The sequence below is a fragment of the Actinoplanes hulinensis genome, assembly GCF_019429605.1.
Taxonomy (GTDB): domain Bacteria; phylum Actinomycetota; class Actinomycetes; order Mycobacteriales; family Micromonosporaceae; genus Actinoplanes; species Actinoplanes campanulatus.
Window position 1 is genome coordinate 1 of the sequence record NZ_JAHXZI010000001.1, and the last position, 56486, is coordinate 56486.

The window sequence follows — 56486 nt, forward strand, 5'->3', positions numbered from 1 at the left end:
CGTCCCGGCAACATAAATGTTGCCAAAGGAATCTCCCACCCATCGCCTAAACGATGAGCCGGGGTATTGCCATAATTGGCACTGGCTTATCAAGCACCCTGTTGAGTTCTCAAAGAACAACCGCACATCGAAGTTGGAGCCCGTTAAGGCCCGTCCTTCAAGGCAACTGCTCGACAGTACCTGGTCGTTTTCGCCAGACAAAATCAGGGACCCCGTCGGCAACGCCCAAGTGTTTCTCCGCGATGCGAAGAAGTGGCTCTGGTAGACCGGCCGACGATCACCTAAATGATCAGTCCGCCCGGCTCTCTACCGGCTTTGCCACTCTACCCGGCCGGCTTCGCGATCGCAAATCCAATTTCTTGGATCCTTGCCGCACCACCCGGATGCCGAGTTCGAGCATATCTCGCTCTCGACCGCTCCCGAGGCACCTTCCGGATTGTCACTTTCGTGGCTGTCCGTACCGGTTTCCCGCTTGCAGAGAGAAAGTTACGCGACCCATGCGGGTGACCGCAAATCGACGCTCATGCCTGCGGAAGCGGCGAGGCGGCACACGACGCAGCCATCCCATGACAGAGTGGCTTCATGGCCACTCCCCCGACACTGGCGACCGACGCGGTCCTGGGCCTGCTCGTCCCAGTCTGGCAGTGGGCGATCGGCCTGCTTGTGCTGGTCACGGTTCTGCTGTCGGCCCGGAAGCTGTTGATGCGCGGCCCCACGCGAATGGGTGGGGCGCTACTCCTCGCGGGCGCCGCGGTGGTCGCTCTGACCGCGCTCAGCTATCTCATGGAAAGTTTGTGACGCCGGATACAGCTCTCCGCCGGAGATTGTCGGTGGCCTTCCTGCCCGGTTCCCGCACCTCTCCCTCGCCGACCCGATCCACCGCCACATAGAACCGCGGTCAGGCCACCCGCCCCTCGCAGACCCCGGTCAGCGCACCGCCCCTGCGCGGACCCGCACTCAACACACCCGCCGCCCTTCGCAGAACCGCGGCCAACACGGCACCCCGCGCGGAATCGCAGTCAGCACACCCGCCCCTGGTAGAGCCACGACCAACACGGCATGCCGCGCGGAACCGCACTCGACACGCCGGCACCTCGCAGAGCCGCGGTCGACATGTGCCCCACACCGAACCTGGTCAACGCGTCGTCCCGCGTACCGGATCGTGGGGTTTGCAGTGAGATCCGATGACCCCGACCAGGGCCGCGGCGGCGGCGAAATCCTCGGCCGGCTCGCGTCACGCGCGGGGCGGGGCTCGGCTGATCCGGCCCGGACCGCTCGGGTAGTGCTCGACCAAGCCTCGCTGGGAGTGGTGCTCTCCGTGTCCTGTGAAGAGGCTGTCTGGCCGGTCAGCCGAGTGGGAAGCCGTGAAGAGGCGGCCGGGCGGGTCAGCGGAGCGGGAAAGTTTCCATCCGCCGGTTGGCGAGGCTGGGCAGCTCGGTGCGGATGGTTTCCAGACGCTCGAGGTCGAGGTCCGCGAAGGTCACGCCGACGGTGTCCGGGGCCTGGGCCAGGACGGTCCCCCACGGGTCGATGATCATGCTGCGGCCGAAGCAGGTGCGGCGCGGCTCGTGGTCGCCGATCTGGCCGGCGGCCAGCACGAAGCACTGGTTCTCGATGGCGCGGGCACGCAGCAGCACCTCCCAGTGGTCCCGGCCGGTGTGCAGCATGAAGGCGGCGGGCACGACCAGGATCCGGGCGCCGGCGATGGCGAGTGCCCGGTACAGCTCCGGGAAGCGGAGGTCGTAGCAGATGGTCAGGCCGGTGGGGACGCCGTCGACGTCGGCGACGACCGGGTCGGTGCCGGGCGCCACCGTGCGGGACTCCTGGTAGGAGATGCGGCCGGCGATCTCCACGTCGTACAGATGGATCTTGCGATAGGTGGCGGCGAGGGCACCGTCCGGGGCGAAGAGCAGCGACGTGTTGAAGGTGCGGCCGGCGTCCGGGCCCTTTTCGTGGAACGAACCGGTGTGCACCCAGAGGCCGAGCTCCCGGGCGGCGTTCGCGAAGAAGGTGGCGAACTCGCCATCGACCGGCTCCGGTCTCGGGGCGTCGGCGGAGTGGCCGAGGAAGTCGACATACTCCGGCAGGACCGCGAGCTTCGCGCCGCCGGCGGCGGCGCGCTCAAGAAGATCACGAGCGACGGCCAGGTTGTGGTCACGGTCTTCGCGAGAGTTCAGCTGGCAGACGGCGGCGCGCATAAATCGAAGGGTACGGCGACCCGCGCCGCTTCGTGACCATCCGCGGCCGCTGAAGCGCACTCGCCGCCGCCCGGGCTGGGCGGCGGCGAGTGGGACGAACTGAGGGTCAGCCGGTCAGGCCGACTTCTCCTCGCGCTCGGGACGGCGACGACGGCCGCCGAACTCGCGCGGGACGATCGTGGGAATCACGTTCTCCACGACGACCTCGCGGGTGATCAGGACCCGGGCGGCGTCGGGGTTGCTGGGCACCTCGAACATCACGTTCTGGAGGACCTCCTCCATGATCGCCCGGAGACCACGGGCGCCGGTGCCCCGCAGCATGGCCTGGTCGGCGATGGCCTCCAGCGCGCCCTCGTCGAACTCCAGCTCGACGCCGTCGAGCTCGAAGAGGCGCTGGTACTGCTTCACGTAGGCATTCCGCGGCTCGGTGAGGATCTTGATGAGAGCGTCACGGTCGAGGTTGCGGACGGTCGTGATGACCGGGAGACGGCCGATGAACTCGGGGATCAGGCCGAACTTGAGCATGTCCTCCGGCATCACCCTGCTGAAGATGTCGTCGGTGTTCCGCTCGGAGATCGACCGGAGGCGGGCGCCGAAGCCGACACCGCTCTGCCCGACCCGCTGCTCGATGATCCGGTCCAGACCGGCGAAGGCGCCGCCCACGATGAACAGCACATTCGTCGTGTCGATCTGGATGAACTCCTGGTGCGGGTGCTTACGGCCGCCCTGGGGCGGGACGTTCGCCACCGTGCCTTCGAGGATCTTCAGCAGGGCCTGCTGCACGCCCTCACCGGAGACGTCGCGGGTGATCGACGGGTTCTCGCTCTTGCGGGCGATCTTGTCGACCTCGTCGATGTAGATGATGCCCTGCTCAGCGCGCTTGACGTCGTAGTCCGCCGCCTGGATGAGCTTGAGCAGGATGTTCTCGACGTCCTCGCCGACGTAGCCGGCCTCGGTGAGCGCCGTGGCGTCCGCGATCGCGAACGGCACGTTGAGCATCCGGGCCAGGGTCTGCGCCAGGTGCGTCTTACCGCAACCGGTGGGGCCGATGAGCATGATGTTGGACTTGGCCACCTCGACGTCGCTGCCCGCTCCGGGAGCGCCGTTGGACTCGGCCTGGATCCGCTTGTAGTGGTTGTAGACCGCGACGGAGAGCGCCCGCTTAGCCTGCTCCTGACCAACGACGTAGTTGTCCAGGAATTGGCAGATCTCCATCGGCTTGGGAAGCTCTTCCCACTTCACCTCGCCGGTCTCAGCCAGCTCCTCTTCGATGATCTCGTTGCAGAGATCGATGCACTCGTCGCAGATGTAGACCCCAGGGCCCGCGATGAGCTTCTTGACCTGCTTCTGCGACTTCCCACAGAAGGAGCACTTGAGTAGGTCGCCACCGTCGCCGATCCGTGCCACCTACGTTCTCCCTGCGTTCATTGGCCGGCCGTCGACCGGACCTTGTGCGAGGACGGAATGCCTCGTTGCCATCTATCGTCCGCCGACCCGCGTAACTGAGGCTGCAGACTCGACGTTACCCGCAAAGGGGCTGTTCTCCGACCCCCCAAAACGGGCGTGTCAGGGGTCGGCCAGTCTAGCGCTCACCGGCCGGCCCCCTGACACCGCGGACCCTGGGTCAGACCCCGGCCGTCTGCAGGCTCTTCTTACGAGTCGCCAGGACGACGTCGACCAGGCCGTACTCCTTGGCCTCGTCGGCTGTCATGATCTTGTCCCGGTCGATGTCCTTGCGGACCTGCTCGAGCGGCTTGGAGGAGTGGTGCGAGATCAGCTCCTCCAGCTGGGTACGCATGCGCATGATCTCGCGGGCCTGGATCTCGATGTCCGAACCCTGACCGTAGCCACCCTCGGTGGCCGGCTGGTGGATGATGATCCGCGAGTGCGGGAGCGCCATCCGCTTGCCCGGGGTGCCGCCGGCGAGCAGGACCGCCGCGGCGCTGGCCGCCTGGCCCAGGCAGACCGTGCTGATGTCGGGGCGCACGTACTGCATGGTGTCGTAGATGGCGGTCATCGCCGTGAACGAGCCACCGGGCGAGTTGATGTACATCAGGATGTCGCGGTCCGGGTCGGTGCTCTCCAGCGTCAGCAGCTGGGCCATCACGTCGTTGGCCGACGCGTCGTCCACCTGCACACCGAGGAAGATGATCCGGTCCTCGAACATCTTGTTGTAGGGGTTGGACTCCTTGATGCCCCACGAGGTGCGCTCGGAGAACGAGGGCAGCACGTAGCGGTTGTGCACCGGAGCGAACCCGGGAGGCATGGAAAGGTCGGTCATGGGTCAGCTCCTCAGTTCAGCGTTCCGGCACCGTCGGGAACCTGCGTGGCCCCGGTGATCACCTTGTCGATGAAGCCATAGTCCTTGGCCTCCTCGGCCGTGAACCAGCGGTCCCGGTCGAAGTCTGCCGCGATCTGCTCCTGGGTCTGACCGGTGTGAAACGCGATCCGCTCCTGGAACATCCGCTTGGTGTAGAGCATCTGCTCGGCCTGGATGGCGATGTCGGCCGCGGTGCCGCCCATGCCACCGGACGGCTGGTGCATCATGATCCGGGCATGCGGCAGAGCGAAGCGCTTGCCCGGCGTCCCGGAACAGAGCAGGAACTGCCCCATCGAGGCGGCCATGCCCATCGCGACAGTCTGCACGTCGTTGTCGATGAACTGCATCGTGTCGTAGATGGCCATACCCGAGTAGACAGAGCCGCCCGGGGAGTTGATCCACAGGTGGATGTCGGCCTCCGGGTCCTCGGCGGAGAGCAGCAGCAGCTGAGCGCAGATGCGGTTGGCGCTCGCATCGGTCACCTCGCTGCCGAGGAAGATGATCCGCTCCCGCAGCAGCCGATTGAAGACCGAGTCGTCGAGGTTGCCACTCAGGGTTTCGCCACCGCGCCGCGACACGGGCCCGGTGGGGATGTGGAGATCGGTCATGGCAGCCCTTCACAGCTTGCTGTGTCGGCCGAGGATCCGGCCGGCAGGTTGTCCGTCGTACGACCAACCTAACTGGTCGGATGCGCATCAGCTTCCCGCTCGGGCAGGTGTTCGCTGACAGCGCATCGCGTGGCCGTACCCCCGGAAAAGACGACGGCCACCGCGCACCCGGTAGGGATGCGCGGTGGCCGGCCAGGCACTCAGATCAGTGGTTGTGACCCGCGTGGTCATCCTCGGTGCGCAGGTCGTCCAGCGAGAGCGTGTTGCCCTCGGAGTCCTTCATCGTGACCTGCTCCATGACCGACGCGAGCGCCTTGCCCCGGCGCACGTCCCCGAAGACGGAGGCCGCGGCGCCCGAACGCACCAGCTGGTCGTAGTACTGCTGGGGCTGCATCTGGGCGCGCTGCGCCCGGTGCACGATCTCGTGACCGAACTCGTCGTCGGTGACCTGGACGTCCTCGGCGTCGGCGACGGTGTCGAGCAGCAGCTGGATCCGGACGCCCTCCTGGGCCGCCTCGGTCAGCTCCTGGTCGATCTGCTCCTCGGTCTTGTCCTCCGAGGCGAGGTAGTCGGCCAGAGTCGCGCCGATCCGCTCGAGCTGGTCGGTCATGGCCTGCTTGCGGCCCTCGACCTCGTCCTTCACGACACCCTCGGGGGCCGGGATCTCGGCCGCCTCGACGAGCTGCTTGAGCGCCTCGTCGCGGGCCGCGTAGATCTGCTCGACCTTCTTGGCCCGGGTGAGGCGGGTGCGCAGGTCCTCGCGGAGCTCGTCGAGAGTGTCGAACTCGCTCGCCAGCTGGGCGAACTCGTCGTCGACCTCGGGGAGCTGCTTGTCCTTGACGGTCTTCACGACGACCTTCACCTCGGCGTCACGGCCGGCGAAGTCGCCGCCCACGAGCTGGGTCGTGAAGGTGGCCTCCTCGCCGGCGGAAAGGCCGACGAGCACCTCGTCGAGGCCCGGGAGCAGCTGCTTGCTGCCGACCTCGTGGGAGATGTTGGTGGCCGAACCGCCGGGAACGTCCTCGCCGTCGACCGTCGCGTTCAGGTCGAGCTGGGCGTAGTCACCCTCCGCAGCCGCGCGCTCCACCGTCTTCAGGGTGGCGAAGCGCTCGCGCAGGCCGTTGACCTGCTCGTCGATCTCGTTGTCACCGATCTCGACGGCCGGAACCGTCACGGTGATCGCGGAGAGGTCCGGCACGGTGATCTCCGGGCGGACGTCGACCTCGGCCGTGAACTTCAGCGGCGCGTTGTCGGCGAACTCGGTGATCTCCACCTCGGGGCGGCCCAGGGTCTTGACGTCGTGCTCCTGAACCGCGGCGAGGATCTGCTGTGGGATCGCCTCCTGGACGGCCTCGTTGAGCACCGCGCCCCGCCCGACCCGCTGGTCGATGACGGCGGCCGGAACCTTGCCCTTGCGGAAGCCCGGCACCTGGACCTGCGCGCCGATCTCCCGGTACGCCTTCTGCAGGCTCGGCTTGAGCTCCTCGAACGGCACCTCGATGGCGAGCTTCACCCGAGTCGGGCTCAGAGTCTCGACGGTGCTCTTCACAGGCGTACTCCTTGTTGCTGCGGATGTTGGTGTCAGTCGGGGTGGCGGGATTTGAACCCACGGCCCCTCGCTCCCAAAGCGAGTGCGCTACCAAGCTGCGCCACACCCCGTGGCGACGGCCAGTGTATGCGGTCCGCTTGCCTGCGTGTGCGCTGGAGTCACCTGCTGGGGAATCCGGTTCGCGCGGACGGGAGATGATTCAGTAAGCTGTGCACGAGCCCCGAGCTGATCGGGGATCACGCGGGCGTAGCTCAATGGTAGAGCCTCAGTCTTCCAAACTGATTACGCGAGTTCGATTCTCGTCGCCCGCTCTTGCAGCAGCGGCCCAGGTCAGAGGGGTTCCCCTCCGGCCTGGGCCGCTTGCGTTCACCCTCAAGTGGATCTTGCGTTCCGGTGGCGCCGTCTGCTGCTCTTGCCAGCCTTCGCGCCCGTGGTGATCCGCGCCACGCGAAAGGGCGGGATCGTCTGCGGCCTCACGCTTCACGTGGTCCACGCATCTTCAAGATCCCCGGCTGAGAGAAGACGATGACAGCGGCTCCCGCCACCGTCCCGGCCGAGCATCGCGAGGACGTCGAGCGGCTGTGGAACTACCACAACATGGGTCACGAGATCCGGCCCGTCGACGTCGGCATCGGGCTCGGCAGCCACGACCTGGGCGTAGCGAAGATCGCGACCGAACTGTACTTCGAGAAGATGTACCCGTTGCTCGTGTTCACCGGCGCCAACGCGCCGACCACCATCGGGGCATTTCCCCGAGGCGAAGCGATCCATTACCGCGAGTACGCCATTGAAAACGGCGTACCCTCTGATGCGATCCTCGTCGAGACACAGGCCAGGAACACCGGCCAGAACATCGAACTCACCCGGACAGTCCTGGAGGAACAGGGCATGAGGGCGCACTCCGTCATCCTCATGTCCCGCCCCTACCAGCAGCGACGCGCCTACGCCACCTGCAAGAAGGTCTGGCCCGAGGTCGACGTCATATGTGCCTCACTCCCACTCTCGCTCGACGACTACGTAGCGAGCATCGGTAACCCGAAGAAGGTGATCGACATGCTCGTCGGCGATACGCAGCGAATCGGGAAATACGCTGACTCGGGATTCGCCATCCCGCAGGATCTTCCCGTCACGGTCCAGCGATCATTCTCCCGATTGGTTCGCGCCGGCTACGATAACCGGCTTCTATAGCCCGAGCGTGGAGTCGTTTCTCGACCTGGCAGAGCCCAGGTCAGTGGGGTTCATCTGACCTGGGCTCTTCGTGCTGCGTACCGTCAGTCGTCGCGGCCGGTGTCGTCGTCCTTCCCGCGGGACCAGTCGCGCAGTTCGGTGAAGCGTTCGACGGACCGCCATGGGGCGGTGCGGACCCATTCGTCGCCGATCTCGTCGAAGAGCGCGTTCGCCGGCCGGAAGAGGCGGCCCACGCTGAGGCTGTAGGCGAAGTGGTTCCACAGCACCGGCGTCAGCAGCGATCGGCGGTAGTCGTCGTGCCACACCGAGGTGTGGGCAGCGGCACAGATCTCACCGGACACCTCGGGCCGCCGGAGGTACGCTTTGCCGCCCTCGGACCACCGGTGCTCGAGGTGCGCCTGCGCGACGATCAGCGGGACGTTCGTGCCGGGGCAGGCGGCGGCCCGGGTGCGGGCGAAGTCGAACATCGCCTCGGTACTGCCGCTCCACTTGGGCATGAGGTTGTTGAGCATCTGCTCGTGGCCGAACAGGTGGGTGGGGTCGATCTCGATCAGCTTGTTGAACCGGTGCCAGCGCTCCTCCATCGGCAGTTGCCGGGCCCGGCCCAGGACTACCAGGTAGTGCCAGGCCTCGGCACAACCCGGATCGCGGTCGATCACCTCGTCGAGGCAGTTCTCGGCCAGCTTGAGGCGCTGGAACCAGATCTTCCACTGCTCCTGGGTGACCGTGTCGGAGGTGCCGCTGCCCCGGGCGTCCCACGCCCAGTAGACGGCGCGGGCGCCACGAACCAGCACCGGCAGGGTCGAGTTCGGCTCGGCGCGGATCACGTCGGGGATCCACTCCTCCACGCCGTCGGCGGAGGCGGCGAACTCCATGTAGTACATGAAGTGCTCCGGGTCGGCGCCGGTGAGGATCTCCCGGGCGGTCGGCCAGTCCCGGTCCCGCAGGGCGACGCTCAGCCGCCGGGCGCCCTCGTCGTGCAGGAACTCGTTGATCTCCACGGTGTCGTCGGCGTCGTCGGCACGCCTCGTCTTAGGCCACACGGCTGCTCCGGATCGGGTGCGTCATTCGAGGTTGTCCCGGGTGTAGTCGCGGGATCTGAGGAAGAAGTCGACGTCGCCCCACGGGGACCGGGTGATCCAGTCCTCGCCGATCGAGTCGAAGAGTGCCCAGGCCGGCTTGTGGAAGTCGCCCCAGGCGAAGGCGTAGGCGAAGTTGTTCCAGACGATCGGGGTCAGCACCGTCGTCTCGTAGTCGTCGTGCCAGAAGGAGAGCTGGGCCGCGTCCCAGAGGTCGTCCGTGATCTCGGTGGGCTCGTAGTAGGTCAGTTCGAGCGAGCGGTCCGGGTTGTCCGGCTCGCGGACGTCGGACAGATGCGCGTTGTGCTCCCGGTGGGCCAGCGCGACGAGCGCCGGGATGTGGGTGCCGGGGCAGGCCGCGGCGCGGGTGCGGGCGAGGTCGAACACGGCCTCCGAGCTGCCGCCCCACTTCGGGGTGAGGGCGAGCAGCATCTGCTCGTGCCCGTACCAGTGGTCCGGCTCGATCTCGATCAGGCGATGGAAGCGCCGCCACCGTTCGTCGAGCGGCAGGCCCAACGAGCGGCTCAGGGCGATCGACCACGTCCAGGCGTCGGCCCAGCCCGGCTCCCGGGTGGTCACCTCGTCGATGCACGCGGCGGCCTGGCTCACCCACCGGGTCCAGAGCTCCGCCGCCGCGTCGCTGATCCTGCCGGTCCAGCCGTCCGGGCGCAGCTCCCAGGCCGAGGTGAGCAGGGCGGCGCCGCGGATGAGCAGCGGCAGGGCCGCGCCGGGTTCGGCGCCGGCGATCCACCGCTCGATCCCGTAGGTGCTCGCCGCGACGGAGAAGTAGTAGCTACGGGTCTCCGGATCGGTCGCGCCGAGAATCCCGCGGGCGGTCTCCCAATCCCGTTTCCGCAGCGCATCGCGCAAGCGTTCGGCATCCTCGTCGAGGAAGCGGCAGAACTCCGGCGCCTCTTCCTCGGCGGCGCTCTCCTTCTTGAATGGCCACACGGCCGCAGAGCTTAGGGGCCGCCGACGCACTTCGAAAGATCGACATCTCGGTTCCGATTGACAGGTGACCAAATGGTCACCTAACTTAGTGTGATGACGGACGACGACCGGGTGTTCAAGGCGCTGGCCGACCCGAGCCGCCGGTTCCTGCTCGACCTGCTCTTCGCGCGTGACGGCCGCACGCTCACCGAGCTGGAGTCCGAGCTGGAGATGACCCGGTTCGGCGTCTCCAAGCACCTCCGGGTGCTCGAAGAGGCGGGTCTCGTCGTCGTGCGCCGGTCGGGGCGGGAGAAGCTGCACTTCCTCAACCCGATCCCGATCCGGCAGATCCACGACCGATGGATCGACAAGTTCACCGAGCGGCACGTGACCGCATTGCTCGATCTCAAACAGACTCTGGAGGAGTCATGAGCGACACCAAGGTCTTCCGCATCTGGATCAAGGCGCCGGCCGACAAGATCTGGACGGCCATCACCGACCCGGAGTGGACGGCGAAGTATGCGTACGCCGCCCCGCAGTTCTACGAGCTCAAGAAGGGCGGCCGGTTCTACTCGACGGCCACCGAGGAGATGAAGGCGTACGCGGCCGCCGGCGGGTTCGAGCTGCCCGAGACCATCATCGACGGCGAGGTGCTGGAGGCGGAGCCGCCGCGGCGCCTGGTGCAGACGTGGCGGATGCTCATGGACCCGAGCACCGCGGTCGAGCCGTTCACCACGCTCACCTACGAGATCGAGGACTCCGGTCCGGGCGTCTGCCGGGTCACCATCACCCACGAGCTGACCGGCGCGCCGGCCCACTCCGCGATGGTGTCCGGGAGCCCAGACGCCGGCGCCGAGGGTGGCGGCGGCTGGGCCTGGGTCCTCAGCGACCTCAAGTCCCTGCTGGAGACCGGCAAGGTCATGGCCGGCTCGTAACAGCCGTCGGGGCCAGCCCGTGCCCATACGGCACGGGCTGGCAGACTTGCCGCGTGAGTGACGGGGAGTTGGAGACCTACAGTCTCGTCGAGCTCGCCGTCGACCGGCTGCGGCGGGACATCCTGAGTGGCCGGACCGATCCGGGCGAGCGGCTGGTCGAGGAGCAACTGACCCGCCGGCTCGGGATCAGCCGGGCGCCGCTGCGGGAGGCGATGCGGCTGCTGGCCGAGCAGGGCCTGATCGAGCACATCCCGCGCCGGGGCGCCCGGGTGGCCACCCTCTCCGACGACGACGTGCGTGAGCTGTACGAGGTGCGTGACGTCCTGGAGCGGCACGCGGTCACCAGCACTCCCGCGGCGCCCGACCTGACCCGGCTGCGTGCGGCGCTCGAAACGATCCGTACGGCGACGGCGACCGACGACCGCCTGGAGTTGGCCAACGCGCACCGCCGGTTCCATGTCGAGGTGGTCGCGCTGAGCGGGAATCGACAGCTCACCGCCCTGTACGAGTCGATTCTCGTGCGCATCCAGCTGTTCATGGCGGTCAACATGCGGCGTGAGGCCGAGACCGCCCGCGCGGTGGACGGGGTGCTGCGGCACGAGCGGCTGTTCGCGGCGGTCGAGATCGGCGCCACCGCGGAGATCCTGGAAGCTCTCGGCACGCACGGCGCGCGCACCTACCTGATCTGAGCGCGGGCAGACGCAGCCGGGAGCACGGGCGCGGGCGGGAGCGCGAACGCCCATGGCGGGTGCCACCCCCGGACGGGCTGCGCCACTTTCCGGTGACAGGCGGGAGTCCGGTGGTTCGGCTTTCATCCTGTACGAGGGCTTTGATAGCTCCGGGAAATCCGGCCGTTACGTGACGCAGGTCTCACTGAAACAGAATTGTCGACAATCGACGATGTGGACGTAGATGCGATCGTCGATGCGGTGCTCGCGGCGCCGAGCGCGGACGGGGTCTGGATCAGCCGGTTCTCCGCGGACGAGCTGCGCGAGCAGGCGCGCCGGGTGGATCCGGCCGCGCCACTGGCCGGGGTCACCTTCGCGGTCAAGGACAACATCGACGTCGCCGGGCTTCCGACCACCGCGGGGTGTCCGGACTTCGCCTATACGCCGGAGCGGGATGCGCCCGTGGTGCGGCGGCTGCGGGCGGCCGGCGCCATCGTGGTGGGCAAGACCAATCTGGACCAGTTCGCTACCGGGCTGACCGGGGCACGGTCGCCGTACGGGGCTCCGGAGAGCGTCTTCGGTGGCGGCCTGATCTCCGGCGGGTCCAGTTCCGGGTCGGCCGTCGCGGTCGCCGTCGGAACCGTGGACTTCTCGCTCGGCACCGACACCGCGGGATCCGGGCGGGTGCCGGCCGCGATGAACGGCATCATCGGGGCCAAGCCGACCCGGGGGCTGCTGAGCACGCTCGGGGTGGTGCCGGCCTGCCGGTCGCTCGACTGTGTCTCGATCTTCTCCCGGGACGCCGGCCTGGCGGCGCTGGTGATGCGGGTGGCCCGCGGGCGGGAGCGGACCGACCCCTGGTCGCGGGAAGGACGGCGACCGAAGGCCGCCCGGGTTCGGATCGGGCTTCCGGGAAGTCTCGACTTCTTCGGCGACGGCGGGCAGGAGAAGGCGTTCGCCCGCTTCGCCGAGGGACTCACGGCGAGCGCCGCGGAGATCAGCGCGCGAGCCGCGCAGGCAAGCGCGGGGAGCAAGGGAGACACGCAGGCCGACGCGGGGACCACGGCCAGCAGCGCGGGGGACACGGGGACCAGCGGGGTCTTCGAGGTGGTCGGTGAGGTGGCGATCGGGGCTCTGCTGGAAGCCGGGGATCTGCTTTATCGCGGGCCATGGGTGGCGGAACGACTGGCCGATCTCGGCGAGTTCCTGGCGGCCCACCCCGATTCGGTGCTGCCGGTGACGCGGCGGGTGCTGGAGGGTGGGCACGCGTTCACCGCGGTGGACGCCTTCCGGGCCCAGCACCGGCTGCGGGAGTTGTGGGCGGCCGCTGAGCGGATGTGGGAACGGATCGACGTGCTGGCGCTGCCCACGGTCGGGACCACGTTCACGCATGCCGAGATCGCCGAGGATCCGATCGGGCGCAATCTCCTTCTCGGTCGCTACACGCAGTTCGCGAACCTGCTGGACATGGCCGCGGTGACGATCCCCAACGGGTTCACCGGGGATGGGCGGCCGGCCTCGGTGACGCTGTTCGGGCCGGCGTTCAGCGACGACCTGCTGATGGAGCTCGCGCACACGCTGACCGGTGGGCGGGACACGGGCGAGACGGGCAGCGAACGCGCAGGCAGCGGACCGAACAGGCACGAAAGCGCAGGCAGCGGACCGAACAGGCACGAAAGCACAGGCAGACCCAACAGCAACGAAAGCGGGGGCCGCCCGTTGCACGCCGGCGAGAGCGGCACCGAGAAGCCCGCCGCCGACGAGGCGGATCGCGCGCGGCGGGACGGTGACGGGTGGGACGGCCCGGGGATGACCGTGGCCGTGGTGGGGCTGCATCTGAGCGGGGAGCCGCGCAACGGTGAGCTTCGCGAGCGCGGCGGCACGCTGCAGAGCGTGACCAGGACCGCGCCCTGTTACCGGATGTACGAGCTGCCGTCGGGTGCTCCCGGGCTGATCCGGGTCGCGGATGGTGGCGCCGCCATCGAGATCGAACTCTGGCGGCTGCCGGCCGCCCAGGTGGGTGGCTTCCTCGCGGGCATCCCGGCGCCGCTGTCGCTGGGCCGGCTCGTGCTGGAGGACGGCGCCGAGGTGACCGGATTCCTCTGCGAGGCGTACGCGGTGCGCGGCGCCCGGGACATCACCGCCAGCGGCGGCTGGCGGAATCACCGTTCGAAGGGAGCTGACTCATGACCGCACGCATCGGGCCGGTGCGGGCCAACCCGTACGCCTGGCCCTACGACGGCTCGGTCCCGGTGGACCGGACCGCCCTGCTCTGCATCGACTGGCAGACCGATTTCTGTGGACCCGGCGGCTACGTCGACAGCATGGGCTACGACATCGAGCTGACCCGGGCCGGGCTGCCGGCCACCGCGAAACTGCTGTCGCACGTCCGTGAGCTGGGCATGCTCGTCGTCCACACCCGGGAGGGCCACGATCCCGACCTGTCCGACCTGCCCGCCAACAAGCGGTGGCGGTCGAAGCGGATCGGGGCGGAGATCGGCGGTCAGGGACCGTGCGGCCGGATCCTGATCAAGGGCGAGCCGGGTTGGGAGATCGTGCCCGAGGTGGCGCCGGCGCCGGGCGAGGTGGTGGTCGACAAACCCGGTAAGGGCGCCTTCTATGCGACGAATCTGGACCTCGTCCTCCGTACCCATGGAATCTCGCATTTGATCTTGACCGGAATCACCACGGACGTCTGCGTGCACACGACCATGCGCGAGGCCAACGACCGGGGTTACGAGTGCCTGATCCTGAGCGACTGCACGGGAGCCACCGATCCGTCCAACCACACCGCCGCCCTGCACATGGTCACCATGCAGGGCGGCGTCTTCGGCTGCGTCGCCACTTCCGACGACGTGCTAGCGGCAACCCATCCAACCGCCCCACCCACCACCCGTAAGACGGACTGAAGGCGGCCCAGCCATGCCGACTGTCGACGCCCAACCCACCCCCTTCGAATTCGATCTGGACACCACCGCGCTGCTGGTCATCGACATGCAGCGGGACTTTCTTCTGCCCGGCGGCTTCGGTGAGTCGCTCGGCAACGATGTCGCCCAGCTCCGGCGGACCATCGAGCCGCTCGGCGAACTGCTCAAAGCCTGGCGCGCCACGAACATGCCGATCATCCACACCCGTGAGGGCCACAAGCCCGATTTGTCCGATTGTCCACCGGCGAAGCTCAAGCGCGGCCCGATGATCGGTCAAGCCGGCAATTTCGGAAGAATCCTGATCCAGGGCGAGTACGGCCACGACATCATCGACGAGCTCCGGCCATTGAAGACCGAGACGGTCGTGGACAAACCGGGCAAGGGCGCGTTCTATGCCACAGATCTACAAGAGATCCTGATCAAGGACGGCATCAAAAGACTGGTCGTAACGGGGGTCACGACCGAGGTGTGCGTCCACACCACGGTCCGTGAGGCGAACGACCGCGGCTACGAGTGCCTGGTCCTGGCCGACTGCGTCGGCTCCTACTTCCCCGAGTTCCAGCAGGCCGGCCTCCGGATGATCGCCGCGCAGGGCGGCATCTTCGGCTGGGTCGCCGAGTCCCCCGCTCTGATCGAGGAGATCGCCCGATGAAACTCGCCTACTGGGTCCGGGGTGACACCAACGCCTTCTTCGGGTTCGGTGTCAACGTCCTGGTCAACGTGCTCACCCTGACCGGCCTCTGTCTCGGCGTGATCAAGATGCCGGCCGGCGACGTCTTCGGCGTGATCCTCCCGGCGCTGGGCATCGCCCTGGTCGCGGGCAACGTCTACTACACCTTCCTCGCCCGGCGGCTGGCCGTCCGGGAGAACCGCACCGACGTGACGGCCCTGCCCTACGGGCCGAGCGTCCCGCACATGTTCATCGTCATCTTCGTCATCATGCTGCCGATCTACCTGACCACGAAGGATCCGGTGGCGGCGTGGACGGCCGGTATCGCGTGGGCGTTCATCATCGGTGTGATCGTGCTGATCGGCGCGTTCGTCGGCCCGTACATCCGTAGGTACACGCCACGGGCCGCGCTGCTCGGCACCCTGGCCGGCATCTCGATCACGTTCATCTCGATGAACCCCGCCGCCAGCATGTGGAACTACGCCTGGATCGCCCTGCCGGTATTCGGCCTGCTGCTGATCGGCCTGCTCACCGACGTGAAGCTGCCGTTCAACTTCCCGATCGGGCTGGCCGCGCTGCTGGTCGGCACGGCGATCGGCTGGATCGGCGGCGCCATGTCGGTGCCGGACGTGCAGAGCGCCGCGAAGGACATCGCGTTCGCCTTCCCGCACCTCAAGTTCGACCTGCTGATCGACGGGCTGAAGGACATGGCGCCGCTGCTGGCGACGGCGATCCCGCTGGGTGTCTACAACTTCACCGAGGCGATGACCAACGTGGAGAGCGCCGCCACCGCGGGCGACCGGTACAACCTGCGCAGCGTGCTGCTGGCCGACGGCGCGGGCGCGGTGATCGGTTCCTGTCTCGGGTCGCCGTTCCCGCCGGCCGTCTACGTCGGGCACCCGGGCTGGAAGGCGGCCGGTGGGCGTACCGGATATTCGATGGCCACCGGTGTGGTGATCGCGCTGCTCTGCTTCTTCGGCCTGTTCGGGCTGCTCGGCGCGATCTTCCCGACCGCCGCGATCGTGCCGATCCTGCTCTACATCGGCCTGTTGATCGGCGCGCAGGCGTTCCAGGCCACGCCGAAGGCACACGCCGCCGCCGTGGTGGCCGCGCTCATCCCGAACATCGCCTCCTGGGCCACCGGCCAGATGGACAACGCGCTGGCCGCGGCCGGGACCACGGCCGCGCAGGTGGGCACCGAGGCGCTGGCCGGAGCGGGCGTGGTCTACGACGGGCTCAGGACGCTCGGCCAGGGCGCCATCCTGGCCGGCCTGGTGCTCGGGGCGATCGTCGCGTTCCTCATCGACAAGCGGTTCTGGCACGCGGCGGTCTTCGCGGCCAGCGGCGCGGTGCTCACGTTCATCGGCCTGATCCACGCCGAGAAGGTGCAGTGGAACGCCGACGGCGAGGTCACGCTCGGTTATCTCTTCCTGACGCTGGTCTGCGTGCTGTTCGCGCTCGGCAAGCCCACCCCGCGGGCGCCGGAGCCCGACGAGGTGACCGACCCCACGCCGGAGAAGGAGTCCGCCACCATCGGATGAGGTCCCGTCGACGCGGCCCGGATCCCTCCGGGCCGCGTCCCCATCGGAAAGGGCAACCCGTGGAAAGAGACCTTCCGGACGTGATCGCCGAGGTCACCGCAGCGTTCGAGGCCTACGAGCGGGCGCTGGTCGCCGACGACGTCGAGGGGATCCTCGCCTTCTTCGCCCCCGCCGCGGTGCGGTTCGGCATCGCCGACCAGCAGATCGGCATCGAGGAACAGGCCAGGTGGCGGCGCGCGCAGGGTGGCCTGCCGCCGGGCCGTCGTCTCAAGGACACGATCATCCAGGGGTACGGGGAGAGCGTGGCCGTGGTGACCACGTTGTTCGGCTATCCCGGCAGCGACGTGCTGGGCCGCCAGTCGCAGACCTGGGTACGGCTGCCGGAGGGCTGGCGGATCGTCACGGCGCACGTCTCGGAACCGGCGCGTCAGCCGACATAGCGGCGGCACGATCCGGTTATCCGCACGTCATCGGGGAATCGGGAGGGGCGACGACGCGAGACGAGGAGGCGACGTGGACCCGCGTGACATGTACCCGAAGCCCGCGCTGGACGGCGGCGACCAGCGGCCGCCCGGTCTGACCTCGGCGATGCCGGACCGGCCGGACCACGGTGAGGAGAGTTACCGGGGCAGTGGACGGCTGACCGGGCGCAAGGCGGTCATCACCGGCGGCGATTCCGGAATCGGCCGGGCGGTGGCCATCGCCTACGCCCGGGAGGGCGCCGACGTGCTGCTCTCCTACCTGCCCGAGGAGGAGTCCGACGCCGCCGACACGGCGCAGTGGATCGAGAAGGCCGGCCGGAAGGCGGTTCTGGTCCCCGGTGACATCCGGGACGAGGCGCACTGCCGGGCGATCATCGACCGGGCCCGCACCGAACTGGGCGGGCTGGACATCCTGGTGAACAACGCCGCCTACCAGATGGCGCAGCCGGGCGGGATCACCGAGATCACCGACGAGCAGTTCGACCGGGTCATGAAGACCAACCTGTACGCGATGTTCTGGCTCTGCCGGGCCGCCGTCCCGCACATGCCGCCCGGCTCGGCGATCATCAACACCGCCTCGATCCAGGCCTACCTGTCGTCGAGCGCGCTGCTCGACTACGCCACCACCAAGGGCGGCATCGTGGCCTTCACCAAGGCTCTCGCCGAGGACCTGGCGGACCAGGGGATCCGGGTCAACGCGGTCGCGCCCGGCCCGATCTGGACGCCGCTGATCCCGGCGACCATGCCGGAGAAGAAGGTGAAGTCCTTCGGCGCGGACACCCCGCTGGGGCGGGCCGGGCAGCCCGCCGAACTGTCCGCGGCCTACGTCTACTTCGCGGGCCCGGAATCCAGTTACACCACCGGTGAGGTCCTCGGGATCACCGGCGGCAAACCGGTCAGCTGATCAGAACGTGCTGGTCACCCAGTTGACGGCGTCCATCACCCAGCCGGTCTGGCGCAGGTAGGAGAAGCCGACGCCGACCATGAAGACCCCGGTGATCATGTGCGCGCCGCGGGCGGTGTGGCGCACCCGGCCCATCTGCCGCTCCAGGACGAGGCGGCCGACCAGGCGGGCCAGCGCGAACACGCCCGCGGCCACACACAGCTCGACCACGAACAGGACCATCGGGGTGAACAGGTCGCCGCCCTCGGACAGCGCCCAGATGCCCCAGCAGACGAAGGCGAACAGGACTGCGGCGCTGCTCCACTCGCCGCCCCGGCGCAGCCGCCGGATGTGCCAGCTCAGGCTGCGCTGCGGCTGCTGCCGACCGTGGTCGTCGGGCCAGCCGGTGCCGGTGGGTTCGTGCTCGGCTCCGAACTGGCCGGTGAACTGGTGGGTGCGCTGGGTGACCCGGGCGCGGCCCCGGCTGAACGGGGACGAATCGGGCCCCGGGACGGCCGGAGCGGAGTCCGGCGGCGTGCTGGCGGGGCCGGCCTGCTCCGTCGGCTGGTCGGCCCACGGATCCTGCGGCGGCATGTTGAGCGTCCGCTCGGACCACTGCGGTTGCTCCGGCATCGTTCCCCTTTCGGTCTGCGGTCGGCGACCGGCGACAGTTCGAGGGTAGCGAGCCAACAAATCAGTCGCCGCAGCACACAGCCGTCGGTTACACACGAGCCATGAGGGAAGAGATACAAATCCGCCCCACCACCCAGGGGGATGTACCGGGGATCCTCGAACTGCTCGGCACGGTGTTCCACGAGGACTACCCCGAGGAGGTCCGCGACTGGGAGACCGGGGTCCTCGAACTGGACCGCTCGCTGGTCGCCGACGACGCGGGTCAGGTGGTGGGGCACATCGACGCCTACACCCGTGATCTCACCGTGCCGGGGGCCGTCGTGCCGGCCGCGCACGTGTCCGGGGTGGGTGTGGTCCCCACCCACCGGCGGCGGGGCCTGCTCAACCGGATGATGCGGCGGCAGCTCACCGAGATCGCCGACGCCGGCCGGGAGCCGATCGCGGTGCTCTGGGCCAGCGAGACCTCGATCTATCCACGGTACGGCTACGGCCCCGCCTCCTCCCGGCTCGCTTTCACGATCATGAACCGTGAGGTGCGTCTCACCGTCCCGCCCGCCGAGCCCGCGGGCCGGCTGCGGATGGCCGAGCCCACCGGCCTGCTCGCCGACCTCACCAAGGTGTACGAGCAGTTGCGCCCGGACCGTCCCGGCTGGTCCAGCCGCGACGACCGGTGGTGGCGCTACGTCCTCACCGATCTGGAGGCGCATCGCGACGGCGCCACCAAGCGGTACGCGGTGGTCCACGACGGCCCGGACGGCCCCACGGGGTACGCGCTGTGGCGGGTCAAGAACGGCTGGAACGGCCACGGCCCGGACTGCGAGGTGCAGGTCCGTGAGGTGGTGGCCACCGATCCGGAGACGTACCAGGCGCTCTGGCGCTTCCTGCTGAGCATCGACCTGTGCCGCAGCGTGACGTTCCGGTTGGGCGCCGTCGACGAACCGCTGCGCTACCTGGTCGACGAGCCGCGCCGCCTCGGCCCGGCGGTGCTCGACGCCCTCTGGGTGCGCCTCGTCAACGTGCCGGCCGCCCTGGCCGCCCGCCGGTACGCCGCACCGGTCGACGTGGTCCTCGAGGTCACCGACCCGATCCTGGAGCGGAACACCGGGCGCTGGCGGCTCACCGGCGGCCCGGACGGGGCGGTGTGCGTGCCGACCACCGACCCGGCCGACGTGACCTGCTCGGTGACCGACCTGGGCGCCGTCCATCTCGGTGGCACCCCGCTGTCGGCGCTGGTGGCGTCCGGGCGGGTCCGGCTGCTGACCGGGAACGATCCGACGGTCGCGTTCGGCTGGCACCGCCGGCCCAGTTCCACCGAGGTCTTCTGAGCGGGGTGTGCCGTGCCGGTGTCCGCGGCGGTACCGTCGGCGTCATGGGCCAGCCCGAACGCCGTCGCCGCCGCGTGCGCCCCTCCTCGGCATCCGCCGGGGCGGCCACCGGCACGCCCACGGCCGAATCCGCCCCACCGGCCGAGCCCGTCGCCGAGCCGAGGCCCGCTCCCGCCGTACCGGTGCCGGGTCCGCCGGCCCCCGTAACCGCGGCACCCGCAACACCGGCACCCGCAACACCGGCACCCGCAACACCGGCACCCGCAACACCGGCACCCGTAGCACCGGTGCCCGGGCCGCCGGTACCCGGCCCGCCGCCGGTGCCCGGCCCGCCGCGCTCGGCCTCCGTGGCGACGCCTCCCGTGCCGGGACGACCACCCGGCTCGGCCGCCGTGACGACGACGGAGGGCGAGAGCCCTCGGCCGCCCGCCGAGAACGGCGGGCAGCGGCAGTCCCGTGGCGCGCCGCCCCGCCGGACCGGGTCCGGGCCGGGCGGCGACGACCGGGAGGCCGAGCGCGGGCTGCGCGGCCTGGTCGGTTCCGGGTCGTCGCAGGTGAGCGTGGGGGCCGCGCTGCGGGCCCGGGACGCCTCCCGGCCCACCGACGGGGACCTGGCCGAGGCGGAGGAGAGCCTGCCGATCGTCCGGCGCAACTGGCTGCCCCGCGAGGAGCTGCCCCGCCGCTGAAAGCGGCCCGGCCGTCCCGCGATGAGCCCCGCGTCACGGAGAGCGGCCCGGCCGTCCCGCGATGAGCCCCGCGTCACGGAGAGCGGCCGCAGAAGAGCTTCAGCTGGTCACCAGTGCTGTCTCACACGCGTTGAGACAGCACTGGTGACCAGCTGAAGGGGTTTCAGGCGATGGCGGCCGAGTCCGGGAGCTCGGGCAGCTCACGGGCGGCCTCGTAGTCGGCGAGCTGGCCGATCCGGCGGGCGTGCCGGGCGTCGCCGGAGAACGGCGTCGCGATGAACGCCTCGACAAACGCGGTGGCCTCGTCGAGGGTGTGCTGGCGGGCGCCGATGGCGATCACGTTGCTGTCGTTGTGCTGCCGGGCCAGCTCGGCGATCTCGGTCCTCCAGACCAGGGCGGAGCGCACACCGGGGACCTTGTTCGCGGCGATCTGCTCACCGTTGCCCGAGCCGCCGATCACGATGCCGAGCGAGCCGGGGTCGGCGACCACCTTGACCCCGGTGTGGAAACAGAACGCCGGGTAGTCGTCCTCGGCGTCGTAGACGTGCGGTCCGACGTCGACCACATCGTGCCCCTGCTTGTTCAGGTGGTTCACGAGATGGTTCTTCAGCTCGAAGCCGGCGTGGTCGGAACCCAGGTAGAGACGCATGGCAGAAGTCTTTCAGAAGGTGAGGGCCGAACGCAGGGCGGACGCCACCTGATCAGCCGCGGCCCGAGCGGCGTCGATGGTGGCCAGTTTGCGGGCGAAGCCGTGGTTCACACCCATGTAGCGGGTGTGCACCACCGGGACGCCCGCGGCGATCAGCGCGTCGGCGTAGTCGGCGCCCTCGTCGCGCAGCGCGTCGTACTCGGCGGTGATCAGCAGGGTGGGCGGCATCCCGGACAGGTCGGCGACCGCGAGCGGCGCCACGTCCGGGGTGAGCCGGCGCACCGGATCGGGGACGAACGTCTCCCAGGCCAGCTTCATCGAGGCCCGGTCCAGGCCGTACTCCCCCACCTCGTCGTACGACTCGGCGGAGGTGAGCGGGTCGAGGGCCGGGTAGATGAGCACCTGGAAGTCGAGCGGAGTGGCCGCGTCGCGCTGCCGGCGGGCGGTGACGGTGGCGAGCTGGCCGCCCGCGCTGTCGCCGCCGATGGCCAGCCGGGAGACGTCGAGCCCCAGGTCGGCGCCGGAGCGGCGCAGATAGGACACGACCGCCTCGGCGTCCTCGACGGCGGCCGGGAAGACGTGCTCCGGGGCGAGGCGGTAGCCGACCGAGACCACGGCGCAGCCGGAGCGCTCGGCGACCCGGCGGCAGAACCGGTCGACGGTCTCGATGCTGCCGTAACACCAGCCGCCGCCGTGCAGGTAGACCAGGACCGGGGTCCCGGTCCGGGTGGCGTAGAGACGGCAGGGCACACCGTCGGCGTCGAAGTCGGCGACCACCGGCAGCGGCAGGGCGGGCCCGCTCTCCGCCTCGTTCGACTCCTCCATGGCCGCCCGCACGCCGAGCAGGCGCTGGTACGGATCCGCGGCCAGTGCCTCCGAAGACGGCCGCCGCCTCAACTCGGCGGCGGCCGTGACCTGCGGGTGGAGCATCAGCGGATTTCGGCGAGAACCAGGCCGCCGCGAGCCTTCGGGGTGAACCAGGTGCTCTTGCGGGGCAGCTTGAGCCGTTCCAGGTTCACCTCGACGAAGTCCTCCACGGTGACCGGGGCGATCAGGACGGCCAGCTCGGCACGGCCGGCGTCGACCTCGCCGCGCAGCCACTCGACCGGGTAGTCGCCGCCGATGTAGGAGATCCGCTTGTCGCCCGGGTCCAGGCCCAGCGAGTCGCGCAGCAGGACGCGCTCGACGAGGGCGTGATCCAGGTTCTCCACCGTGGTGCCGGCCGGGTCGGTGGGCAACTCCAGGGCGAAGGTGCGGCCGCCGACGTACATCTCGATGGTGCCCTTGGGCGGCAGTTGCACGGCGCGCGGCAGCTCGGTGACCGTCGCGCCGGCCGCGCGGAGCCTCTCCCGCAGCTCGTCGAGCGACGCGGGCAGCTCGCTGACCAGCCGGTTGTAGGGCTGGATGAAGACCGAGGCCGGGGTGGTGACGACGGCCAGGAAGCGCTCCAGCCCGCCGGTCTGCGCGGCCAGGCTGCGATGGTTGCCGTCGGCGACCACCAGCTCGCCGCCACCGGCCAGGGCCAGCAGCCGGTCCTGCAACTCGCCGGGGCCGACCGGCCAGATCGCATGGGTACGCCCGGAGCCGTCCACATCGGTGGCGGCCGGCTCACCGGCCGCGTCGATCGCCTCGGCCAGCGCGGCGTGCAGTTCCTCGCCGCGGCCGGTCTGCAGCAGCAGGACCGGGGAGAGCAGTGTGTTGACCGCCTCGGCCAGCGCGACCCGCTCGCGGACCTTGCTGATGAAGACGTCCTCGTTGCGGATGACCAGGCCGGGCTCGTCGGCGCTGGTGGAGATCTGGCCGGTCTCGACCATGCTCCACAGGCCGTAGGCGGGCGCCTCGCCCGGTGCCGTGATGCGGTAGAGCACCACGACGTGCTCAGCCTGCCGGTACTTCTCCTCGGCCTGATCGCGCTGCAGGCGGACAGCGGCGTCCGGCAGCGACTCGAGGAAGGACTTCCCGAGGGACTCGGGCGCGAGGTGCGGCATCTCGACGGCCAGCGCGCTGTGCGGGTTGGCCTTGATGATGTCGGTGATTTCGGCGTCGTCGGCGAACTCGTCGTAGTTCTGGGCCCCGGTACCTCCGTTGGTGATCCAGGCCCGGCTGATCGGGTGCACGACCGTCATGGCAGGCAACTTACCCGGCGTGCCGCCGTCGCCCACCAACCGGAGTCGCCCCCGGTGACCTGCCCAACTGCACCGCGGCGAGGGAATTCACCGCGTGTTCGGCGGGTGCTGCCGTGACGGTCACCGGAGGAGCCAGCATAGAAGCCACTTCTGGTGACAAATCGGTCCAGAATCCGCGCTGGACGCTGAAACTCGAACCGACCGGCTCGGTCTGCGGCATACCCGCCTCCGCGTTGGGTGAGGTGTACATCACCCCATCCAACGACCGGCGACAGGCCGAGGATCGCTTTTCGGGGGCCTTCGCCCCCGAAAAGCAACTAATCGAAGATGGGGCCCAGGTCCCGGCTGCGCTTCAGCTCGTAGAAGCCCGGGGTGCCGGCGACGAGGACCACGCCGTCCCAGAGCTTGCCGGCCGCCTCGCCCTTCGGCGCCGGAGTGATCACCGGGCCGAAGAAGGCGACCGTCTCCCCCGGGTTCGGGCCGGGAGCGTGGATGACCGGGGTGCCGACGTCGGTGCCGACCGGCTTCATGCCGGCGTTGTGGCTGGCCCGCAGCGCCTCGTCGCGGGCGTCGGTGTGCGCCGCCTCGGCCAGGCTCGCGTCGAGGCCGACCTCGGCCAGCGCCTCCTGGAACAGCTTCGGGTCCTCGATGTCGTATTTCTGGAGGTGGATCCGGGTGCCCAGGGCGGTGTAGAGGTCACGCAGGACCGCCGGGCCGGCGGCCTCGGCGGCCGCGATGCAGACCCGGACCGGGCCCCAGCCCTTGGCCAGCAGCTCCTTGTAGCGCTCGGGAAGCTCGTCGCGGCCCTCGTTGAGAACCGACAGGCTCATCACGTTGAACCGGACGTCCAGTGGACGGACCTTCTCCACCTCCAACAGCCAGCGGGAGGTGATCCAGGCCCACGGGCAGAGGGGGTCGAACCACATGTCGACGGTGGACGAGGCTGCCTTCAGTCCGCTTTCGGGCGGTGGGTGGGGCGGTCGGATGGCTGTCATGCTTCGATCTTCCTCCCTACTCGGCCGCCAGTCGGGGTGAGATGCGTCGCCGTCGCCGCATAGGCTTCGGGTAAACGCAGTCAGCTCGAAGGAGAGTGCACGTGGCCGGTGTTCACAACCTGACCCAGGTCGAGGCTGCGGAGCGTGGTCGATTGCTCGAGGTGACCGGGTACGACATCACCCTTGACCTGACCGACGGGCACGGCAACCCCGGCTCCGACACGTTCCGGTCCACCACAGTGATCAATTTCCGGTGTGCCGAGCCCGGTGCTGCGACGTTCGCCGAGGCGGCGGCCGCCGCGATCCACTCCGCGACGCTGAACGGCACCCCGCTGGACCTCAGCGGGTGGTCCCCGGAGAACGGCCTGCCGCTGTCCGGTCTCGCCGCCGAGAACACCCTGGTGGTCTCCGGCGACTTCAAGTACTCGGCCAGTGGCCAGGGGCTCCAGCGCAGCCTCGACCCGGTCGACAAGGAGGTCTACCTCTACAGCCAGTTCGAGACGGCGGACGCCCAGCGGGCGTACACGTGCTTCGACCAGCCCGACCTCAAGAGCGTGTTCACCTGGCACGTGACCGCTCCCGGGCACTGGAAGGTCGTCTCGAACATGCCGGTGGAGTCGGAGGACGCGGCGGGCTTCGGCGCGAAGACCGTCCACTTCACCACCTCGCCGCGGATGAGCACCTACATCACCGCGATCTGCGCCGGTCCGTACCACGAGGTGCGCGACTCGCACGACGGCATCGAGCTGGGCGTCTTCTGCCGGGCCTCGATGGCTCGCCACCTGGACGCGGACGACCTGTTCCTGATCACGAAGCAGGGCTTCGACTTCTTCCACGAGCAGTTCGGGGTGCGCTACCCGCTGCCGAAGTACGACCAGCTCTGGGTGCCGGACTTCAACGCCGGCGCGATGGAGAACTTCGGCTGCGTGACGCACGCCGAGTCGCACTACATCTTCCGGTCGCAGGTGACCGACTACGAGTACGAGCAGCGCGCCAACACGATCCTGCACGAGCTGGCGCACATGTGGTTCGGCGACCTGGTCACCATGCGCTGGTGGAACGACCTGTGGCTGAACGAGTCGTTCGCCGAGTGGGCCAGCCACTGGTGCAACACCGAGGCCACCCGGTTCTCCGACGCCTGGTCGACGTTCCTGTCCATCCGCAAGGCCTGGGGCTACCGGCAGGACCAGCTGTCCTCCACCCACCCGGTGTACTGCGAGATGCCGGACCTGGAGGCCGTCGAGGTCAACTTCGACGGGATCACGTACGCCAAGGGCGCCAGCGTGATCAAGCAGCTGGTGGCGTACGTCGGTCTGGACCCGTTCCTGACCGGTCTGCGGGCCTACTTCGGCAAGTACGCGTGGGGCAACGCCACGTTCGACGACCTGCTCACCGAACTGGAGGCGGCGTCCGGCCGGGAGCTGCGCAAGTTCGCCGCGCAGTGGCTGGAGACGGCCCAGGTCAACACGCTGCGGCCGGTCGTCGAGGTCGACGCGGACGGCAACTACGCGAGCGTCGTGGTGTCGCAGGAGGCGCCGGCCGACTACCCGACGCTGCGGACCCACCGGATCGGCATCGGCCTGTACGACCTCGACGGCGACCGGCTGGTCCGGCGCGAGCTGATCGAGGCGGACGTGGCCGGCGACCGGACCGCGATCACCGCCCTGACCGGGGTGCGGGCCGCGGACCTGCTGCTGCTCAACGACGAGGACCTGACCTACGCGAAGCTGCGGCTGGACGAGCGGTCGCTGGCCACGCTGGTGGGCCACATCGCCGGGTTCGACTCGGCGCTGCCGCGGGCGCTGTGCTGGGCGGCCGCGTGGGACATGCTGCGCGACGCCGAGATGGCGACCCGCGACTACGTGGCCCTGGTCGTCGCCGGGCTGCCGGCCGAGGACGACGTCAACCTGGCGACCGCCACGCTGCGGCAGGCCGCCACGGCGCTGACCAGCTTCGCCGACCCGGAGTGGGCGCCGAACGGCTGGGCCGCCCTGGCCGGCCTCGCGGAGGCTCAGCTCGCGTCCGCGGAGCCGGGCAGCGGGTGGCAGCTCACCTGGGCGCGGGCGTTCATCACCGCGGCTCGCACCCCGGAGCAGGCGGCCGTGCTGCGCGGCTGGCTGACCGGCGGGTCCAAGCCGGAGGGGCTGGTCGTCGACACCGAGCTGCGCTGGTCGTTGCTCCAGGCGCTGTCCGCGCTGGGCGCCGCCGAGGAGTCCGAGATCGACGACGAGCTGGCCGCCGACAAGACGGCCAGCGGCGAGCGGGAGGCGGCGATCGCCCGGGCGCTGCTGCCCACGCCGGAGAACAAGGCCCGCGTGTGGGCCGAGCTGACCGGTCCGCAGGCGCCGCCGAACTGGCTGAACCGGTCGCTGCTCCAGGGCTTCCAGAGCACCCGGCAGGTGGCGCTGACCGCGCCGTACGCGGAGAAGTTCTTCGAGGTGGTCGCGGACGTGTGGGCGCACTCGGACAGTGAGCCGGCGCAGGAGTTCGCGATGCTCGCCTACCCGGCCTACCAGATCAGCGACGAGACGGTGGCTCTCACCGACGCGTGGCTGGCCCGGGAGGGTCACCCCGCGTCGCTGCGGCGGCTGGTCGCCGAGGGCCGGGACGGGGTGCTGCGGGCGCTGAAGGCCCGGGCGAAGGACCGCTCCGCCTGACCGGATGTGATGACGGCCCGTCCCACTTTGGTGGGGCGGGCCTTTCACATGTGGCAACTTACCGCCGCGTTGGCCACGGGAAACAACTCTGTGTGAGTAGTCTGACACTCCCCGGTCATGGAGGCGGACTTGACAATGCTGAGCCAGGTTTCCCCGGTGCGGTGGAGTGCGCCGGAGGGTCGATGGACCGAGCCGGATCTGCACCTGTTCCCGCAGGACGGGCACCGTTACGAGATCCTCGACGGCAGCCTGCACGTCACCCCACGGGCCGACGCGCGACACGACTCGATGGTCGAGAGCGTGGTCACCACGCTGCGCTCGGCGGCACCGCCCGGCTGGTGGGTGTGCGCGCGGCTCGGCATCGAGATGGGCACGAGCAACCTGGTGCCGGACGTGACCGTGCTGCGGCCGCACTCGTCCGGGTCGATCTGGGTCGACCCGGCGGACGTCGCGCTGGTGGTGGAGATCGAGTCGGACGAGACGCGGCGTTACGACCGGCTGCTCAAGCCGGCCGTCTACGCGGCGGCCGGCATCCCCGCCTACTGGCGGGTGGAAGCCGGGCCGGTGCTCCGCGTCCACGCCCTGACGGATGAGTCCTACCAGGCGCTCGAGGACGTCGGCACCGATGGCCAGCTCCAGCTGGACAGCCCCTACCCGATCCGGGTGAACCCCGTGCAGTGGCGCTAGGCGGGGCTACGCCGCCCCGGCGTGGGTGGCCAGCTGGTCGATCCCGATGAGCAGGCCACCAGCCAGGTCGCCGCCGGCGAAGGACGCCGCCATCGACAGGCCGGCGAGCTTCGCGTCCCGGTCGGAGATGCGCTTGCGGGCGTCGGCGCCGGTGACGATCTCCAGCTTCCGCTGGTTGGGCGACACCGCGATCAGGACCGCACGCTGCGGGTCACGGGTCTGGTGGTGCAGCTCCTCGGCGGCGGCGCGCAGCGGCTCGCCGAGCTCGCCCAGGTAGATGCTGAAGTTGAGCCCGGTCACCTGGTCGGCGATCCGGAGCGCCTCGTCGAGACGAAGCAGCTGCCGGGTCGAGAAGGGACCCTCGGCGGGCTGCTCGAGCGGGGTGACCTCACCAACTGTCACTTGCGCCTCCTGTGGGACCTGGCCGGACCGGTGCGCCGGAACTGTCCTCGATGACCAGTCCGCTGTGACCGGCCGACGCCGGCGCGATCTGCTGCGGCTTCGCGGTGAACCACATCGCCGGGAAGTCGTAGGGACGGCCCGGGCGGTAACGGCGGTCCGGCTTCGACCGGTCGGATCCGGCGAAGACGAGAGTCGCGATCGTCCCGATGATCACAACCGGAATGATCACGAAGACCAGAACGGTGCTGATTACTGACAACTGAACGCCCCCAGGCGCCGGATGATCCTGCGTATTCCGAACATCAATCACCGTAGCGGAGCGATGGTCGTACCGGACCGTCGGGTCTCGAACCGGGGTCTCACGCCGTCGGGATCTACGCGGATCGCGCTCGCAGGTGCGAAAATCACCCTCACGCGCCGTCCGCGTGCTTTCCGTCGCGGACGGCAGGAGGGGGATCCTATGCGTAAGTCCGTCCCCGCCGCCGCGGCGGCGCTCATCCTCGTTCTTCTGGGTGTCCCGTCCGGCGCACGGGCGGCCGCCGTCTTCGTGGAGCTGAACCCGAGCACCGTCCCGGCCGGTGACGAGCTCTCGATCCGCGCGTCCTGCGAGGACAACCTCAAAGCGGCCACGGTGACGGCCGAGCCGATCGGCTCGGTCACCGTCTCGCCGGAGTTCGGCTTCCTGACCGCGACGGTACGGGTGCCGGCCGACACCGAACCCGGCGACTACCCGGTGGCCCTGCGCTGCCAGGAGGGCGGCGCCGCGACGACCACCCTGCACGTGGTCGCGGGCGTCGAGCCGAGCCGCGGCCCGGCCACCGGAGGCGGAGGCACCGCCGGTGGCGCCACCGGGTCGGTGCTGATCGGCGGCGGCCTGCTCGCCGTACTGGCCGGGCTGGGTCTCGGAGTCGTGTCGCTGCGCCGCCGGCGACTCGGCTGAGGCTGCCGTGGCCCAGGAGGAGAAGCCGCCGTCCGGCCCTCGCGTGCCGGACGCGGTCGCGCGCAAGCGCCCGGCCCAGGTGATCACGGCGCCGCCGCCCGGGGTGGTCACCGGGCCGTTGCCGCCCACGCCGGTGACCCGCGGGCGGTCGCCGTTCCGGATCCCGCTGCCCCGGCGAATGCCGTCGCCGGCACCGGTGCGGGGCCGCCGTGCCGGGACGATCGGGGTGATCGCGCTGGTGCTGCTCTTCCTCGGGCTGTTCGTGGTCGGCATGGGTCTGGGCTTCGCGACCGGCTTCGACGTCGGCGGCCTGTTCCGCGGCCCGGACAAGCCACCGCCCCGGGAGTACCCGGTGCTGGAGCCGAGCCGGCCGGAGCGGCTGGAGATCCCGGCGCTGCGGGTGTCGGCGCCGGTGCTCGAGGTGGGGCTGGCCAACGACGGCTCGGTGGACGTCCCACCGCTGAAACGGCACAACGAGGCCGGCTGGTTCGAGGGCGGCCCGACCCCGGGACAGTACGGTCCGGCGCTGATCGTGGGGCACGCCGACACCCGGACCGGCCCGTCGGTCTTCCACAAGCTGGACACGATGAAGCCGGGCCAGGAGATCCGGGTGTGGCGCGCGGACGGCACGAAGGCGGTCTTCGAGGTCAACTCCGTGGAGCGGTTCGACAAGAACGAGCTGCCGGCCAAGCGCGTCTACGGCGACTACACGCGCCCACTGCTGCGCCTCATGACGTGCGGCGGGCGATGGCTGGGCGAGGAGGAGGGCTACGAGGACAACATCGTCGTCTTCGCCTCCCTGGTCGCGAAGGGTTAGGCCGCCTCGGCGGTCTCGACCGGGGCGGGCGGCAGGTCGAGCCAGTCCATCCAGCGCGGATCGGGGGTCCGGTGCCCGAGCACCCGCCAGGCCACGCCGCGCGGGGCGGCCGGCGGCGCGTGCAGGCGCCAGCCGAGCTCGGCCGGGGTCTTGTCGCCCTTGCTGTGATTGCACTTGGCGCACGCGGCGACCACGTTGTCCCAGGCGTGCAGGCCGCCCCGGCTGCGCGGGAAGACATGGTCGATGGTCTCGGCGGAGCCGCGGCAGTAGGCGCAACGGCCGCCGTCACGGGCGAAGACGGCCCGGCGGGAGAGCCCGACATGAGTACGGTACGGAACCTTCACATACCGCGTGAGACGAACCACGGAGGGAACTGGGAGGGTGTGGTGGGCACTGTGCAGGATGCCGTCGCCGTCCGAGACGCACTCCGCCTTGGCGGTCAGGACGAGGATGGTCGCTCGACGCACCGATACGACGCACAGCGGCTCGTAGGTAGCGTTCAGCACCAACGCGGAAGAGCCAACCGTGGGTCGTATGTCAGGCATCGCAATCAACCTTCCGGTGTCAGTTGCTTTTGACCGCTCCCATAGCCCATGCGTGTGTGATGTGGGCCTCGCCGTACGGGGCCCGTGCGCCAATAGTCCCTGATGAATAACCAAATTGCGAGCACAATCTGTGGCTACGCGGTAAACGTCAGAGGTCTTCACCCGGCCGGACCCGGTAGCTTCTGTCCCCGTGTTCCTCTTAGCTCCGACCCCCGGCCCGTCCGTCACGATCCCCGACGTCGACCTGACCAAGTCCTGCCAGGCGGACTCGGTCTGCATGTGGTTGCTCAAGCAGGATGTGAGCCCCTGGCTGGCCAAGAGCGGTTACGTGGTCGTCGTGAAACCGCTGCGGGTGCTCGCGATCATCCTGGTCGCGATGCTCATCCGCTGGCTGCTTCACCGGGCGATCTCCCGGTTGGCGTCGAGCACCTCACGGGCCTCCATGCCCGCGTTGTTGAGACCGCTGAAGGAACGGAACGACGTCACCGCGGAAGAGGCTCTGTTCATTCCGGAGAGACGCAGGCAGCGCGCCGAGGCGATCGGCTCGGTGCTGCGCAGCTTCGTCAGCGCGGTGGTCTTCACCATGGCCACGCTCCTGATCCTGGGTGAATTCGGTTTCAACCTGGGACCGCTGCTGGCCAGCGCCGGCATCGTCGGTGTGGCGCTCGGTTTCGGTGCGCAGAGTTTGGTCAAGGATCTGATCGCCGGCCTGTTCATGCTGCTGGAGGATCAGTACGGCGTGGGCGACACGGTCGACCTGGGCGAGGCGACCGGTGTGGTGGAGAGCGTCGGGCTGCGGATCACCACGGTCCGCGACGCCCGGGGTGTGCTGTGGTACATCCGCAACGGTGAGATCGTCCGGGTCGGCAACAAGAGCCAGGGCTGGGCGATGGTCGTGATCGACATCCCGATCGGCTTCGTCAGCTCGGAGGAGGCGATCGCCGTACTGAGGATCGCCGCCGAGTCGGTGGCGACCGAGCCGGAGCACCAGACCGAGTTCCTGGAGCCGCCGGAGGTGATCGGCGTCGAGCAGCTCACCGTGGACGGCGCGGTGATCCGGACGATCGCCAAGACCACCGCGGACAGTCAGGTGGTGATCCAGCGGGACCTGCGCCGGGCGCTGACCGAGTCGCTGGAGACCTCGGGGCTGTCCGAGCGGATCGCGGCGTCCCGGCTCCTGCCGCGCAGCGCCGTTCCGCCCGCGTGGCTCGGTGGCGGCGAGAATTCCTCTCCTTCCCCGGCCGACCCGCAGCGGCCCGGCGGAGCCACCTGACCAGCAGATAAAACACAGGACCCGATTCCACCTCGCCCGAACGGCCAATCTTAGACTCGACTTCACTAGCATCGACTAGGACGATCGGGCAGAATCCGCTACAGATTCTGCTCATGCCGCGCGCCCACCCCCCGAAGATCAGCGGGCGCGCACGGCCTTCGTCGTGCTTCGGCGATCGTCGAAAGCGATGGAGGCTTCGGTGGCGAACGACCCCAGAACGGCTACACACAGTGGGGGGAACGCTACTTTCCGAAGCCTCTTCCGCCTCCGTGAGTACCGCGCGGTCTATCTCGCGACCCTGATCAACTGGCTCGGCGACTATCTGTCCCGGGCCGCGGTGACGGTGCTGGTCTACCACAAAAGCCAGTCGGTGCTGCTCTCCGCGGCCTCGTTCGCGGTCGGCTTCCTGCCCTGGATCGTCGGGCCGCTGCTGTCCGCGATCGCCGAGCGGTACCCGTACCGCCGGGTCATGATCGTCGCGGACCTGACCCGGATGGCGCTGATCGCGCTGCTGCTGGTGCCGCACATGCCGGTGCCGCTCATGCTGCTCATCCTGCTGCTGGCCGGGCTCGCCGCGCCGCCCGCGCAGGCGGCCCGCTCGGCGCTGCTGCCGGAGCTGGTCGGGCGGGAGCGGCTGCCACTGGCCACCGCGCTCCAGCAGACCGCGAGCCAGACCGCCCAGGTGGTCGGCTACCTGGCCGGCGCCACCCTGGCCGTCGCCCTCACCCCGCGGATCGCCCTCGGCCTGGACGTCCTGACCTTCCTGTTCTCGGCGCTGCTGGTGGCGTCCGGAGTGCGGCCACGGCCGGCCACGAACCCGGACGGCGGACGGACCCACCTGCTGCGAGAGACCGGCGAGGGGTTCCGGCTGGTCTTCTCCCATCCGCTGCTGCGCTCCATCGTGACCGTGGTGTTCACGGTCACCGTCTTCGCCATCGTCCCGGAGGGGCTCGCCGCGGCCTGGGCCGTCGAGGGCACCCCCGGCCACAGCTCGTCGAACCTCGACCAGGGCCTGATCATGGCGGCCGGGCCGTTCGGGTTCGTACTGGGCGGCATCCTGTTCAGCCGGCTCGTGCCCGCCCACCGCCGGGCACGGCTCGTCCCGTACCTCGCGGTGTCCATGCCGTTGCTTCTCGTGCCGTCGATCTTCGGACCGCCGGCGCCGTTCGTCGCGGCGCTGGTGATGCTCTCCGGACTGACCCAGGGCGCGCTGCTGCCGACCCTCAACGCGAACTTCACGCTGGCCGTGCCGGACGGCTACCGGGCCCGCGCCTTCGGGGTCGTCGGCAGCGGGGTGCAGGTCACCCAGTTCACCGCCGTCATCGTCACCGGCCTTCTGGCCGACCATTTCCGGCTGCCGCTCGTGGTCGGGCTGTGGAGCATCGGCGGCGCCGTCGTGATGCTTCTCATCGTTCTGTCCTGGCCACGCCAGGGCCTGCCGGAACCCGCCGCGGGTGCTGGCAGGATGGAGAGGTGACCTTCTTCGAAGCCGTCGGCGGCGAACCCACGTTCCGGCGCCTCGTGAACAAGTTCTACGAGGGCGTCGCGGAAGACCCGCTGCTGCGCCCGATGTACCCGGAGGACGACCTGGGGCCGGCCGCCGACCGGTTCACGCTCTTCCTCATCCAGTACTGGGGTGGCCCCAGCACGTACTCGGACAGTCGCGGGCATCCCCGGCTGCGGATGCGGCACGCGCCGTTCCAGGTCGACGCGGAGGCCCGCGACGCCTGGCTGCGGCACATGCGGGTGGCGGTCGACTCACTCGAACTGCCCGCGCCGTACGAGGCGGAGCTCTGGGACTATCTCGAGCGAGCGGCACATTTCATGGTGAACACGGTGGATAGCGCGGAGCCCGCCCACTGACAGTGTCGCGACCGGCGATGGCTCGTTGATCGTATTGTCACTAACGATCTCGGGAGCCATCTCATGCGCCGTCGCCTGCTCGCTGCCGCCGCTGTCGCGGTCGTCGCCGTTCCGGCGCTGATCGATACCGTGCCGGCCACGGCCGACCGCGCGCACCCGTCGGTGGTCTCCGACGACCCGGTTGACTGGACGCCGCACGTGCTCGACGGGACGGTGTGGTCGCTGGCGCTGGTCGGTGACACGGTGGTGGTCGGCGGGGCCTTCACCAAGGTGGCCGACAGCAGCCGCCGGCAGACCTACGAGCGGAAGAACATCTTCGCGTTCGGGCTGCACGACGGCGTGATCCGGACCTTCTCCCCGCAGGTGGACGGCGCGATCTACTCGCTGGCCGCCGGGCCCGACCACTCGGTGTACATGGGTGGCGCGTTCAAGACCGTCAACGGGGCGCAACAGCGCGGTCTGGCCCGGATGTCGGTGCGTGACGGCACCCGGTACGGCTCCTTCAACGCCCGGGTCAACTGGGGTGACATCCGGGCACTGGTCAGCCGGGGTGAGCGGCTCTACGCGGGTGGCACGTTCTCCGCGGTCAACGGTGTGCAGCGGGTCGGGCTGGTCCGGCTCAACGGCGAAACCGGCTCGGTGGACCAGGGCTTCGACGCGCGGCTGGCCGGGCCGGGCCTCAAACGGGTCCGGGTGGAGCACTTCGACGTCTCACCGGACGGCAACCGGCTGATCGCGGTCGGCGCCTTCCTGCGGTCCAACGGCGCGGACCGTACGCAGATCGCGCAGTTCAACGTCGGCGGCTCCGGGGCCGGCCTGGTCAACTGGTACACCGACGCGTTCAAGCCGACCTGCATGAAGGGCTTCGACACCTATCTGCGGCAGGTCAAGTTCTCACCGGACGGCTCGTACGTCGTGGTGGCCGCGACCGGCCGGGCGTCGTCGGCGCAGAAGCTGTGCGACTCGGCCGCCCGGTTCGAGGTGCGGGCCACCGGACGGCTGAACCCGACGTGGGTGCAGCGCACCGGCGGCGACTCCCTGTACGCCGTGGCGATCACCGGGCCGGCCGTCTACCTGGGCGGGCACCAGCGGTGGTTCGACAACCCGTACGGCACGGACGGCAACGGACCGGGGCCGGGCGCGGTCTCCCGGCCCGGTATCGGCGCGGTCAGCCCGGGCACCGGCAAGGCCCTGGAGTGGAACCCCACCCGGTCCCGCGGCGTCGGCGTGCGGACCTTCCTGGTCACCCCGGACGGCCTGCTCGTCGGCTCGGACACCGACCAGCTGGGCCGCGAATTCCACGGCCGGATCGGCATGTTCCCCTTGCGCTGACCACCAGCACCCGCGATTCGCCGCCGGCGACTCGGGGCCCGGTTTCCAGGCGAATCGCCGCGGAGCGAAGCGGAGCAATTAAAGCAATGCTCCTTCGTCGTGGAGCCAGTCCACGAAGGAGGTGGCGACCGCGGCGCCGCAGTCGAGCAGCTCGACCAGCAGGGTGTCGTGGACGCCCGCGGCGAGGGGGACCTGGAGCTCCGCGTAGATCGGGAGCTGGCCCCGCTCGGTGGGGTCACCGACGTAGGCCTTGCAGAAGCGGCGTGTGTGGTTCCACTCGTTGACCACCCGGTAGGCACGGTCGGCCCAGTCCGGCGGGACCGTCGCGTGCGGGCGGGCCCGCATCACCAGGATCTCGTCGTCCGGTCCCTCCAGGGTGAACAGCACGGCGTGCCGCTCCCACATCGCCAGGAGGCTGCCGCCGCCGTCGGCGAGGAACCGGATGTCGAGCAGATCGAGCGCCTTGCCGACACGCGCGAGCTGCACCGGCAGGACCAAATCGGACGATCCGGTCGCGGACAGTTCGGACGGGACTCCGGAGCGGCTCGGCTCGCGCTGGGCCGGGACACCGACGCGAACGGTGCTCTGCACCGCCACCTCGCCACCGGTATCCAGCTCATTGCTCGCAGCCGATCCCGGACGCCATGACCACCACGGCATCGTGTGCACCTCACTCCCCAACAGACCCAGAGCCGGGTGTTGCAGTGGATCCGAGGGCAGACGGTACCCGTACCGTTCCTGAAGGTCATCCCCCTAACGAGAGGGCGGAACCGGAAGAACGAGGTGGTGTCACCCTTTCGGGTGATTCACCATCGGCATAACGGTCAATTTGTGAACGCTCTGTCGCCAAGCTACTCCATATGGTGCAGAAATTCCCACCCAGCCGCCGGCCACCCGAACCCTCACCTCCGCCGGCTCCGCGTCCCCCGGACCGAGGAAACCCATCCGGGCGACCGCCTGGACGAGACGTTGGGAGATCTGTACGGGCGCGCCGTCCTCGGGCGTGACGACCAGCGCGACGTGATCCAGGAGCGCGTCGCGGACCGCGCGCTGCCCGACCGCCCGGCCCGGGAAGCCGCCCGACGCGACCTCCCGCAGAGTCCCGGCGGCCGCCGCGGCCAACTGGGTCAGCTCGGCGCCGGAGATCGACTCGACGGCCCGGCTGGCGGCCGGCGGCAGCGGCCACCGCCACTGCGTGTCCCGGCGCTCCGGCAGGGACTCCCCGCCGGCGGCCAGCACGGCCAGCAGTTCGGCGGCGGAGACCGTGGCATCACCCGGTCCGGGGCCGGCCACCTCACGGGTGACCAGCACCTCCCAGGGAAGCCGGGCCCAGAGCGCGGTCCGCCCGCCGGACGACCGGAGCCGGACCGGCGCGGCCGGATCGAGCCGGGTGAGCCGCGCCAGGAACGCGCCCGCATCGGGAACCCCGAGCAGGCCGTGGCCTCTCATGACCGATCCTCGACGTACGGCGCCAGGAACTCCCGCTCGGCGTCGGAGAGCCGGCGCGGATGCCCCTTGACCAGGTTGTACGGCACACACACGGATTTCGCCCGGCTGGCCAGCACACCGTCGTCGAAGAGCTCGTAGGAGACCGTGAACGCCGCGGCCCGCAGCTCGGAGACCCACATCTCGATGCGGACCGGGTCACCGAAGTCGATCGGCCGCACGTAGTCGATCTCGTGGCGGGCGATCACGATGCCCTCCTCGAAGGAGCCCAGGCCGTGCGCCCGGGCCCCGACGAAGAACATCGCCACCCGCGCCTCCTCGTAGAGAGTGAGGAAGCGCGCGTTGTTGACGTGCCCGTACGCGTCCATGTCGGACCAGCGCACGGGCACGTCGTATATGAAACGCTCAGTCACGGGTGAGTTTGCGGTAGGTCACCCGGTGCGGTCGGGCCGCCTCGGCGCCCAACCGGTCGATCTTGTTCTTCTCGTACGCCTCGAAGTTGCCCTCGAACCAGAACCACTTGTCCGGGTCCTCGTCGGTGCCCTCCCAGGCCAGCATGTGCGTGGTGACCCGGTCCAGGAACATCCGGTCGTGGGAGATGACCACGGCGCAGCCGGGGAACTCGAGCAGCGCGTTCTCCAGGCTGGAGAGCGTCTCCACGTCCAGGTCGTTGGTCGGCTCGTCGAGCAGGATCACGTTGCCGCCGATCTTCAGCGTCATCGCGAGGTTGAGCCGGTTCCGCTCGCCACCGGAGAGCACCTTGACCGGTTTTTGCTGGTCCGGGCCCTTGAAGCCGAAGGCGGCCACGTAGGCGCGGGACGGCATCTCGACCTTGCCGACCATCATGTAGTCGAGGCCGTCGGAGACGACCTCCCAGACGGTCTTGCTGCCGTCCAGGCCGGCCCGGTTCTGGTCGACGTAGGACAGCTTGACCGTCTCACCGACCCGGACCGAACCGGCGTCGGCCTGCTCCAGCCCGACGATGGTCTTGAAGAGCGTGGTCTTGCCGACGCCGTTCGGGCCGATGATGCCGACGATGCCGTTACGCGGCAGCGAGAACGACAGATCATCGATCAGGGTACGGCCGTCGAAGCCCTTGACCAGGTCCTTCGCCTCGATGACGGTGTTGCCGAGACGCGGGCCCGGCGGGATCTGGATCTCCTCGAAGTCCAGCTTCCGGGTCTTCTCCGCCTCGGTGGCCATCTCCTCGTACCGCTCGAGACGGGCCTTGCTCTTGGTCTGCCGGGCCTTGGCGTTGGACCGGACCCACTCGAGCTCCTCGGTGAGGCGCCTCTGGAGCTTCTGGTCCTTGCGGCCCTGCACCGCGAGGCGGGCGGCCTTCTTGTCCAGGTAGGTGGAGTAGTTGCCCTCGTACGGGTACGCGTGACCGCGGTCCAGTTCGAGGATCCAGGTGGCGACGTTGTCCAGGAAGTACCGGTCGTGGGTGATCGCGATGACCGTGCCGGCGTACTTGGACAGGTGCTGCTCCAGCCAGTTCACACTCTCGGCGTCGAGGTGGTTGGTCGGCTCGTCGAGCAGCAGCAGGTCGGGCGCCTCGAGCAGCAGCTTGCAGAGCGCGACGCGGCGGCGCTCACCACCGGAGAGCTGGGTGACGTCGGCGTCCGGCGCCGGGCAGCGCAGCGCGTCCATCGCGAGTTCGAGCTGGGCGTCGATGTCCCACGCGTTGGAGTGGTCCAGCTCCTCCTGGAGCTTGCCCATCTCCTCCATCAGCTCGTCGGTGTAGTCGGTGGCCATCTGCTCGGCGATCTTGTTGAACCGCTCGAGCTTGGCCTTGGTCTCCGCGACCGCTTCCTCGATGTTGCCGAGGACCGTCTTCTCCTCGTTCAGCGGCGGCTCCTGCGCGAGCATGCCGACCGTGTAACCGGGCATGAGCCGGGCCTCGCCGTTGCTCGGCGTGTCCAGGCCCGCCATGATCTTCAGCAGGCTGGACTTACCGGCGCCGTTCGGGCCGACCACACCGATCTTGACGCCTGGCAGGAAGTTCAGCGTCACGTTGTCGAGCACGACCTTGTCGCCGTGCGCCTTACGCGCCTTCTCCAGGACGTAGATGAACTGGGCCACGGTGTGCCCTACCTCCGAGATCGTGGGTTTTCGGTGCCGGAATCAAAGGACAATCTTTCCACCTGCCCGCGCGCGGCGAACGACAACCCCGGCTGTCACTCCGGGACGACGTCCTGTTCCTCGGCCCGGCCGTCCTCGTGCGTGATGATCAGCTTGTCGGCGGTCACCACGAAGATCGCGCCGTCCTCGGCCGCGGCCCAGAACTCACCGGCGTCGTTGTGCCGCACGTTGGCGAGGAACAGCGCCGTCTTGTTCTCCACCCATTTGGCCTCACCGCCGCCCTTGTTGGCGTGGTAGTAGAGCCGCGCCTCCTCGTCCTGGCAGATCCAGACGACCGTACGGCTCTCGGTCCGCACGCGCAGCACCTGGCGCAGCTCGCCGACGGCGCCCGCCTTCTCCCCCATCGCCTGCGTCTCCGGCCGGCACAACGGCCCCACCGTCAGCAGGCTGGGCCCCTGCGAAATGCCCGGTTCGGGGTTGTTCGGCTCACGGCCGCGGGAGAGCAGATACCCGGTGACCAAGCCGCCGACCGTCAACACCGCCGTGGCGATCACCACAGGGATGAACAACGGCCGCCGTCGCTGGGAATGATCATCGAGCGGTGTCACCGGCACAGGATGACACCCGGTTCCCGGCGGGTCCATCACGCATCGGCCCGGGAGGCCGAGCGGAGGTGGTGAGAGAGCGGGAGCTTACACACAGTAGGCTCACCTTGGGAACAGAAACCACTCGGAGGTGTACTCAGCGTGGCCCAACGAAGTTCCTTCGTCGTCGTCGCCAACCGTCTGCCCGTGGACGAGGTCACCACGACGGACGGTGAGAAACAGTGGCGACCCAGTCCGGGTGGCCTGGTCACAGCCCTGCATCCGGTGCTGGCCCAGCACCGCGGCACCTGGATCGGCTGGGCCGGTGGGGACGGCCCAGCGCCCGATCCGTTCGATCTCGAAGGCATCCACATCCACCCCGTTCCGCTCAGCGCCGAAGAGCTGGAGCGCTACTACGAGGGTCAGTCCAACGCGACGATCTGGCCCCTCTACCACGACGCGGTGGAGACGCCCGTCTACAAGCGACGCTGGCGGGAGACGTACCGGGTGGTCAACCACCGGTTCGCGCAGGCCGCGGCGGAGGTGGCCGCAGAGGGCGCCACCGTCTGGGTGCAGGACTACCAGTTGCAGCTGGTCCCGGCCATGCTCCGGGAGATGCGCCCGGACCTACGGATCGGGTTCTTCCTGCACATCCCGTTCCCACCGATCGAGCTGTTCATGCAGATGCCGTTCCGGGCCGAGGTCCTGCGCGGGCTGCTCGGCGCCGACCTGGTCGGCTTCCAGCAGCGGCTGGCCGCACAGAACTTCGTCCGCCTGGCCCGGCACCTGCTCGGGCTGCGCTACGAGGGCCAGTCGATCCAGGTGGACGGCCGTCGTGTGAAGGCCGGTGCCTTCCCGATCAGCATCGACACCGCCGACATGGAGAAGCTCGCCGCCGACCCGGCGGTGCAGGCCCGGGCCAAGCAGATCCGGGCCGAGCTGGGTGATCCGAAGACCATCGTGCTCGGCGTCGACCGGCTGGACTACACCAAGGGCATCGAGCTGCGCCTCAAGGCGTTCCGGGAGCTGCTCGCCGACGGCAAGCTCAACGTCGGTGAGGCGGTGATGGTGCAGGTCGCCACGCCGAGCCGGGAGCGGGTCGAGCACTACCAGACGCTGCGGGTGCGGGTGGAGCGCGAGGTCGGCCGGATCAACGGCGAGTTCGGCCGGGTCGGCACGCCGGCCGTGCACTACCTGCACCAGTCGGTCAGCAAACAGGAGCTGGCCGCGATGTACGCGGCGGCCGACGTGATGATGGTGACCCCGCTGCGCGACGGGATGAACCTGGTCGCCAAGGAGTACATCGCCTGCCGCGGCGACACCGGGGGCGCGCTGGTGCTCAGCGAGTTCGCGGGCGCCGCCACCGAGCTGCGCCAGGCGTTCCTCTGCAACCCCCACGACCCGGACGGGGTGAAGGACGCGTTGCTGCGGGCGGTCGGCGCCGAACGGCCGGAGCTCAGGCGCCGGATGCGGGTCATGCAGCGCCATCTGCGGACCCACGACGTGGCCCGGTGGGCGAAGTCGTTCCTCGACGAGCTCAACATCGACGACGAGAAGGCCGGGGATTGAGATCGGGCGCCGGGCCGTTTCGGCCCGGCGTCCCTTCTTCCGGTACGCGTGACGCGCGCTTCAGCTCGAAGCGGGCGTGAAACACTCCCTGACCGCGACGACGTCGCCGATCACGACGACCGCCGGAGTCCGGATCCCCGCCGCCGCGGTCGCCTCGGCCACCGCGCCGAGCGTGCTGGTCAGCGACCGCTGGTGGGCCGTCGACCCCTCCTGCACGACCGCGACCGGGGTGTCCGCCGAGCGGCCCTCGGCGATCAGCCGCTCGGCGATCCGCGGCAGATTCTTCAGGCCCATCATCACCACGACGGTGCCGCGCATCCGGGCCAGCGCCGCCCAGTCGACGAGCGTGTCCGGGTGGTCCGGCGGGATGTGGCCGGAGATGACCGTGAACTCGTGCGCCACCCCGCGGTGGGTGACCGGGATTCCGGCCAGGGCGGGCGCCGCGATCGAGCTGGTCACCCCGGGGACGACCATCACCGGCACACCGGCCCGGGCGCACGCGAGCGCCTCCTCGCCGCCACGGCCGAAGACGAAGTTGTCGCCGCCCTTGAGCCGGACCACGAACCGCCCCTGGCTCGCCCGGTCCACCAGGATGCGGTTGATCTCCTCCTGGGCGGCCTGCGGACCGTACGGGATCTTGGCGGCGTCGATCAGCTCGACCTCGGGGCGCAGCTCGCCGAGGAGCATGCCGGGGATCAGCCGGTCGGCCACCACCACGTCGGCGGCGGCGAGCAGGCGGCGGCCCTTCACCGTGATCAGCTCGGGGTCGCCGGGGCCGGCTCCGACCAGGGCCACCCCCTTGAACTCGGGCGCGGCCGGTGGGGCGGCCTCCAGCACGCCGGCCACCATGTCGCGCACCGCCATGGCACGGCGACGGTCGCCACCGTCGGTGACCGCCACGGTCACCTGGCCGTGCCGGGTGACGGCCGGGGTCCACGCGGTCGCCGCGTCCCGGTCGTCCGCCCGTACGCAGAAGATCCGGTGTTCCTCGGCCGCCAGGCTGACCTGAGCCGCCGCCTCCGGATCGTCGATCGCGACATGGACCAGCCACGCGCCCTCGACGTCGGCGGGCGCGAAGCGCCGCGGCGTCCAGACGGCCCGGCCGGCGTCGACGTGCCCCTGGAGCGTGGGGGTCAGCTCCGGCGCCACGATCTCGACCCGGGCGCCCGCCGCGATCAGCGCCGGCACCCGGCGGGTGGCGACCGTGCCGCCGCCGACCACCAGCACGCGGCGGCCCTCGATCCGCAGACCCAACGGATAGATGCTCACTTCTCGGACACTCCCGCTGAATCGAACGTCGCCACCTCGTGCAACACGCGGACCGCGGCCGACACGACGGGCAGGGCCAGCACCGCGCCGCTGCCCTCGCCGAGGCGCATGCCCAGGTCGAGCAACGGGTCAAGGCCGAGGTGGGTGAGCGCCACCCCGGCGCCCGGCTCGGCGGAACGGTGCCCGGCGACCATGGCGGCCACCGAGTCCGGGGCGAAGGCCGCCGCCGCGACCGCGGCCGACGCCGCGATCACACCGTCGACGATCACCGGTACGCGACGCGCGGCGGCGCCCAGGATGAACCCGGTCAGCGCGGCGTGCTCCAGGCCACCGACCGCGGCGAGCACGCCCAGCGGGTCGGCGGGGTCGGGCGCGTGCCGCTGGAGGGCGGCCGCCACCACGGAGATCTTGTGCTGGTAGGTCTCGTCGTCGACGCCGGTGCCCCGCCCGGTCGCCGCCGCCGCGGACGCGCCGGTGAACGTGGCGATCAACGCCGCCGCCGGGGTCGTGTTGGCGATGCCCATGTCACCGGTGAGCAGCGCGCGGGCGCCCTGGTCGACAAGGGTCGTGGCGACCTGGATGCCGACCTCGACGGCGGCCAGCGCCTCCTCGCGGGTGAGCGCCGGGCCGGCCGTCATGTCCCGGGTGCCACGCCGCACGTTCGCGTCCAGCAGGTTCGGCCCGCCGTGCAGCGGGATGGCCACGCCGACGTCGACCACCATGACGTCCGCGCCCGCCTGCCGGGCGAACGCGTTGACCACCGCGCCGCCGGCCACGAAGTTCGCCACCATCTGGGCGGTGACCTCCTGCGGCCACGGCGTCACCCGCTGGGCGTGCACCCCGTGGTCGCCGGCGAAGACCGCGACAGTGGCCGGCTCCGGCAGCGGCGGCGGGCACACCCCGGCCAGCCCGGCCAGGCGCACCGACAGCTCCTCCAGCACGCCCAGCGAACCGGTCGGCTTGGTGAGCCGGGCCTGCAACTCGCGGGCGGCGGTCATGGCCCCGTCGTCGGCGGGCCGGATGGCCGCCAGGGTGGTCTCCAGCGTCACGGTCGCTCCTCGATCACATCGGTCAGAGTCTGCACGAATCCGTCAGTGGTGGCAGTGTCGCGCACCGCAATCCGGAGCCAGTCGAGGCCCAGCCCCGGGAAGGTGTCGCCACGGCGCACCGCGTAGCCACGTCGGCGCAGCTCAGCGCGTACCTGATCGGCGGCGGGGAGGCGTACCGGAACGAACGCGGAGGCCGGGTCGCCCGGAACCGTGACGCTCGGCACTCGCCGCAACCGTTCCACCAGATGGGCACGCTCGGCGGCGAGCGCCGCCGCGATCTCCCGCTCGGTCGCGACAGCGACCGGCGAGGCGCAGGCGGCGGCCGCGGCGAGCGCCGGTGTGGAGACCGCCCACAGTGGTTGCGCGGCGGCCAGCCGGCGCAGCAGGTCGGCCGGCCCGAGCAGGTAGCCGATTCGCAGGCCGGCCAGGCCCCAGGTCTTGGTGAGACTGCGCAGCACCACCAGACCGGGCAGGTCGCGGCGCTCGGCCAGGGACTCCGGCTCACCCGGCACGCCCGGCCGGAAGGTGGTGTCGGCGAACGCCTCGTCGACCACCAGCACGCGGCCCGGGCGAGCCAGTTTCGCCACGTCGGCGGCGGGGTGCAGGACCGAGGTGGGGTTGGTCGGGTTGCCGACGAAGACCAGGTCGGAGTCGTCCGGAACCAGGCCCGGATCGAGCCGGAAGCCGTCCGGCTCACGCAGGACCACCCGCTCCACCCGGTGGCCGGCGTTGCGCAGCGCCGCCTCCGGCTCGGTGAACTGCGGATGCACCACGACCGGCCGACGGGCGCCCCGCAACGCCTGCGCGAGCAGCACGAACCCTTGGGCTGCGCCCGCGGTGAGCAGCACCTCGCCCGGATCCCGGCGATGCCGGGCCGCGACGGCCGCGGTGGCCGCGCGGTCGTCCGGGTACGCCGAGAGCGCGCCCAGCGACTCCGCGATCGGCCCGGCCAGCCAGGCGGGCATGGCCTGATGCCGCACGTTGACCGCGAGATCGATCAGGCCCGCCCCCACCTCGGCGTCGCCGTGATGATCGAGGTCGAAACTCATGGGCTCAGCATGCCGGACGGCCGACCACGCCACACTTCGGCCGTTCCGGGTAAACATGAGGCTTTTTGTCATACCTTCGAGAAGTGACGAGCCGACGCCTCACCGTAGCCGGAAAAGTCGCCATGCTGATCCGGGCCGGGCTCATCGCCGGACTGGTCCTCGCCGGCCTCTCCTACCCCTTCACCGCGCTGGCCGGCATGGGGGTCAAGGCCGGCACCGAGGCACTGGACAACATGCCGGAACAGCTCACCGAGACACCGCCGGCCCAGACCAGCTACGTCTACGCGGCCGACGGCAAGACGCTGCTCACGATGTTCTACGAGGAGCACCGCAAGCACACCGACCTGGACGACATGTCGCCCTACCTGGTCAAGGCGATCGTGGCCTCCGAGGACACCCGCTTCTACGAGCACAACGGCGTCGACCCCAAGGGGGTGGCCCGGGCCTTCGTCGCCAACCAGCAAGCGGGCGGGGTCGCCCAGGGCGCGTCCACACTCACCATGCAGTACGTGCGGATGGCGCTGCGGGACAGCGCCAAGACCCCGACCGAGGCGCTCAAGGCGACCGAACAGACCGCCGCCCGCAAGCTGCGCGAGATGCGGCTCGCCATCGAGGTGGAACAGCGGCTCAGCAAGGACGAGATCCTCGAGCGCTATCTCAACGCCGCCTACTTCGGGCACCGCGCCTACGGCATCTTCGCCGCCTCCCAGGTCTTCTTCTCCAAGGCGCCGCGCGACCTCACCCTCACCGAGGCGGCACTGCTCGCCGGGCTGGTCAAGGCACCATCCGCCTACGACCCGGCGGCCAATGACCGGGGCGCCGCCCTGGACCGGCGCAACTACGTCATCGACCAGATGCGGAAGATGAACGCGATCACCGCCGAGCAGGCCGCCACCGCCCTCAGATCGAGGATCAAACTCAAGCTGAGCACGCCGCCCAACGACTGCGTCTCGGTGCCGGAGAAGCACAACGACTGGGGCTTCTTCTGCGACTACTTCAAGAGCTGGTGGCGTGAGCAGCCCGCCTTCGGCAGCAACCCCCAGGAACGCGAGGCCCAGTTGCGCCGCGGCGGCTACCGGGTGGTCACCTCCATAGACCCCAAGATCCAGCGGTACGCGCTGCGGCACGTACTGGAGAAGGAAGGGCGCGGCAGCACCTTCGCCCACGGACAGGTCGTGGTGCAGCCCGGCACCGGACGGCTGCTGAGCATGGCCGTCAACCGGACCTACTCGCTGGACCAGGAGAACAACGGGCAGCACACCGACTGGCGCAAGAAGGACGACGAGAAGGGCAACTACCCCAACACGGTCAACCCGCTGCTCGGTGGCGGTGACATGGCCGGATATCAGGCCGGGTCCACCTTCAAGATCTTCACGCTGCTGGCCGCCCTGGAAGCCGGGCTGCCACTGACCACCTCCTTCTACGCGCCGCAACGGTTCGTCTCCCAATACATCACCGCGCCCGGGCCGGCGACCTGCGGCATCTACTGGTGCCCGAAGAACTCCAGCAAGTCGATGACCGGCACACAGACCATGTGGAGCGGCTTCGGCAAATCGGTCAACACCTACTTCGTACAGCTGGAACAGCGGGTCGGCGCGGAGAAGGCGGTGCGGATGGCGGAACGCCTCGGGCTGCGCTGGCGCACCGCCGTCGACAAGGAACTCGCCACCAAGGAACACGCCCCCGACTGGGGCGCCTTCACCCTGGGCGTCAGCGACGCCACCCCGGTCGAGATGGCGAACGTCTTCGCCACCCTGGCCGCGGAGGGCCGCTACTGCGAGCCGCTGCCGGTGCTCAGCATCCGCAACCCCGACGGAACCCACGCCGTCTACCAGGAACGCCTGGTCGCCGCACCCCGCTGCCACCAGGCCGTCAAGGCCACCGTCGCGCGCGCGGCCACCGACGCGGCCCGCTGCGTCACCGGTTACGGCGCGGCCCGCGGCCACTGCGGCTGGGGCACCTCCGCGATGGTCTACGGTGTCCTGCAGCGCCCGGTCGCCGGCAAGAGCGGCACGACGGACGGCAACAAGACCGCGTGGTTCAGCGGTTACACCCCGCAGCTGGCGGCCTCCGCCTTCGTCGCCGACCCGGACAACCCGGAGCATCTGGTCGGCTCGGGCCGCTCGACGATGTCGAAGTACACGGTCGCCCAGACGCTGCGGGACGCCCTCCAGGACGAGCCCGAACTCAAGTTCACCCCACCCTCCGACAAACTCGTCTGGTGACGACCCCTCCCCGGCCGGCCTCAGTCCCGGGCCGGGAAGACCAGCCGGCCTCAGTCCCGGGCCGGGAAGACCAGCCGGCCTCAGTCCCGGGCCGGGAGGACCGGCCGGGTGGGTCTGGCCGGTCGGCGGCGGGGTGGTCGCCAGGCCGGATCGCGGCCGGCCAGGCCCAGCGCCTGGGCCAGCAGATCCTCCTCCGGGCCGACCGGAACGCGTGGACCGAACAGGCCCGGCGTGCCCTCGCCCGGGCCCTGCCCGAGGAACTCGATCAACTGCTCCAGGGCGCGCGGATCGGCGGCGTAGTCCTGGCCGGTCGCCCGGGCGAGATCCCACCCGTGCATGACCAGCTCATTCATCGCGACGGCGCCCATGGCGGTGGCGGGCATGGTGACACCGCCCGCCTGCGCCGTGCCGGTCCAGGCGGCCGGGTCCTTCCACGCCATGGACAACTCGGCTAACAGCACCGGAAGCCGGCTGCGCCAATGCCGGGACAGGTGCTCGGCGGACGGCTCGGGTGGTGGGCCGTCGACACCCGAACGCTTTCGGGCGGCCAAGGTGAAAGCGTGGGCCAGACCCATCAGATGATCGAGCAGCGCGGCGACCGGCCAGCCCGGGCAGGGCGTCGGGGCGGTCAGGTCACGATCGTCGACCCCCAGCAGCAGGGCTCTGATCTGACGAACCGGCGGGTCGAAATCCAGCGGCACACGATCGGCCACGATCCACCTCCTTCGGTTCTCGTAGCCCTCACGGTACGAGGGGGGTACGACAACTTCGCAGCCCGAGATCCGGCCTTTCGCACGCTGGGCCGCTTCCGGCGGCGAACCCCACGCTCGCCCGCGGCAACGGACAGCCCGCTCGCACTCCGCCCGTCGGCCGGCACCGTCCCTACCGGCTCAACCGAGAAGATCTTCGGCCTCTTCCGCCGGACAGCAGCGGATCGAATGGACCGTCGGCTGCGCCGTCTTCCTCCCCAGTACGGGCGTAGCGGCAACGGACGGAATGCCTGGACGCCGGTTTTCACGCCTGCGAGACGACGAGCGATCTCAGTCGGCCGCGACCTTCTCTGCCCGGTGACAAGAGACAAATCGCTTCCCCTCAGGCCGCCCGCCGAGGCTGGGGAACCGGCCTCTAACAGACGGAATCCCCGGCCGCCGGTGGTGGGCGGAGCATTTCGCGGGACGAGCGGTCAGGAATGGACGGGGAAGTCCGGGGCCGGATGGTCGTCGGAGTGGGTGGGACCCCCCTGGCCGGTCGGCATCCCGTGATCCGGGCCGGGCATGTCGGGGCCGGGCGGCCTGCCGTTGCCCTGGCGGCCGAGCGGGGGCAGCACCTGTCCCTGCAGGACGATCGGTCCCGCCGAGGGCGACATGGCCTGGCCGGGTGACATGGCCGGGTTGAGCGGCATTGCCTGGCCAGGTGACATGGCCGGGCCGGAGCTGGCCGGCATGCCCTGGCCGGGCACGCCGTGACCCGGTAGGCCGTTGCCGGGCCCGAACCCGCCCGGACCGAGCTGGCCATTGCCGGGCCCGAACCCACCCGAACCGGACTGGCCATTGCCGGACCCGAACCCACCCGAACCAGATTGGCCGCCGCCGGATTGACCGGGGCCGGAAGCCCTCCGCTCCGGAAAATCGTGGCCGAAGGCACCCTGGCCCGGCCCGCCCCGTTCCGGAAAATCGGAACCGGGGGCACCCTGGCCCGGCGCGTCATGACTTGGGAAGTCCTGGCCGTAAGCGTCTCCGCCCGGCAGGCCGGAGCCGGGACCGTTGTGGCCGGGATGGTTCATGGCGTGCGGCATACCGGAGGCCGCGCTCGAGGAGACCTGGCCCGAGGTGGTGAGGACCACGGTGTCCGGGACGCCCTGCGCGGGTGGGCCACCCGCACCAGGGCCGGCCGGCGAGCCCTGGACCGGCGACAGGCCGGCACCGGCCGGAACCATGGCCGGGTGGCCGGCGGGCACCATTCCGGGCGGGGAACCCGCGGGCATGCCCTGCGGGCCGGGCGGCATACCTTGCGGCGAGCCGGCCGGAACACCTTGCGGCGGGCCGGACGGCATGCCGGAAGGGGGACCCGATGGCGGGCCGGAAGGCATGGCCTGCGTCGGAGCCGTGGGCATGCCGGCAGCCGGGTGGGACGATCCGGGACCCTGCGGACCGGCGTGCGCGGCCGCGACCAGCCGGCGGGCGATCTCCGGGGCGGCGGCCCAGTGCAGGCCCAGTTGTGAGGCGTGCACCTGGCGCCAGACGAAGCCTTCCGGATTGCCGCCGGACCAGGTCCAGGCCGGGTTCGCGCCGGAGCGGGGGGTGACGACCGCCCGGTGCTGCTTGTAGCCGGTGATCCGGGCGCCGGCCGGAGCCAGCACGGACATGCCGGGGGCGGTCGCCTCACGGTAGCCGGCGACGGTCTGCTCTCCGGTGGTGGCGGTGGCGTCGAGGACACCGCACATGGGGCGCCCGTCGAGTTCACGGCCGAGCCACGGCAGGGCGACGCCCTCGGCCACCACCGGCCAGCCGTCCCGGGCGAACTGGGCGACCGCGGCGCAGAGGCGGCGATTGGCGGAGAGCTCCTCCGCGTACCCCTCGGGAAGGCCCGCACCGACGACCAGGCCGCGCGTGCCCGGAGGGAGTGCCTCGTCGCGCAGCGGGTCGACGACCGCGACGTCGGCGCCGGCCGCGGTGAGCAACTCGGCCGTCTCCACGTAGGTGTAGGGGGCGCCCTGGCCGCCGGCCAGGGCGATCAGTGGCCGCTGATCGAACGGGACGTCCCCGGCCGCCTCGGCCGGGGTCCAGAGCGGGCCGGGGATCGGCGGCGCCGACGCGGCGAGCGCCATCAACCGCTCCATGTCGAGGCCGCTCGCCACCGCCTCGCCGAGGCGGCGCACGGCACGGCCGGCCTCGACGGTCCGGTGGGCGACCGGAACGAGCCCGTGTGACCGGGCGGGCAGCACGTTGGGAAGGTCACCGCGATGCAGCGCGCCGAGCACCGGCATGCCGATGTCGTCCATCGCGCTGCGCAGCATCTGTTCGTGCCGTTCGGAGGCGACCCGGTTCAGGATGACGCCGCCCAGGTGCACCATCTCGTCGAACATCCGGAAGCCGTGGACGAGCGCGGCCAGCGAGTGGCCCATCGCGGCGACGTCCACCACCAGCACGACCGGGGCCCGCAGCGCGGCGGCGACCGACGCGGTGCCGTCGACCTCCGGCTGACCGGTGAGGCTGTCGAACAGGCCCATCGCGCCTTCGATGACGGTGACCTGTGCACCGGACGCGCCGTGCGCGAAGAGCGGCGCGACACGCTGCGCGCCGACCAGGCGCGGGTCGAGGTTGCGGCCGGGGCGTCCGGCGGCCAGTCCGAGGTACGCCGCGTCGGTGTGATCCGGGCCGACCTTGAAGCCCGCGGTCGGGATGCCCCGTCCGCTGAGCGCGGCGAGCAGTCCCACGGCGATGGCCGTCTTGCCGTGGCCGGACGACGGCGCGCTCACGACCAGACGAGGCTGGGCGGTGATCAATGTCTCCCCCGAGGTTTCCGCAGGCGGCCGCCACTTCTCGTCGACTGCCGGATGTCGCAGACTACCTGGCTGGAGCAGGGACTATCGCCTAGCCGGGTAGCCTCAGGGGGTGTACCGGTTCCTGCTGACCCCCCGCTGGCTGGCCGCGGCCGCGCTCACCGTCGTCGCCTCGGTGGTGATGGTCATGCTCGGCAACTGGCAGTTGCACCGGTATGAGGAACGCACGGCCATCAATGACCGGATCGACGCCGCGAACACGGTCGACGCCGTCGCGTTGACCTCGGTGCTGACCGCGCCGACCGCGGCGGGCACCCCGGGCGCCGCCCCCGGCAAGGCTCTGGCCTGGACAAAGGTCACCCTCAGCGGCCGCTACGACCCGGCCAACGAGATCCAGGCACGGGGCCGCACGGTGGGCAGCAAGGTCGGTTTCGAGATCCTCACACCGCTCCTCCTGGAGAACGGCACGGCCGTCCTGGTGGACCGTGGCTGGGTGCCCGCGCCGCCCGGCGGGGCGCTCGCCGCACCCGAGGTTCCGCCCGCTCCGACCGGGCAGGTCACGGTCGTCGGGCAGATTCACCTGTCGGAAAGCCGACCCGCTCCGGTGGACCGGCGGGACGGCCGTCTGGACACCCGGCGGATCAGTCTGCCGCGCCTCGCCACCGAACTGCCTTTCCCGGTGTACGGGGCGTATGTCCTGTTGACGGAACAGACGCCGGCGGCCGATCCGGCCTTCGTCCCGATCCCGATCCCGCACGAGGACTCCTGGCAGAACGGCGGCTACGCCGTCCAGTGGTGGATCTTCGCCGGGATGGTCTTCGTGCTGTACGGCTGGCAGGCCCGGCGGGAGGCTTTGGAGTCGGCGTCCGGGAAGCCGTCCGGCGCCCGGCCCGCGAGGAAGGCCGACCGTCCCCGCGACCGCGTCGAGGCGGCCGACGAGCGCAAGGCCTCGCGCGACCGCGTCGAGGAGGCGGACCGGCGGGCCGCCGCATCGCGGTCCGCGACCGTCACGGCCGACCGGCCGGAGAGCGACTAGCACCTCCTCGTCCCGGCCGTGCCGCCAACGCCCCCGAAATCGCCGTATCGAGTAGACGGTGGCCCGCGGCCGTGAGCGCCGCCTCGCGACGATCGGTGAGGGCGAATAGGGTGGCGGCATGACCTTTCCGTCTGGTGATCCGTGGGGCGCGCCCGCTCCCTCCCCGGAGCCGGAGAGCCCGGCCGTCCCGGAGACGACCGGGCCGGTGATCGTGGAGATCGCTGAGATTCACGTCACCTCCTCGCTGGTCCGGACGCCGGTGGGTGATCTGCCGCTCGCCGGCTCGCGGTGGCATGTCACCGATCACTGGCTCTCGCAACGGCGCACCCCGATGTGGGCGAAGGTGGCGGCCTTTCTCGCGATCTGCCCGACCGGTGGCCTCAGCCTGCTGCTCCTGCTGGTCAAGGAGACGGTTCCGCAGGGAACGGTGCATGTGACAGTGACGAGCGGCACTCATCAGTACGTGGGCCGGGTCCCGGTTCAGCGCGAGGGCGATGTGGCGTCGATCAACCAGCAGGTCAACTACGTCCGGAGTCTGGCCGCGCTCTGACCACGACGGTTCAGGGCCCGGTGGAGGCCACTCCGGTATGGAGAGCCCGGACCATGGCGATGGTGTCGGCCTCGGCGGCGGTCTTGTCGTCGCGGTAGCGGAGCACCCGCGCGAACCGGAGGGCGACCCCGCCCGGATAGCGGGGTGACGTCTGGACGCCGTCGAAGGCGATCTCGACGACCTGCTCCGGCCGGACCCGGACGACCCAGCCGTCGTCGGAGACGGCCAGTGCCTTGAAACGCTCGGTCTGCCAGCGCAGCAGTTCGTCGGGCAGGCCCTTGAACGTCTTGCCGAGCATGACGAACCCGCCGGAGTCCGGGTCCCGGGCGCCGAGGTGCAGGTTGGAGAGCCATCCGCGGCGGCGGCCGTTGCCCCACTCGACCGCGAGGACGACCAGGTCGAGGGTGTGGCGGGGTTTCACCTTGATCCAGGCGGCGCCCCGGCGGCCCACGTCGTACGCCGCCTCGGGCGCCTTGATCACGACGCCCTCCTGCCCGGCGGCCAGTGCGGCGGCGAACGCGGCGGCCGCCTGCTCCTCGCTCCCGGCCTCGGTGCGGCCGACGATGAGGGACTCCGGCAGCGCCTCGGCGAGGGCCGCCCAGCGCACCCGGCCGGGTTCGTCGAGCAGGTCGGCGCCGTCGAGGTGGAGCAGGTCGAAGAAGTACGGCCGGAGGCCGCTCGCCGGGGCGCCCCGGGTCGCCGCGCGACTCGACGTCTCCTGGAACGGGCGCGGCCGGCCGGCTTCGTCGAGAGCCATGGCCTCACCGTCGAGGATCGCTTCGCGCAGCGGCAGCTCACGGACGGCGGCGACCACCTCGGGCAGGCGGGCGGTGATGTCGTCGAGGCTGCGGGTGTAGACGGCCACCTCGTCGCCGGAGCGGTGCACCTGGATGCGGATGCCGTCGAGTTTCACGTCGACGACCGCGGGGGCGCCGGTGGCCTGGAGGGCGGCCGCGACGTCGGGTGCGCTGCCGGCCAGCATCGGGCTGAGCGGGGTGCCGACCCGCAGGTGGATCTCGGCGAGCGCGGCGGCTCCACCGGACAGCGCCGCGACGGCCACCGCCCTGAGGTCGCCGGAGAGCAGCAGCGCCCGGCGGACCGCGGTCGCCGGCACCTCGGCGGCCACCGCGACCGCCTCGGCCAGCAGCCCGGCCTGCGCGCCCTGCCGCAGCTCGCCGCCGAACAGGCCGAGAAGGAGCCGCTGCTCCTCCTCGGTGGCGGCGGCGAACAGCGCGCCGAGCAGTTGTCTGCGGCGGGCCTGGGAGCCGGCTCCCGCGACGGTCGAGATCTCCTGGATCGCGGCGTCGACCGCGGCCACGGTGAGCGTGGCCTCGGCGGCGGCGGGTGGCCGCTCACGCAGGGACGCGTAGCCCACGCCGGTCTGCCGCTGCCGCAGCTCGCCGGCCAGGAACGCCGCCCCGGCGACGATCTCACCGGGGTCGAGACGTCGCAGCGCCCCGGCCAGCAGCTCGATCTTGGCCTTGCGGCCCGAGGTCGCGGCGACGGCGGCCGAGGTGGCTGCTATGTCGAGAAACCGCACGATCCCCATCCTGACAGCCGGTTACGTCTTTCGTGTCCCCGCTGGCGACGAATCGGGCACGTCACCCCCATACCCCCTCCCCGAGGAAACCGCGGCGACGATGGCGCGGCACCCGGGGTGAGGAAGCCGGTCATGCGGCCTTTGGCTCCTCCGCGATGCGGAAGCCACGGGCCCGGACCGCGTCCGCGACGCGGGCCAGCTCGGCATCGAGCGTGCAGAGCACCCGGGAGAGGTCATCGAGGTGATCGGTGAGGGTGTCGTCGTCCCACCCGGAGACATCGACGTCTCCGAGGGCGCGGGCCGCGGCACGGAGCCGGGCGATCGACTCGATCCGCTCACGCGTGCGGAGACGGTCGAGTGGGTCACGCGCGGAACCGGGGGTCACCCGGGCCGCACGGCCGGCCAGCGCGGCCGACATGCTCTGCGCGGCGGAGAGCCGCTGCGCGGTCGGACCTGGCTGCGCGGCCGGAGTGCTCGATGCAGTCGAACGCATGTTCGAATCCTAACAGGATCGATCGTCGGCGCCACCCGTAGATCCAACCTGTGGACAACCGTTTCTCACCTGGCCATGGCGTGCCGGAACAGGGTGTCGGCCTCGGCCGGTTCGGCCCGTGCGGCGACGAAGCCGTCCGGCCGGACCAGGTAGAACAGGCCGGGACGCAGCACGGTGGCGGGCGCCGGCGGGAAGACGTGCACCGGCACGCCGAGGTCGGGCGCGTCGGCCGCGGTGACCCCGCCGTACGCGTGGATCTGCCAGCAGGCGGCGCGCAGTGCCGCATGGTTGCCGTCGGCCCAGGGCAACCGCCGCCCGACCACCGGATCCCGCCGCCGCCCGGGCGTCCCGGCCGGGTCGAGGCGGTAGTGGATCCGGATCTGCGACACGTACTGGAAGAGCCGGGAACCGCCGGCGGAACCGGGCAGCGCCCGCACCCCGACCGGCGCGAGCAGCGGCACCGCGACCCGCCGCAGCACGCGCAGCGGCCACCGGCTGGAGGTGAGGAACCCGAAGACCCGGTCGGTGGTGGCGACGAGTTTCCGGGCGACCGGGCGGCGCTCGGCCTCGTAGCGGTCCAGCCAGCCGTCCTTCCGGGTGCCGCGCAGCACGTCGGCGAGTTTGAAGGCGAGGTTGTGGGCGTCCTGGAGGCCGGTGTTCATGCCCTGGCCGCCGACCGGCGAGTGCACGTGGGCCGCGTCCCCGGCCAGCAGGAACGGGCCGTCCCGGAACGCCGCGGCGACCCGGTGGTGGACCCGGTAGGTGGCGAACCAGCGGGACCGGTCGTAGGTGACCCCGTACGTCCGCAGCATCCGGGCGCGGGCGTCCTCCTCGTCCAGGGCGCCGTCGCCGTCCACGTCCCGGACCAGGCCGATCAGCCGCCAGTTGCCGTTGCCGCGCATCGGGAAGGCAAGCAGGAAATCGTCCCGGTACGGGCGGACGTTTATCGCGTCCGGCTGGAGCCCGCCGGCGCCGGTCGCGTCCAGGACGAAGAAGCGGTGCGGGTTGGTGACACCCTCGAAGTCGATCCGGCGGGCTTTGCGGACCATCGAGTTGGCGCCGTCGCAGCCGACACAGAACCGGGCCCGCACCGTGTGGTTGCCGACCTTCGCCTCGACCCCGTCCTCGGTCTGCACGACCGCGGTGACCGGCGACTCCCAGAACACCTGGCCGCCGAGCTTCTGCAGATTCTCGTTGAGGATCTCCTCGTTACGGCTCTGCTCGAGAACCTCGATGTACGGGTACGGCGTGACCGCCCCGCCCAGCGGCCCGAGCGGGATCCGCCCGAAGCCGCGCGCCCCGAAGCCGGGGGCGAGCGCCTCGGCCCGGCGCGCGGCCTCCAGCACCTGGTCGCCGATGCCGAGCTGATCGTAGATCTCCAGACTGCGCGCCTGCACGATCAGCGCCCGGGACTCGATCGTCGGACCGTCCTTGCCGTCCGCGACGATCACCTGAACCCCGAGCCTGGTCAGCCAGTTGGCGAGCATCAGCCCGGTGGGGCCGGCGCCCACCACCAGGACCTCGCACGACAGCTCGGCCATCAGCCACCCCGATCTACCTCGTCATGGTCTCCGCGACGTTCTTGAGCAGCAGCGCCTCGGCCACACAGACGCGCTCGAACTCACCGAGGTGCAGGCTCTCGTCCGGTCCGTGTGCGGCCGAGTACGGATCCTCGACGCCGGTCACCAGGATCGCGGCGGCCGGGAACAGCTCCTGAAAGGTGGCGATGAACGGGATCGACCCGCCGACGCCCATGTCCACCGGCTCGGTGCCGTCCCACGCGGAGCGGAAGGCGGCGCGGGCCGCGTCGTACACCGGGCCGGTCGCGTCGATCACGCACGGCTGGCCGTCGCTCTCCAGGGTGACCTCGAGCTGGGCCCCCCACGGCACGTTCTTCTCCAGGTGGGCGCGGACCGCGTCGTACGCCGACTTGGGGTCCTCGCCCGGCGCCAGCCGGACGCTGATCTTGGCCTTGGCGGTCGGCTGCAACGCGTTGGCCGCCTCCAAGGTGCGCGGGGCGTCGACACCCAGCACGGAGATGGACGGCTTGGTCCAGATGCGGTCGGTGATGGTGCCCCGGCCGATCAGGTCGACGCCGTCCAGGATCCCGGCCTCGTGCCGGAACCGGTCGGCCGGATAGTCGACGCTCGCGCCCTCGCGGCCCACCAGCCCGGGCACCGCCACCTCGCCGTCGTCGTCGTGCAGCGTCGCCAGCAGCCGGGCCAGGGTGATCAGCGCGTCCGGCACCGGCCCGCCGAACATGCCACTGTGCACCGCGCTCTTCAACACCCGGACCTCGGCGAACAGGTTGACCAGGCCGCGCAGCGAGGTGGTCAGCGCCGGCCGGCCGATGTCCCAGTTGCCGGAGTCGGCGATCACGATGACATCGGACCGCAGCTCCTCCAGGTGCTCGTGGATGATCGTGTCGAGGGAGTCCGAGCCGTACTCCTCCTCCCCCTCGACGAAGACGACCACGCCGACCGGCAGCTGATCGCCGAACGCACGCAGCGCGGCGACATGCGCCATCACCCCGGCCTTGTCGTCGGCGGCGCCGCGGCCGTAGAGCCGCCCGTCCCGCTCGACCGGCTCGAACGGATCGCTGGTCCACAGCGCGGGGTCACCGGCGGGCTGGACGTCGTGGTGCGCGTAGAGCAGCACGGTGGGCGCGCCGGCCGGCGCCGTCTTACGCCCGATCACGGCGGGCTGGCCGCCGTGCCGGACGATCTCGGTGTCGAGCCCGCACCCGCGCAGCAGCTCGGCGACCGCCACGGCGGACCGCTCGACGTGCGAGTGGTCGAAACCCTCGAAGGCGACACCCGGGATACGCACCAGCCGTTCCAGGTCGGCGCGGACACCGGGCATCTCGCGCCGGATCGCGGCGCGCAGATCGGATTCACTCAGGCTCATGCCGCCGATCGTAGGCCGGAAGTATGACAACCTCCGGCCCGCCCGGGTCGGCGGCATGCGGATCATGCGTCCGGCGTACCCTCACCGCCGTTGTCCCCGCGGCCTCGCCGGGCCGCGTCGCTGGCCCAGTTGTACGCCTTCCCGGCGGCCGATCCGGCCAGATCGGCGGCTCCGCCGCCGAACCGCCGCACCAGGGTCACCAGCGGGTCCTGCGAGGTGGTGAAGTCCTCCCGGTACGCCTTGGCGGCGGCCTTCACGTCCTCGGAGACCGACGCGT

At 70.5% G+C, this 56486-nt stretch carries 55 protein-coding genes, 2 tRNA genes and 1 pseudogene (1 of these 58 running past the window's edge); 27 read left to right on the forward strand and 31 right to left on the reverse strand.

Annotated features, from left to right (window positions below; translation table 11 throughout):
• Positions 1–582: 582 nt before the first annotated feature.
• Positions 583–798, forward strand: a complete 216-nt coding sequence (locus KZ829_RS00005) for a hypothetical protein (protein ID WP_220141840.1) — start codon at positions 583–585, stop codon at positions 796–798.
• Between the two features lie 587 nt (positions 799–1385).
• Here KZ829_RS00005 and KZ829_RS00010 read toward each other — a convergent pair.
• From KZ829_RS00010 to KZ829_RS00035, 6 genes are all read right to left on the reverse strand, one after another.
• Complete coding sequence (locus tag KZ829_RS00010; RefSeq protein WP_220141841.1) at positions 1386–2198, reverse strand: carbon-nitrogen hydrolase family protein; 813 nt, start codon at positions 2196–2198, stop codon at positions 1386–1388.
• A 114-nt stretch (positions 2199–2312) separates the two neighbouring features.
• Positions 2313–3605 carry an ATP-dependent Clp protease ATP-binding subunit ClpX gene (clpX, locus tag KZ829_RS00015; RefSeq protein ID WP_220141842.1) on the reverse strand — a complete coding sequence of 431 codons (1293 nt, stop codon included), beginning with the start codon at positions 3603–3605 and terminating at the stop codon, positions 2313–2315.
• Positions 3606–3822: 217 nt separating this feature from the next.
• Positions 3823–4479, reverse strand: a complete 657-nt coding sequence (locus KZ829_RS00020; protein ID WP_220141843.1) for an ATP-dependent Clp protease proteolytic subunit — start codon at positions 4477–4479, stop codon at positions 3823–3825.
• An 11-nt stretch (positions 4480–4490) separates the two neighbouring features.
• Positions 4491–5126, reverse strand: a complete 636-nt coding sequence (locus tag KZ829_RS00025; RefSeq protein WP_188121388.1) for a ClpP family protease — start codon at positions 5124–5126, stop codon at positions 4491–4493.
• Positions 5127–5331: 205 nt separating this feature from the next.
• On the reverse strand, positions 5332–6675 hold the full coding sequence (gene tig / locus KZ829_RS00030; RefSeq protein WP_220141844.1) for a trigger factor: 1344 nt from the start codon (positions 6673–6675) through the stop codon (positions 5332–5334).
• Between the two features lie 36 nt (positions 6676–6711).
• Positions 6712–6785: transfer RNA gene (locus KZ829_RS00035), tRNA-Pro, on the reverse strand.
• A gap of 130 nt (positions 6786–6915) precedes the next feature.
• On the opposite strand from KZ829_RS00035, the gene KZ829_RS00040 reads away from it, so the two are divergent.
• Positions 6916–6986, forward strand: a tRNA-Gly gene (locus KZ829_RS00040).
• A gap of 214 nt (positions 6987–7200) precedes the next feature.
• Positions 7201–7863 (forward strand): YdcF family protein, encoded by a 663-nt coding sequence (locus KZ829_RS00045; protein ID WP_220141845.1) that lies wholly within the window; start codon positions 7201–7203, stop codon positions 7861–7863.
• A gap of 83 nt (positions 7864–7946) precedes the next feature.
• Here KZ829_RS00045 and KZ829_RS00050 read toward each other — a convergent pair whose 3' ends face one another.
• A complete protein-coding gene (locus KZ829_RS00050; protein WP_220141846.1) occupies positions 7947–8906 on the reverse strand; it encodes a hypothetical protein in 960 nt (319 codons plus the stop codon).
• Positions 8907–8927: 21 nt separating this feature from the next.
• Complete coding sequence (locus KZ829_RS00055; RefSeq protein ID WP_220141847.1) at positions 8928–9893, reverse strand: hypothetical protein; 966 nt, start codon at positions 9891–9893, stop codon at positions 8928–8930.
• Between the two features lie 93 nt (positions 9894–9986).
• On the opposite strand from KZ829_RS00055, the gene KZ829_RS00060 reads away from it, so the two are divergent.
• The 9 genes from KZ829_RS00060 (at position 9987) to KZ829_RS00105 (ending at position 17999) form a co-directional block, all read left to right on the forward strand.
• Positions 9987–10304, forward strand: a complete 318-nt coding sequence (locus KZ829_RS00060) for an ArsR/SmtB family transcription factor (protein WP_220141848.1) — start codon at positions 9987–9989, stop codon at positions 10302–10304.
• Positions 10301–10807, forward strand: a complete 507-nt coding sequence (locus KZ829_RS00065) for an SRPBCC domain-containing protein (RefSeq protein WP_183227730.1) — start codon at positions 10301–10303, stop codon at positions 10805–10807. The genes KZ829_RS00060 and KZ829_RS00065 overlap by 4 nt, the downstream gene beginning before the upstream one ends.
• A 53-nt stretch (positions 10808–10860) precedes the next feature.
• Positions 10861–11496 (forward strand): GntR family transcriptional regulator, encoded by a 636-nt coding sequence (locus KZ829_RS00070; RefSeq protein WP_220141849.1) that lies wholly within the window; start codon positions 10861–10863, stop codon positions 11494–11496.
• Positions 11497–11709: 213 nt separating this feature from the next.
• Entirely contained in the window at positions 11710–13665 is a 1956-nt protein-coding gene (locus KZ829_RS42540) for an allophanate hydrolase (protein ID WP_308285272.1), read from the forward strand.
• Complete coding sequence (biuH, locus tag KZ829_RS00085; RefSeq protein ID WP_220141850.1) at positions 13662–14384, forward strand: biuret amidohydrolase; 723 nt, start codon at positions 13662–13664, stop codon at positions 14382–14384. Before KZ829_RS42540 ends, biuH begins: the two co-directional genes overlap by 4 nt.
• 13 nt (positions 14385–14397) lie before the next feature.
• Complete coding sequence (locus KZ829_RS00090) at positions 14398–15054, forward strand: cysteine hydrolase family protein (protein ID WP_220141851.1); 657 nt, start codon at positions 14398–14400, stop codon at positions 15052–15054.
• A complete protein-coding gene (locus KZ829_RS00095; RefSeq protein WP_220141852.1) occupies positions 15051–16613 on the forward strand; it encodes a SulP family inorganic anion transporter in 1563 nt (520 codons plus the stop codon). The genes KZ829_RS00090 and KZ829_RS00095 overlap by 4 nt, the downstream gene beginning before the upstream one ends.
• Positions 16614–16672: 59 nt before the next feature.
• The gene (locus KZ829_RS00100) at positions 16673–17053 is read left to right on the forward strand and encodes an AtzH-like domain-containing protein (protein WP_220141853.1); all 381 of its coding nucleotides are present in this window, start codon (positions 16673–16675) and stop codon (positions 17051–17053) included.
• A gap of 88 nt (positions 17054–17141) precedes the next feature.
• The gene (locus KZ829_RS00105; protein WP_220142382.1) at positions 17142–17999 is read left to right on the forward strand and encodes an SDR family oxidoreductase; all 858 of its coding nucleotides are present in this window, start codon (positions 17142–17144) and stop codon (positions 17997–17999) included.
• Here the strand turns inward: KZ829_RS00105 and KZ829_RS00110 are convergent, their stop codons facing one another.
• Positions 18000–18611: a DNA-directed RNA polymerase II gene (locus KZ829_RS00110; protein WP_220141854.1), complete on the reverse strand. Its 612-nt coding sequence runs from the start codon at positions 18609–18611 to the stop codon at positions 18000–18002.
• Between the two features lie 101 nt (positions 18612–18712).
• On the opposite strand from KZ829_RS00110, the gene KZ829_RS00115 reads away from it, so the two are divergent.
• From KZ829_RS00115 to KZ829_RS44360, 3 genes and pseudogenes are all read left to right on the forward strand, one after another.
• Positions 18713–19936, forward strand: a complete 1224-nt coding sequence (locus KZ829_RS00115) for a GNAT family N-acetyltransferase (protein ID WP_220141855.1) — start codon at positions 18713–18715, stop codon at positions 19934–19936.
• Positions 19937–19943: 7 nt separating this feature from the next.
• A pseudogene (locus KZ829_RS44765) lies at positions 19944–20174 on the forward strand (hypothetical protein); the annotation flags it as partial.
• A gap of 124 nt (positions 20175–20298) precedes the next feature.
• Complete coding sequence (locus tag KZ829_RS44360) at positions 20299–20622, forward strand: hypothetical protein (RefSeq protein ID WP_372453830.1); 324 nt, start codon at positions 20299–20301, stop codon at positions 20620–20622.
• Positions 20623–20785: 163 nt separating this feature from the next.
• Here KZ829_RS44360 and KZ829_RS00125 read toward each other — a convergent pair whose 3' ends face one another.
• The 4 genes from KZ829_RS00125 to KZ829_RS00140 all read right to left on the reverse strand — a co-directional run bounded on the left by KZ829_RS00125 (position 20786) and on the right by KZ829_RS00140 (position 24323).
• The gene (locus KZ829_RS00125; RefSeq protein ID WP_220141857.1) at positions 20786–21271 is read right to left on the reverse strand and encodes a ribose-5-phosphate isomerase; all 486 of its coding nucleotides are present in this window, start codon (positions 21269–21271) and stop codon (positions 20786–20788) included.
• Between the two features lie 12 nt (positions 21272–21283).
• Positions 21284–22201, reverse strand: a complete 918-nt coding sequence (locus KZ829_RS00130) for an alpha/beta hydrolase (RefSeq protein ID WP_220141858.1) — start codon at positions 22199–22201, stop codon at positions 21284–21286.
• Positions 22201–23397, reverse strand: a complete 1197-nt coding sequence (locus tag KZ829_RS00135) for a DUF1015 family protein (protein WP_220141859.1) — start codon at positions 23395–23397, stop codon at positions 22201–22203. Before KZ829_RS00135 ends, KZ829_RS00130 begins: the two co-directional genes overlap by 1 nt.
• 317 nt (positions 23398–23714) lie before the next feature.
• Positions 23715–24323, reverse strand: a complete 609-nt coding sequence (locus KZ829_RS00140) for a mycothiol-dependent nitroreductase Rv2466c family protein (protein WP_220142383.1) — start codon at positions 24321–24323, stop codon at positions 23715–23717.
• Positions 24324–24493: 170 nt separating this feature from the next.
• On the opposite strand from KZ829_RS00140, the gene pepN reads away from it, so the two are divergent.
• Positions 24494–27049 (forward strand): aminopeptidase N, encoded by a 2556-nt coding sequence (pepN, locus tag KZ829_RS00145; RefSeq protein ID WP_220141860.1) that lies wholly within the window; start codon positions 24494–24496, stop codon positions 27047–27049.
• Positions 27050–27184: 135 nt separating this feature from the next.
• Positions 27185–27736, forward strand: a complete 552-nt coding sequence (locus KZ829_RS00150) for a Uma2 family endonuclease (protein WP_246634925.1) — start codon at positions 27185–27187, stop codon at positions 27734–27736.
• Between the two features lie 6 nt (positions 27737–27742).
• Here KZ829_RS00150 and KZ829_RS00155 read toward each other — a convergent pair whose 3' ends face one another.
• A complete protein-coding gene (locus KZ829_RS00155; RefSeq protein ID WP_183227746.1) occupies positions 27743–28138 on the reverse strand; it encodes a DUF5130 family protein in 396 nt (131 codons plus the stop codon).
• Entirely contained in the window at positions 28125–28367 is a 243-nt protein-coding gene (ctaJ, locus tag KZ829_RS00160; RefSeq protein ID WP_308285274.1) for an aa3-type cytochrome oxidase subunit CtaJ, read from the reverse strand. The genes KZ829_RS00155 and ctaJ overlap by 14 nt, the downstream gene beginning before the upstream one ends.
• Before the next feature lie 231 nt (positions 28368–28598).
• On the opposite strand from ctaJ, the gene KZ829_RS00165 reads away from it, so the two are divergent.
• Both KZ829_RS00165 and KZ829_RS00170 read left to right on the forward strand, forming a co-directional pair.
• Entirely contained in the window at positions 28599–29078 is a 480-nt protein-coding gene (locus KZ829_RS00165; RefSeq protein WP_204297399.1) for a hypothetical protein, read from the forward strand.
• 7 nt (positions 29079–29085) lie between these two features.
• Positions 29086–29895, forward strand: coding sequence for a class F sortase (locus KZ829_RS00170; RefSeq protein ID WP_220141862.1), 810 nt, complete (start codon positions 29086–29088; stop codon positions 29893–29895).
• On the opposite strand, the gene KZ829_RS00175 is transcribed toward KZ829_RS00170, so the two are convergent.
• Entirely contained in the window at positions 29892–30440 is a 549-nt protein-coding gene (locus KZ829_RS00175; RefSeq protein ID WP_204297397.1) for an HNH endonuclease, read from the reverse strand. The two genes, KZ829_RS00170 and KZ829_RS00175, sit on opposite strands and share 4 nt — an antisense overlap.
• A 190-nt stretch (positions 30441–30630) precedes the next feature.
• Between KZ829_RS00175 and KZ829_RS00180 the strand changes: the two genes are divergently transcribed.
• The 4 genes from KZ829_RS00180 to KZ829_RS00190 all read left to right on the forward strand — a co-directional run bounded on the left by KZ829_RS00180 (position 30631) and on the right by KZ829_RS00190 (position 34908).
• On the forward strand, positions 30631–31713 hold the full coding sequence (locus KZ829_RS00180) for a mechanosensitive ion channel family protein (RefSeq protein WP_504739906.1): 1083 nt from the start codon (positions 30631–30633) through the stop codon (positions 31711–31713).
• 199 nt (positions 31714–31912) lie between these two features.
• Complete coding sequence (locus tag KZ829_RS00185; RefSeq protein WP_308285275.1) at positions 31913–33190, forward strand: MFS transporter; 1278 nt, start codon at positions 31913–31915, stop codon at positions 33188–33190.
• Complete coding sequence (locus tag KZ829_RS42550; protein WP_246634929.1) at positions 33133–33576, forward strand: globin; 444 nt, start codon at positions 33133–33135, stop codon at positions 33574–33576. The genes KZ829_RS00185 and KZ829_RS42550 overlap by 58 nt, the downstream gene beginning before the upstream one ends.
• A 63-nt stretch (positions 33577–33639) precedes the next feature.
• On the forward strand, positions 33640–34908 hold the full coding sequence (locus KZ829_RS00190) for a delta-60 repeat domain-containing protein (protein WP_220141863.1): 1269 nt from the start codon (positions 33640–33642) through the stop codon (positions 34906–34908).
• A gap of 78 nt (positions 34909–34986) precedes the next feature.
• Here the strand turns inward: KZ829_RS00190 and KZ829_RS00195 are convergent, their stop codons facing one another.
• The 5 genes from KZ829_RS00195 to KZ829_RS00215 form a co-directional block, all read right to left on the reverse strand.
• On the reverse strand, positions 34987–35568 hold the full coding sequence (locus KZ829_RS00195; RefSeq protein ID WP_220141864.1) for a type III secretion system chaperone family protein: 582 nt from the start codon (positions 35566–35568) through the stop codon (positions 34987–34989).
• Positions 35569–35697: 129 nt separating this feature from the next.
• Positions 35698–36357: a DUF8185 domain-containing protein gene (locus KZ829_RS00200; protein WP_220141865.1), complete on the reverse strand. Its 660-nt coding sequence runs from the start codon at positions 36355–36357 to the stop codon at positions 35698–35700.
• Positions 36354–36767: an acyl-CoA thioesterase gene (locus KZ829_RS00205; protein ID WP_183227756.1), complete on the reverse strand. Its 414-nt coding sequence runs from the start codon at positions 36765–36767 to the stop codon at positions 36354–36356. Before KZ829_RS00205 ends, KZ829_RS00200 begins: the two co-directional genes overlap by 4 nt.
• Positions 36760–38436 carry an energy-dependent translational throttle protein EttA gene (gene ettA / locus KZ829_RS00210; protein WP_220141866.1) on the reverse strand — a complete coding sequence of 559 codons (1677 nt, stop codon included), beginning with the start codon at positions 38434–38436 and terminating at the stop codon, positions 36760–36762. The genes KZ829_RS00205 and ettA overlap by 8 nt, the downstream gene beginning before the upstream one ends.
• Before the next feature lie 95 nt (positions 38437–38531).
• Positions 38532–39044: a hypothetical protein gene (locus KZ829_RS00215; RefSeq protein WP_308285277.1), complete on the reverse strand. Its 513-nt coding sequence runs from the start codon at positions 39042–39044 to the stop codon at positions 38532–38534.
• A 138-nt stretch (positions 39045–39182) separates the two neighbouring features.
• Between KZ829_RS00215 and KZ829_RS00220 the strand changes: the two genes are divergently transcribed.
• Positions 39183–40589 carry an alpha,alpha-trehalose-phosphate synthase (UDP-forming) gene (locus KZ829_RS00220; protein WP_220141868.1) on the forward strand — a complete coding sequence of 469 codons (1407 nt, stop codon included), beginning with the start codon at positions 39183–39185 and terminating at the stop codon, positions 40587–40589.
• Positions 40590–40649: 60 nt separating this feature from the next.
• On the opposite strand, the gene cobA is transcribed toward KZ829_RS00220, so the two are convergent.
• From cobA to cobC, 3 genes are read right to left on the reverse strand one after another with little or no spacing between them, the layout of a single operon-like run.
• Positions 40650–41858, reverse strand: a complete 1209-nt coding sequence (gene cobA, locus KZ829_RS00225) for a uroporphyrinogen-III C-methyltransferase (protein WP_220141869.1) — start codon at positions 41856–41858, stop codon at positions 40650–40652.
• Positions 41855–42907: a nicotinate-nucleotide--dimethylbenzimidazole phosphoribosyltransferase gene (gene cobT, locus KZ829_RS00230; RefSeq protein ID WP_220141870.1), complete on the reverse strand. Its 1053-nt coding sequence runs from the start codon at positions 42905–42907 to the stop codon at positions 41855–41857. The genes cobA and cobT overlap by 4 nt, the downstream gene beginning before the upstream one ends.
• On the reverse strand, positions 42904–43956 hold the full coding sequence (cobC, locus tag KZ829_RS00235) for an Rv2231c family histidinol phosphate aminotransferase CobC (protein ID WP_246634875.1): 1053 nt from the start codon (positions 43954–43956) through the stop codon (positions 42904–42906). The genes cobT and cobC overlap by 4 nt, the downstream gene beginning before the upstream one ends.
• Positions 43957–44039: 83 nt before the next feature.
• On the opposite strand from cobC, the gene KZ829_RS00240 reads away from it, so the two are divergent.
• Entirely contained in the window at positions 44040–46181 is a 2142-nt protein-coding gene (locus KZ829_RS00240) for a transglycosylase domain-containing protein (protein WP_220141872.1), read from the forward strand.
• A gap of 80 nt (positions 46182–46261) precedes the next feature.
• Here the strand turns inward: KZ829_RS00240 and KZ829_RS00245 are convergent, their stop codons facing one another.
• Positions 46262–46894: a TIGR03086 family metal-binding protein gene (locus tag KZ829_RS00245; protein ID WP_220141873.1), complete on the reverse strand. Its 633-nt coding sequence runs from the start codon at positions 46892–46894 to the stop codon at positions 46262–46264.
• Positions 46895–47364: 470 nt separating this feature from the next.
• Positions 47365–49659 (reverse strand): cobyrinic acid a,c-diamide synthase CobB, encoded by a 2295-nt coding sequence (locus tag KZ829_RS42555; protein WP_308285278.1) that lies wholly within the window; start codon positions 49657–49659, stop codon positions 47365–47367.
• A gap of 136 nt (positions 49660–49795) precedes the next feature.
• Here KZ829_RS42555 and KZ829_RS00255 point away from each other — a divergent pair, with 136 nt between their 5' ends.
• Together KZ829_RS00255 and KZ829_RS00260 are read left to right on the forward strand one after the other, a co-directional pair.
• Positions 49796–50719, forward strand: a complete 924-nt coding sequence (locus KZ829_RS00255) for an SURF1 family cytochrome oxidase biogenesis protein (RefSeq protein ID WP_308285279.1) — start codon at positions 49796–49798, stop codon at positions 50717–50719.
• Between the two features lie 118 nt (positions 50720–50837).
• Complete coding sequence (locus KZ829_RS00260) at positions 50838–51269, forward strand: hypothetical protein (protein WP_204297382.1); 432 nt, start codon at positions 50838–50840, stop codon at positions 51267–51269.
• 10 nt (positions 51270–51279) lie between these two features.
• Here KZ829_RS00260 and KZ829_RS00265 read toward each other — a convergent pair whose 3' ends face one another.
• The 5 genes from KZ829_RS00265 to KZ829_RS00285 all read right to left on the reverse strand — a co-directional run.
• On the reverse strand, positions 51280–52818 hold the full coding sequence (locus KZ829_RS00265) for an ATP-dependent DNA ligase (protein ID WP_220141874.1): 1539 nt from the start codon (positions 52816–52818) through the stop codon (positions 51280–51282).
• A 121-nt stretch (positions 52819–52939) separates the two neighbouring features.
• Positions 52940–53227, reverse strand: a complete 288-nt coding sequence (locus KZ829_RS00270) for a hypothetical protein (RefSeq protein WP_223150252.1) — start codon at positions 53225–53227, stop codon at positions 52940–52942.
• Positions 53228–53367: 140 nt separating this feature from the next.
• Positions 53368–54843: an FAD-dependent monooxygenase gene (locus KZ829_RS00275; protein WP_220141875.1), complete on the reverse strand. Its 1476-nt coding sequence runs from the start codon at positions 54841–54843 to the stop codon at positions 53368–53370.
• A gap of 13 nt (positions 54844–54856) precedes the next feature.
• Positions 54857–56203 (reverse strand): dipeptidase, encoded by a 1347-nt coding sequence (locus KZ829_RS00280; RefSeq protein WP_220142386.1) that lies wholly within the window; start codon positions 56201–56203, stop codon positions 54857–54859.
• 68 nt (positions 56204–56271) lie between these two features.
• Positions 56272–56486 carry the 3' end of a M48 family metallopeptidase gene (locus KZ829_RS00285; protein ID WP_220141876.1) on the reverse strand. Its footprint extends 865 nt past the window's final position, so 215 of the gene's 1080 nt are visible here — the last part of the coding sequence; its start codon lies beyond the right edge, outside the window; its stop codon occupies positions 56272–56274.

Excerpts from the sequence above, each read along its gene's own strand:
- KZ829_RS00260 (WP_204297382.1), top strand. The coding sequence starts at position 50,838 with ATGACCTTTCCGTCTGGTGATCCGTGGGGCGCGCCCGCTCCCTCCCCG.
- biuH (WP_220141850.1), top strand. The coding sequence starts at position 13,662 with ATGACCGCACGCATCGGGCCGGTGCGGGCCAACCCGTACGCCTGGCCC.
- KZ829_RS00010 (WP_220141841.1), bottom strand. The coding sequence starts at position 2,198 with ATGCGCGCCGCCGTCTGCCAGCTGAACTCTCGCGAAGACCGTGACCAC.
- KZ829_RS00200 (WP_220141865.1), bottom strand. The coding sequence starts at position 36,357 with ATGAGAGGCCACGGCCTGCTCGGGGTTCCCGATGCGGGCGCGTTCCTG.
- KZ829_RS00140 (WP_220142383.1), bottom strand. The coding sequence starts at position 24,323 with ATGTGGTTCGACCCCCTCTGCCCGTGGGCCTGGATCACCTCCCGCTGG.
- KZ829_RS00060 (WP_220141848.1), top strand. The coding sequence starts at position 9,987 with ATGACGGACGACGACCGGGTGTTCAAGGCGCTGGCCGACCCGAGCCGC.
- KZ829_RS00275 (WP_220141875.1), bottom strand. The coding sequence starts at position 54,843 with ATGGCCGAGCTGTCGTGCGAGGTCCTGGTGGTGGGCGCCGGCCCCACC.
- KZ829_RS00110 (WP_220141854.1), bottom strand. The coding sequence starts at position 18,611 with ATGCCGGAGCAACCGCAGTGGTCCGAGCGGACGCTCAACATGCCGCCG.
- KZ829_RS00105 (WP_220142382.1), top strand. The coding sequence starts at position 17,142 with ATGTACCCGAAGCCCGCGCTGGACGGCGGCGACCAGCGGCCGCCCGGT.
- KZ829_RS00020 (WP_220141843.1), bottom strand. The coding sequence starts at position 4,479 with ATGACCGACCTTTCCATGCCTCCCGGGTTCGCTCCGGTGCACAACCGC.
- KZ829_RS00090 (WP_220141851.1), top strand. The coding sequence starts at position 14,398 with ATGCCGACTGTCGACGCCCAACCCACCCCCTTCGAATTCGATCTGGAC.
- KZ829_RS00190 (WP_220141863.1), top strand. The coding sequence starts at position 33,640 with ATGCGCCGTCGCCTGCTCGCTGCCGCCGCTGTCGCGGTCGTCGCCGTT.
- KZ829_RS00265 (WP_220141874.1), bottom strand. The coding sequence starts at position 52,818 with ATGGGGATCGTGCGGTTTCTCGACATAGCAGCCACCTCGGCCGCCGTC.
- cobC (WP_246634875.1), bottom strand. The coding sequence starts at position 43,956 with ATGAGTTTCGACCTCGATCATCACGGCGACGCCGAGGTGGGGGCGGGC.
- KZ829_RS00125 (WP_220141857.1), bottom strand. The coding sequence starts at position 21,271 with ATGCGTCTCTACCTGGGTTCCGACCACGCCGGCTTCGAGCTGAAGAAC.
- KZ829_RS00135 (WP_220141859.1), bottom strand. The coding sequence starts at position 23,397 with ATGACGGTCGTGCACCCGATCAGCCGGGCCTGGATCACCAACGGAGGT.
- KZ829_RS00175 (WP_204297397.1), bottom strand. The coding sequence starts at position 30,440 with ATGCCTGACATACGACCCACGGTTGGCTCTTCCGCGTTGGTGCTGAAC.
- KZ829_RS00165 (WP_204297399.1), top strand. The coding sequence starts at position 28,599 with ATGCGTAAGTCCGTCCCCGCCGCCGCGGCGGCGCTCATCCTCGTTCTT.
- KZ829_RS00065 (WP_183227730.1), top strand. The coding sequence starts at position 10,301 with ATGAGCGACACCAAGGTCTTCCGCATCTGGATCAAGGCGCCGGCCGAC.
- KZ829_RS00095 (WP_220141852.1), top strand. The coding sequence starts at position 15,051 with ATGAAACTCGCCTACTGGGTCCGGGGTGACACCAACGCCTTCTTCGGG.
- KZ829_RS00150 (WP_246634925.1), top strand. The coding sequence starts at position 27,185 with ATGCTGAGCCAGGTTTCCCCGGTGCGGTGGAGTGCGCCGGAGGGTCGA.
- KZ829_RS00045 (WP_220141845.1), top strand. The coding sequence starts at position 7,201 with ATGACAGCGGCTCCCGCCACCGTCCCGGCCGAGCATCGCGAGGACGTC.
- KZ829_RS00195 (WP_220141864.1), bottom strand. The coding sequence starts at position 35,568 with ATGCCGTGGTGGTCATGGCGTCCGGGATCGGCTGCGAGCAATGAGCTG.
- KZ829_RS00270 (WP_223150252.1), bottom strand. The coding sequence starts at position 53,227 with ATGTCGGCCGCGCTGGCCGGCCGTGCGGCCCGGGTGACCCCCGGTTCC.
- KZ829_RS00005 (WP_220141840.1), top strand. The coding sequence starts at position 583 with ATGGCCACTCCCCCGACACTGGCGACCGACGCGGTCCTGGGCCTGCTC.
- KZ829_RS00130 (WP_220141858.1), bottom strand. The coding sequence starts at position 22,201 with ATGCTCCACCCGCAGGTCACGGCCGCCGCCGAGTTGAGGCGGCGGCCG.
- KZ829_RS00115 (WP_220141855.1), top strand. The coding sequence starts at position 18,713 with ATGAGGGAAGAGATACAAATCCGCCCCACCACCCAGGGGGATGTACCG.
- KZ829_RS00025 (WP_188121388.1), bottom strand. The coding sequence starts at position 5,126 with ATGACCGATCTCCACATCCCCACCGGGCCCGTGTCGCGGCGCGGTGGC.